Consider the following 56,294-nt stretch of genomic DNA (forward strand, 5'->3'; position numbering starts at 1 on the left):
ATCTGGCAGCCCGTCGCCGTCAGCTCCGCGATCTGCTGCAACGTGGCACCGATGTCCGACGTACGCGTCGTCGTCATCGACTGCACCGACACCGGCGCGTCTCCGCCCACCGCCACAGATCCGACCTGGATCTGCCGGCTCTTCCGGCGCTCGGCGAGCTTGGTCGGAACGGACGGCATGCCGAGTGAAATCGCAGTCATCTGCTGTGCAACCCCAAGTTGTGGATCAAGGTCCGGTCCCGAATCGGCGGGCTCCAAGCCCCGAGATTACGCCACGCGCGCGGACGGCAGCACATCACCGCCCGTTAAACCCACCCAAAGGGCGGCGGCCGGGAAGAGAGTCTTCCCGGCCGCCGCCAACGCCGTGTGGCTAGGAGATTTTCACCGGGTTAACCACGTCCGCGATCAGCACCAGGAGGGTGAAGCAGACGAAGATCCCGGCCACCACGTACGCCACCGGCATCAGCTTCGCCACGTCGAAGGGGCCCGGGTCGGGGCGGCGCAGCACCCTCGCCAGGGCGCGGCGCAGCGACTCCCACAGGGCGCCCGCGATGTGTCCGCCGTCCAGCGGGAGCAGCGGGAGCATGTTGAACAGGAACAGCGAGAGGTTGAAGCCCGCGACGAGCAGCAGCATCATCGCGATCTGCTGGGACGGCGGGATGTTCAGGGTGAACACCTCGCCGCCGACACGGGCCGCGCCGACGACGCCCATCGGGGAGTCCGGCTGGCGCGGGGCGTTGCCGAAGGCCGCGTCCCACAGGCCGGGGATCTTGCCGGGCAGGGAGACCAGGGACTCCACGCCGTTCTGCATCATGTCGCCCATGCGCTGCGCCGACTGGCCGAGGGACTGGGGGACGATGCCGGTGGCCGGGGTGAAGCCGAGGAAGCCGGCGTAGACGTACTTGCCCTCGACATAGCCGCCGTTGCCGTCCGTCTTGCTGACCTGGTTCTTGATCAGGTGGGTGTGCAGGTCGACCTGCTGCCCCTTGCGTTCGACGGTGAGCGTGACGTCCTTGCCGGGGTTGGCGCGGATGTCGTTCTGGAGGGTGGACCAGTCCGGCACGTCCTTGCCGTCGAAGCGGACGATCTTGTCCCCGGGCTTGAGGCCGGCGGCCTGGGCGGGCGTGGCCGCGTCGCCCTTCTCGCACTTCGTACGGTTCTCGCTCTGCTGGATGACGCAGTCGGACACCTTGGAGACCGTGGTGGTCTGGGTCTGGACGCCGAAGGTCATCATCACGCCGAGGAAGACCGCCACGGCGAGCACCAGATTCATGAAGGGGCCCGCGAACATGACGATGACCCGCTTCCACGGCTTGCGCGTGTAGAAGAGGCGCTCCTCGTCACCCGGCAGCAGTTCCTCGAAGGACTGGGCCCGGGCGTCCTCGATCATCCCGCGCCACGGCGAGGTGGAACGGGCCTCGATCCGGCCGTCCGGGCCCGGCGGGAACATGCCGATCATGCGGATGTAGCCGCCGAGCGGGACCGCCTTGATGCCGTACTCGGTCTCGCCCTTCTTGCGGGACCAGATGGTCGGGCCGAACCCGACCATGTACTGCGGCACCCGGATGCCGAAGAGCTTGGCCGTCGACAGATGCCCCAGCTCGTGCCAGGCGATCGAGATCAACAGTCCGAGCACGAAGACGACTATGCCGAGGATCATCATCAGGGTCGTCATGCACGAGCCTCCGCAGTTGCCGTCCGCGCCGTCAGTTCTCTTGCCCGGGCACGCGCCCAGGTCTCCGCTTCGAGGACGTCTGCGACGGTCAGGGAAGTTCCCCTACGGGGGGTGCCGTGCTCCTCCACCACCCGTGTCACCGTCTCCATGATCCCGAGATACGGCAGTGCGCCGTTCAGGAACGCGTCGACGCACTCCTCATTGGCCGCATTGAACACCGCCGGGGCCGTGCCCGCGAGCTCTCCCACGTGCCGGGCGAGTCCGACCGAAGGGAACGCCTCGTTGTCCAGCGGGAAGAATTCCCAGGTCGACGCGTTGGTCCAGTCGAAGGCAGGGGCCGCGTCGGGCACCCGCTCGGGCCAGCCGAGACCGATGGCGATCGGCCCCCGCATATCGGGGGGCGTCGCCTGCGCCAGCGTCGATCCGTCCGTGAACTCCACCATCGAGTGGACATACGACTGAGGATGGACGACCACCTCAATGCGATCGAAGGGAATGTCGTAGAGGAGATGGGCCTCGATGACTTCGAGGCCCTTGTTCACGAGGGTCGCGGAGTTGATCGTGATCACCGGGCCCATGGCCCAGGTGGGGTGGGCGAGCGCGTCCTGCGGTGTGACCTGGGCCAGCTCGGCCCGGCTGCGGCCGCGGAAGGGGCCGCCGGAGGCGGTCACCACCAGCTTGCGTACGTCCGCGCGAGTGCCGGCGGCGAGGGCCTGGAAGAGCGCGGCGTGCTCGGAATCGACCGGGATGATCTGTCCGGGCTTGGCCAGGGCCTTCACCAGCGGGCCGCCGACGATGAGCGACTCCTTGTTGGCGAGCGCGAGGGTGCGGCCCGCCTCCAGGGCGGCGAGGGTGGGCGCGAGGCCGATGGAACCGGTGATGCCGTTGAGGACGGTGTGGCAGTCGGAGGTGGCGACCTGGGTGGCCGCGTCGGGGCCGGAGAGGATCTCGGGGAGCGGCTTCCCGGGGCCGTACTGGGCGCTCAGGGCCTCGCGCAGGGCCGGTACGACGTCCTCGCGGGCGACCGCCACCGTGCGTACGCGCAGCCGGTGGGCCTGCTCGGCGAGCAGTCCGACCCGGCCGCCGTTGGCGGAGAGCGCGGTGACCTTGAACCGTTCGGGGTTGCGCAGCACGAGGTCGATGGCCTGGGTGCCGATCGAGCCGGTGGAGCCGAGGATCACTACGTCCCGCACTCCGTCCACGGGATCGAAGACGAGGTGGGGGTCGGCAAGAGGGGCTGGACTGTCGCTCATCCCTCCATTGTTGCCGCACCGGGTGACCGGTAGGACAGGGTGTCCCTCACCCGGGGTGGGAACCGCGTGCACGAATGGCGCGTCGTCGCTCACGGCACAGGTGTCCTCACGACGACACGTGTGCCTGAAGACCACACGCGTTTCGGGGGAACCATGCGCATCCGCCATCTGACCGTCCTGGCGACAGCCGTGCTGACGCTCGCCGCCTGCTCGGGCCACAGCAGCGGCCCGAAGCACCACGGGGGCACGAAGGGCCACGGCAGCCACCGGAAGACCCGGGTGAGCCGGACGCCCCGCGCCACCGCGCGGGCGCTCGGCATCCCGCCCGAGCCGACCCCCGCCGAGCGCGCGGAGCTGCTCCGGGCCCTCGCCGCGGCCAACCCGGGCGTCGTGAAGTACGAGGACAAGGCCGTCGACGCCGCGCGCAACCAGTGCGGCGCCATCAACGGCCGCGCCCGGGACCTCGACCGCTCGGCGGCCCAGCGCTTCACGTACAAGGACGTCACGACCACCGAGGCCCAGGGCAGGCAGATCAACGACGCCCTCGGGGGCCTCGGATTCTGCACCCGCTGACCCCGGCGCCTACGCGAAGGCCCGGCCGCACCTCACCGGAGCGGCCGGGCCTTCGTCCTTGGTACGCGGGCGGGTCAGCTCTTCGGGATCTTCCTCCGCGCATCCGGGCGGGAGGACTCGCCCGGACGGGCGTCCGCAATCCACGGGCCCTCGCCCGACGGGTCCACGATCCCCTGTTCCAGCCACTCGTACGTACCGGTCAGCACGCCCTTGACCACCTTGCGGTCGAGTTCGTCGGTGTTGCTCCACAGTCGGCCGAACAGTTCGTCGACACGGATCCGGGACTGCCGGCAGAAGGCGTCGGCGAGCTGGTACGCCTCGCGCCCGTGCTCTCCGCTCCTGCGCAGATGCTCGGCGCGCACACAGGCCGCGCTCATCGCGAACAGCTCGGCGCCGATGTCCACGACCCGGCCCAGGAAGCCCTGCTTGGTCTCCATCCGGCCCTGCCAGCGGGACATGCCGTAGAACGTGGACCGGGCGAGCTTGCGGGCGCTGCGCTCGACGAAGCGCAGATGCCCGGAGAGGTCGACGTCCTGGTGGAACTCGCCGTAGGCGCCCGGGATCTGGCCCTGGCCGGCGAGCAGCTTCGGCAGCCATTTGGCGTAGAAGACTCCGGCGTTGGCGCCCGCCTTCGCCTTGTCGGACAGGGACTTGTCCGGGTCGATCAGGTCACCGGCCACGGACAGATGGGCGTCCACCGCCTCCCGGGCGATCAGCAGGTGCATGATCTCGGTGGAGCCCTCGAAGATGCGGTTGATGCGCAGGTCGCGCAGCATCTGCTCGGCCGGGACCGCCCGCTCGCCGCGGGCCTTGAGGGACTCCGCGGTCTCGAAGCCACGGCCGCCGCGGATCTGGACCAGTTCGTCGGCCATCAGCCAGCTCATCTCGGAGCCGAAGAGCTTGGCGAGGGCGGCCTCGATACGGATGTCGTTGCGGTCCTCGTCGGCCATCTGCGACGACAGGTCGACGACGGCCTCCAGGGCGAAGGTGGTCGCCGCGATGAAGGAGATCTTCGCGCCGACCGCCTCGTGCATCGCGACCGGCTTGCCCCACTGCTCACGGGCGCCCGACCACTCACGGGCGATCTTCAGACACCACTTGCCCGCGCCGACGCACATGGCGGGCAGCGAGAGCCGGCCGGTGTTCAGGGTGGTCAGCGCGATCTTCAGGCCCGCGCCCTCCGGGCCGATCCGGTGGGTGGCCGGGACCCGCACCCGGTGGAAGCGGGTGACGCCGTTCTCCAGGCCGCGCAGGCCCATGAAGGCGTTGCGGTTCTCCACGGTGATGCCCTCGGAGGCGGCCTCGACGACGAACGCCGTGATCCCGCCCTTGTGGCCCTCGGACCGGGGTACGCGCGCCATGACGACGAGCAGGTCGGCGACCACGCCGTTGGTGGTCCACAGCTTGACCCCGTCGAGGACGTAGTCGTCCCCGTCCGGCACGGCCGTGGTGGCCAGGCGGGCCGGGTCGGAGCCGACGTCCGGCTCGGTGAGCAGGAACGCCGATATGTCGGTACGGGCGCAGCGCGGCAGGAACGTGTCCCTCTGCTCCTGGGTGCCGAACAGTTTCAGCGGCTGCGGTACTCCGATCGACTGATGCGCGGAGAGCAGTGCGCCGATCGCGGGACTTGCGGTGCCCACCAGGGCGAGTGCCTTGTTGTAGTACACCTGGGTGAGGCCGAGACCGCCGTATTTCGTATCGATCTTCATGCCGAGAGCGCCCAGCTCCTTGAGACCGTTGATCGTCTCGTCGGGGATCCGCGCCTCGCGCTCGATCCGGGCGGCGTCGATCTGGGTCTCGCAGAAGTCGCGCAGTTTGGCGAGGAACTCCTCGCCGCGCTGGACGTCCTCCTCGGCGGGCATCGGGTGGGGGTGGATCAGGTCCAGCCGGAGACGGCCGAGGAAGAGCTCCTTGGCGAAGCTCGGCTTGCGCCAGTGCTGCTCGCGCGCGGCCTCCGCCACCTGGCGGGCCTCTCGCTCAGTGACGGTGGGCTTGGGGGTGGGGGCTGTTGGTGCGGACATGAGGCTCACCTCGCCGCGAATCGTGGCTGATGGGTCGTACACCGGGCAAGGTGCCGCAGGACGGCCAAGGAGGCCGTACGGCGATCTTGCGGGCGTACGTTACTGACCGGTGCTACTCGATCGTTGGTACCCCAATCCGGGAGACCTCACCAGTCCTCGCGCAGCCATGCGCCGGGGAATTCGCCTCAGCGGACGTCCGCCGTGTGCGCCTCGGTGTCAAGTCGACCGGGGACCTCGGCGCCCCCGGCGCAGGGAAAGGGACCCGGCACCGGAAGGCATCGACGCCGGACCTCTTCTTCCGGCCCCTTCTGGAAATGATTGTCATTGGCCATGGTGTGCCGCCGGGTCGGCGGCGGCCTGGATCAGGTTGCGTTCCAGGCGCTCCAGGGTCAGCAGGGCGTCGGCCCGTTCGCTGGCGGAGAGATCCGCGGCCACGAGATCCTCCAGCTGCCTCCAGACGCGCTCGACCTCGTGGCGCAGGGCGTGGCTGGCCGCCGTCGGCTCGATGAGCGCCGCGCGCTTGTCCGTGGGCGAGGGGCGGCGGCGGACGAAGCCGGCCTGCTCCAGGCGCCGGACGGTGCGGGTCATGGTGGCGGCGTCGGAGTCCATCAGCCGCACCAGGTCGGTCTGCCGCTGGGGACCGAGTTCCCACAGGTGCATCATGACCAGCTCCTGGCCCGGATGCAGACCGATGCGGCGCAGCAGCTGCCCCGCGAACATGCGGTGCAGCCGGGCCAGGCGGAAGATCGCGTGACTGAGCGGACCACCACCGGCCGCGGCCGGAACCGGGACGGTGGCCTCGCCGGCCTCCGGCGTGAACTGCGCCATCTCTTCCTCACTTTCCTGCCCGAGCAACTTCATCCTACCTCCGGGCCGACGACCTGCGCCGAACCATCCGCACTCCAGCAGATACAAAGACAGAACGGGGCATGTGACGTGCTTCACGCTCACCATCGGAATGATCGCCAGGGATTTACCTGTTCGGACAGGTGATTTACTTGTTCGGACAGGCAATTGCTGCCGCGGCACCGGAGCACCCGGGCCGCGAAGCATCACTCATCCCGAGGAAGAGACCCATGACCACTGCTTTCGATCCGATCGTTCTGGGCGGCAGGCACCTGGCGAACCGTGTCGCGATGGCGCCGATGACCCGCAGCCGCGCCTACGGGCCCGGCGCCGAGCCGACGGAGCTGATGGCGACGTACTACGCGCAGCGCGCCGCCGCCGGGCTGATCGTCACGGAGGGCATCCAGCCCTCGCCGGTCGGCCAGGGCTACCCCGACACCCCCGGGCTGCACACGTCCGGGCAGGTGCGGGCCTGGCGGACGGTGACCGACGCCGTGCACCGCGAGGGCGGGGTGATCTTCGCCCAGCTGATGCACACCGGGCGGATCGGCCACCCGAGTCTGCTGCCCGACGGTCTGGTGCCGGTGGCGCCGTCGGCGGTGGCCGCCGAGGGCCAGGTCTTCACCCACGAGGGGCCGAAGGACTTCGTGACGCCGAGGGAGCTGAGCGAGGCGGAGATCCGGCAGACGATCGACGACTTCGCCACCGCGGCACGCAACGCGATCGAGGCAGGGTTCGACGGCGTGGAGATCCATGGCGCCAACGGCTATCTGATCCACCAGTTCCTCGCGCCCTACACCAACCTGCGCACCGACGGCTGGGGCGGCGACACCGAGGGCCGGATCCGCTTCGCCGCCGAGATCGTCACGGCCGTGGCCGAGGCGATCGGCAGCCACCGGCTCGGTCTGCGGCTCTCGCCCGGAAACCCGTACAACGACATGTCCGAGGACAACCCGGGCGAGGTCTACGCCGCCCTGCTGGACCGGATCTCCGGTCTGGGACTGGCCTATCTGCATCTGCTGGAGGGCCCGGACCGCGACCTGACCGCGCAGCTGCGCAAGGCCTGGCCCGGCACGTTCGTCATCAACCCGTTCACGTACCCCGACGTCACCGGCCCCGACGCGCTGAAGCTGATCGAGGACGGCAGCGCGGACATGGTGGCCTACGGCGCACTGTTCCTGGCCAACCCCGACCTGCCCCGGCGTCTGGCCGCCGGCGGTCCGTTCAACACCCCGAACCCGGAGACCTTCTACGGCGGCGACCACCGGGGATACACCGACTACCCCTCCCTCTAAGGAGTCACCGATGTCCACAGCGATCACCTTCTCCGAGTACGGCGCCCCCGAGGTGCTGCGGCTGACGGAGGTCACCACGCCGGAGCCCGGTCCTGGCCAGGTCCGGATCCGGGTGCGGGCCGCCTCCGTGAACCCGATCGATCTGAAGATCCGATCCGGTCTGATGGCCGGCACCTTCCCCGCGCACTTTCCCGTGATCCCCGGCCTGGACGCGGCCGGTGTCGTCGACGCCGCCGGCGAGGGAGCCGACGCGGCCGTGGGCGACGAGGTCCTCGGTACCGCGGTCGGCGGCAGCTACAGCGAGTACGCCCTGCTCGACCGGCCGGTGGCCAAGCCCGAGAACCTGTCGTGGGAGGCCGCCGCCTCGCTGGTCACGGTCGCCCTGACAGCGTCCCGCGTCCTTGCGCAGCTGGGTGTGGAGGAGGGGCAGACCCTGCTCATCCACGGCGCCGGCGGCAGCGTGGGCACCGCCGCGGTGCAGTTGGCCGTCGCCGACGGCATCACCGTCATCGGAACGGCCGGCGAGCACGACATCGAGCGTGTCACCGGACTGGGCGCCACCGCGGTCCGCTACGGCGACGGCTGGGTGGAGCGGGTGAAGGACGCGGCGCGCCGGGGAGTCGACTTCGTCCTCGACGCCTCCGGCGCCGGCGTGCTCGCCGACTCCGTCGCCCTGACCGGTGACAGCGCGCGCGTCATCACCATCGCCGACATGTCCGCCGCGCAGCACGGCGTCCGCTTCAGCGCCGGCGGTGCCGACCAGGCCGGGTACTCCCTGCCGGAGCTGGTGCGCTCGGCCGCCGCGGGCAAGCTCTCCGTGCCGGTCTGGCGCACCTATCCCCTGGCGGAAGCGGCACAGGCGCACACGGACCTGGAGGCCCGCCGCAACCGCGGCAAGGCAGTCCTTCTGCCCTGACTCCGGATGTCTGCCCGGCTGTAAGCCGACGGCCGGAGCCCCCGCACAGTGGGCTCCGGCCGTCGGTGTGGTGCGGGGTGGCTCAGAGAGCCAGGCCCGTCAGGACCAGCACGCGCTCGTAGGTGTAGTCGTCCATCGCGAACTTCACGCCCTCGCGGCCGACACCAGACTGCTTGACACCGCCATAGGGCATCTGGTCGGCGCGGTAGGAGGGCACGTCGCCGACGACGACACCGCCGACCTCCAGGGCCCGGTGGGCGCGGAAGGCGACCTGGAGGTCGTGTGTGAACACGCCCGCCTGGAGGCCGTACTTGGAGTCGTTGACGGCCGCGAACGCCGCCGCCTCGCCGTCCGTCTTCTGCACGGTGAGGACCGGTCCGAAGACCTCCTCGCAGGAGAGGGTGACCTCGGCCGGCACCTCGGTCAGGACGGTCGGCGCGTACGAGGCGCCGTCCCGCTTGCCACCGGTCAGCAGCTTCGCGCCCGCGCCGACCGCCTCGTCGACCCAGGACTCCACGCGCTTGGCCGCGTCCTCGCTGACCAGCGGGCCGACGTCCGTGGCGTCGTCCGAGGGGTCACCGGTGACCTGGGACTCCACGGCGGCGACGATGCGCGGCAGCAGCCGGTCGTAGACCGCGGCGTCGGCGATCACCCGCTGCACGGAGATGCAGGACTGGCCGCCCTGGTAGTTGGAGAAGGTGGCGATGCGGGTGGCGGCCCAGTCCAGGTCCGCGTCGCTCGCGTAGTCGCCGAGGACGACGGCCGCGCCGTTGCCGCCCAGCTCCAGGGTGCAGTGCTTGCGCGGCACCGAGTCCATGATCGCGTAGCCGACCTTGTCGGAGCCCGTGAAGGAGATGACCGGCAGACGCTCGTCCTGGACCAGGGCGGGCATACGGTCGTTGGTGACCGGGAGGATCGACCAGGAACCGGCGGGCAGCTCGGTCTCGGCCAGCAGGTCGCCGATGATCAGGCCCGACAGCGGGGTGGCGGGGGCCGGCTTGAGGATGATCGGGGCGCCGACGGCGATCGCGGGGGCGACCTTGTGGGCGCACAGGTTCAGCGGGAAGTTGAACGGCGCGATACCGAGGACGACGCCCTTGGGGAAGCGGCGGGTCAGCGCGAGGCGGCCCTGGCCGCCCGCGTCGGTGTCCAGGCGCTGGGCCTCGCCGCCGTTGAAGCGGCGGGCCTCCTCGGCCGCGAAGCGGAAGACGGAGACGGCACGGCCGACCTCGCCGCGGGCCCACTTGATGGGCTTGCCGTTCTCGGCGGAGATCAGCTGCGCGATCTCCTCGGTCCGCTCGGCCAGCCGCTTCGAGACATGGTCGAGGGCGGCGGCGCGGACGTGGGCCGGGGTGGCGGCGAACTCGTCCCGTACGGCGTACGCGGCAGCCACGGCCTCCTCGACCTGGGCCTCGGTCGGCACGCTGACCTTGGCGACCAGTCGGCCGTCCCACGGGGACGTGACGTCGAAGGCGGTCTCACCGGTGGCCTGGCGGCCGGCGAGCCAGAAGGCGTGGGTGGAGGTCATGATCGAGTCCCGGCCCTTCGGAGATGGGTTGTGCTGCACGTTCGTGCTCCACGGTAGGGCCGGAGCGGCGGAGGGTCGTTTGTCCGGGACGTAGCAGTGCCGGGCGCTGCTAGTACGGGTTGTACAGCCGCGGTGGGGCGGTCGTCACTCCCCCGCCGACGCCGTCGCCTTCAGCGCGAGCCACAGCTCCATCCGTACGTCCGGATCGTCGAGGGAGCGTCCGAGGATCTCCTCGACGCGCCGCATCCGGTACCGCAGGGTGTGCCGGTGGACGCCGAGGTCCGCCGCTGCCGCGTCCCACTGGCCGTGCCGGGACAGCCAGGCCCGCAACGAGGCCACCAGGTCTCCCCGGCCCGTCGCGTCGTGCTCGCGCAGCGCACGCAGCAGACCGTCCGCGAAGGCGCGTACCGCGTCGTCCTGCAGCAGCGGCACCACCGATCCGGCGGCCAGCTCGTCGTGCTCGACCAGCGACCGGCCGCGCCGCCGGGCCACCGACAGGGCCTGCTCGGCCTGCTTGTACGCGGCCGCCGCGGCGATCGGACCGGCGGGCGCCGACACGCCCACCACCAGCTCGTCCTCGTCGGCGGCCGGCTGATCCCGGGTCGCGGCCCGGGCCGCCTGCACCGCCAGCGCGTAACGCTGGCAGGCGGCGACGGCCGCGCCGCCGTCCCCGGCGAGCACGACCAGCCGCTCCCCGTCGGGTACGACGAGGACGGCCTCCCCGGAGCGCGCGGCGGCGGACTCCACGGTCTCCGCGAGCCCGTCCAGCGGATCGCCGTCCGTCTCGGCCGCCGCGAGCGCCGCCGCGGCCGGTGCGGCGGGCGCCACGCGCGCGTGGCCGTCGGCGTGCGCCCGGGCCGCGGACGCGGACGCCGACTCGGCGAGGATCAGCCGGAACGGCGCGTCCAGCAGCGTGCCGTACAGGTCCCCGGCCACCGCCCGCGCATGGTCGGGCTCACCGGCGAGCAGCATCCGCAGCACGGCCGTGCCGATGCGCTGCTCGGCGGCGTGCAGGGACCGGGACCGCTCGGTGGTCAGCGTCAGCAGGGCGATGGCGGAGTGGACCGCGTACCGCTCGGCGGTGCCCAGGGCGGCGGCCGTTCCCACGGCGAGCGCGGCCCGGGGGCGGCGTCCGGTGCCCAGGGAGTGCAGCTCGACCCGGTCCTCGCCGCTCGGCCCCCCGACCACGGAACTCGCGGGTGCGGGCCGCTCCCGCAGCCGCTCCACGTCGGCGGTCAGCCGGGCGGCGCGCCGCCCGGCCCACTCGGGTGCCGCCGCGACGACGGAGCCCGACGCGTCGTAGAGCGCGGCCCAGCCGTCGACCTGCTGGGCGAGCGCGGCGAGCAGCCCCTCGGGGCCGTCGCTGAGCGCCTGCCGGGTCAGCTCCCGCTGGGCGGCGAACCCCGCGGTGACGGCCCGGTACTGGTCGGCGGCGATGGCGGCGGAGACGGCCTTGCTGATGGCGAGGAAGGGGGTGCGCCGGGGCACCTCCAGGAGCGGCAGCCCCTCCTCCCGTGCCGCGTCGAGGAGCGCCTCGGGGATCTCGTCGTAGTTGACGCCGACGGCGAACCCGAGGCCGACGACGCCCGCGCCCACCAGCCGCTTCACATAGCGCCGCATGGCCGCCGGGTCCTCGGTGTCCAGCTTCAGCGCCGTGATCAGCAGCAGCTCCCCGCCCTCCATGTAGGGCACGGGGTCGGCGAGTTCGCTGACGTGGGCCCAGCGGACGGGGACGTCGAGACGGTCCTCGCCCGCGCACACGGTGAGCTTGAGCGCGGAGTGGTGGACGAGCGAGGCGAGCGTGAGGGGCATGGGGCCTTCGGTCTGCACGGACGGGAGTTCTTCACGGAGTCCATGACGGGCACGGACGGTGTGAGCCTGGTGATGCTTTGGCCGCCGCGTATGAACGACCTGTGTCGATTCTGCCTCACCGTACGGTACGACCGTGCCCGTATATCCGGTCCCTCTGCCCGGGATTTCCGGACACCCCGCGCGAAGACCTCAGCCGCGCAGATTCACCAGGAGCGGCGGGGCGTGCTCGCCCTGCACGGTGGTCAGGGACAGCACCGCATGGCCCGGGGGCACCGCGTGCGCCAGCTCCGACGCGGACCAGCGCTCGCGCTCGACCTGGCGGACGGTCACCGCGCGCGCGGTCGGCGCGCGGCCGGTGATCACGCGGCGCAGCATGTGCAGGGCCTTGCCCGCGGGGGTCTCCGCGATGATCTGCCGGTCGGTGACGTCCCGGGCCTCGATCCACTCCTTGCCCCACACCTCGGCGAAGTCCTGGCCGTCCCAGGGGGTGAGCCCGGACAGCGCCATCCGGCACCCGGTGGCGCCGAGCAGCGGCCCGCGCAGCGGCCGGGGCACATCGTCGAGGGTGCGCAGGGTGAGCACGGTCCCGGCGTTCGCGGACCGCAGCCGCTGGATGCCCCGGACGACCTCCGGGGTCACCACGCCGGTCGCGTCGTCGAGCACCAGGCAGGCGAACAGCGAGCGGTCCTCGCGCACCGCGACGCTGGCCGTGAACTGGGCGAGCACCAGCCGCGCCAGGATCCGCGAGGCGTCCGCGTGACCGCGCTCGGGCAGGTCGATACGGACCCGCACCGGGTGGTCCAGGGCGCGCAGCGAGAAGGGCCGGGTCTGTCCGGAGGTGTCGAAGAAGGACGCGAAGGCGGGCCTGTCGAGCAGGGCGACCCGGTCGGCGAGGACACCGCCCACGTCACCGGGGTTCCGCGCCTGCCGCTCCCGTGCGTCCAGCTCCCGCAGCGGCGACTCCTGCCCGGAGTCCACCAGCGCCTTGCGCAGGGCGGCCAGCGGGCCGGGCGTGCCGTCGAGGAGCTGCCGCAGCTCGGGCACCGACGGGAAGCGGCCGTGGACGGCCAGATACGGTCCGAGAAGCTGGGCGAGGACGGTGGCCGAGCGGCGGCTGTCCCCGCCGTGCTGCGGCTGTGCGAGGTCGCCCACGAGGGCCTCGGCCAGCACGGCCGCCGCCTCGTCGGGGTCGGTGGTCCCGCCGTAGAGGTCCAGGTCGTACACCGACTCGGGATGGCCGATGCGGACGACGACGTCGTAGGCGTCCGCCGGTCCGAGTCCGGCCCCGGCCGCGCCGACGACGACCACGGCGGCCCGCCCGGCGAGCGCGTGCAGGCACAGCGACTCGGCGAGCGGCCACACCACCGAGCCGGTCTTGCCGGAGCCGGCGGGCCCGACGGCGACCAGGGAGGTGCCCAGCAGCTCGGGGCCGAGGGCGAGTCCGGTGCCGCGGTAGCCGTAGGGGTTGCGGGGGTCGTCGACGGTGGTGCCGAGGCGCACCTGGCCGGTCATCAGGTCGTGCCGGGCGAGCCGGGCGGGCAGGTCGCGCTCGCCGGACGGGTGCAGACAGGAGGCGGCGCCGTCCTTGAGGACCGTGCCGGTGAAAGTGGCCAGACTGTGGCGGCCGTTCAGGACGCCCTGCCAGGCACGGGCGATCCGCGCGTGGTCGACGTCCCGCATCAGCCCGGCGCGCGCCTCGGCGGCGAGCCGGTCGGCGGCGTCGTGGGCGCCCGCCGCGCGGAGCTGGTTCCACTGGGCGGGGTCGTCCTCGGGGGCGGGCGAGGGCGGCTCGGGCTCGCCGCGCTTCAGGCGGGGCGCCAGGAAGCGGCGCCAGACCTCGCCCCAGCGGCCCAGTCGGCCCACCGCCAGCATGACCCCGACCACGATGAGCAGGTCGTAGCCGTCCCACAGGAGCAGATTGAAGAACTCGCTGTGGTCGCCGCTCTGCCGCCAGGAGTCCGGGGTCAGCAGATACAGGGGCAGGATCCACCAGTCGCCGAGGTAGCCGTTGGACAGCAGCGACCACAGCAGCCAGCCGACCAGGAACGCGATCACCGCGCCACTCAGCAACTGCCGGGCCGGGATCTGCTCGGGCTCCTGGTCCGGGCGGGGCCGGTGGCCGAAGCGCCAGACGCCCGGCGCGGCCTGGGGCCGTGCGGCCCGCACCCAGGCGAGGAAGGCGGTACCGTCGGGCAGAGGAGGCATCTCCGGCGCCACGGTGGGCCTGGGCGGCACCTGTGGGCTTCCCGGATGCTCCGGCGGCCCCGCCGGACGCGGCACGGGAGTGGCCCGCGTGCTCCGCGCGTCCTGCGTCCCGTCGCTGTCCATCGCCGTTGCCCCCTGACCAGCCGCACCGTCCACCATCAGCGAGTCAATCTAACGCGCTCCACGGGGAGTTCACCGCATACGGCGCCGGGCCTGCGGTGATGCGTCCCGCTCCGTCGTGTTCCCCGCTATGTCCACGGCGGACAAGCGGCGGCGCGCAAGGCGCCCACATGGAGCATGCCCACCCCCCGCCACCGCCTCTAGCCTGCGAGAAAAGAAGGCAAGCGTCCGAAGAACACCCCGCCCGGAACCCGCGTCCACCGGAACACCGGTGCACCCCCGACGTCCGGTTCGGTTCGCACGATCATCAGGGAGCCCCCATGAGCGCACTTCCGCAGGAGCGTCGCGTCGTCACCGCCATCCCCGGCCCGAAGTCGCAGGAACTGCAGGCCCGCCGTACCGCCGTGGTCGCTCAGGGCGTGGGCTCCACGCTGCCGGTCTTCACCAAGCGTGCGGGCGGCGGGATCATCGAGGACGTCGACGGCAACCGTCTGATCGACTTCGGCTCCGGTATCGCCGTGACCTCGGTCGGCGCCTCCGCCGAGGCCGTCGTCCGCCGCGCCTCCGCCCAGCTCGCGGACTTCACCCACACCTGTTTCATGGTCACGCCGTACGAGGGCTACGTGGCCGTCGCCGAGGCGCTGGCCGAGCTCACGCCGGGTGACCACCCCAAGAAGTCCGCGCTGTTCAACTCGGGCGCCGAGGCCGTCGAGAACGCCGTGAAGATCGCCCGCGCGTACACCAAGCGCCAGGCGGTCGTGGTCTTCGACCACGGCTACCACGGCCGGACGAACCTGACGATGGCGCTCACCGCCAAGAACATGCCGTACAAGCACGGCTTCGGCCCGTTCGCGCCCGAGGTCTACCGTATGCCGCTGGCGTACGCCTACCGCTGGCCGACCGGTCCGGAGAACTGCGGTCCCGAGGCCGCCGCCCAGGCCATCGACCAGATCACCAAGCAGGTCGGCCCCGACAACGTGGCCGCGATCATCATCGAGCCGGTGCTCGGCGAGGGCGGCTTCATCGAGCCGGCGAAGGGCTTCCTGCCCGCGCTGCGCCAGTTCGCCACCGACAACGGCATCGTCTTCGTCGCCGACGAGATCCAGTCCGGCTTCTGCCGCACCGGCCAGTGGTTCGCGTGCGAGGACGAGGGCATCGTCCCGGACCTGATCACCACCGCCAAGGGCATCGCCGGCGGTCTGCCGCTGGCCGCCGTGACCGGCCGCGCCGAGATCATGGACGCCGCGCACGCGGGCGGCCTGGGCGGCACCTACGGCGGCAACCCGGTCGCCTGCGCGGGTGCGCTCGGCGCGATCGAGACGATGAAGGAGTTCGATCTCAACGCCAAGGCGAAGGAGATCGAGGAGACCATGAAGGCCCGCCTGACGGCGATGGCCGAGAAGTTCGACGTGATCGGCGACATCCGCGGCCGTGGCGCGATGATCGCGATCGAGCTGGTCAAGGACCGCACCACCAAGGAGCCGAACGCGGAGGCGACCGCCGCGCTGGCCAAGGCCTGCCACCAGGAGGGCCTGCTGGTCCTGACCTGTGGCACCTACGGCAACGTGCTCCGCTTCCTGCCCCCGCTGGTGATCGGCCAGGACCTGCTGAACGAGGGCCTCGACATCATCGAGCAGGCGTTCGCCCGCATCTGAGCAGGCGGTCCGAGCAGGCCGTCCGAGCAGGCCGGACGCCTCCGCCGGGCGCGGTGAGACCGCGTCCCGGACACCGGCCGGACACCTCATGCGCCCCCTCCGCCCCGGCCCCGTTCCTCCGTCAGGATTCCGGGGCCGGGGCCGCGGCGGTCAGAGCGTGTGAAGAAGGTGTGGGAGGTGGATGGCAAGACGCGATTCCGGCTGTCGCAGCGGTTTTTCCTGCCGTAGGTTTCTCGGCAGATGAGAGATACACCCGTCCACAGGGGACTGTGGACGGCACCGGGCCGGGGCCTCCCCAGCTTCGACCTGGTCGTGCCCTCGCGCACACACCCGGAACCTCCAGTTCCGGATCTCCTCACCGATCGGACGGCCGCACGCCCCACACCCCCCGGGGCGGGCGGCACCCCCGATCCGGACGGCCGCCTCGGAACTCCCCCCCTGTTCCGGGGCGGCCGACCTGCTTTCTGCGCGGCGAACCCCGGATGCGTCCACCGCGAGCCGTCCCTGCGAAGCTGTCCCGGTGCCGCCCTCCCCAGCGCAGGACCCCAGCCCCACGCCTCCCCCGCCCCATGACCGGCCGTCCGGTCCGGTGGGGTGGCCGGCCGTCGTCCTGGCCGCCGCCGGGCTGCTCTTTCTCCTGATCACCTGGCAGGTCGTCGCCCATGGGCCGCTCGCACGGGCGGACCAGCGGATCGACCGGGACGTCGTCCGTCCAGACCGGGTGTCGGGGCTGCTCGCGGACCTGGGGAACATCACGGTCGCCGTCCCCGTCCTGGTCATCGCCCTCTGCTGGGCGGCCTGGCGCGCCCGGCGGGCGGGGGCGTACCGCTGGTGGCTGCCGCCCGTCGCGGCGGCGGGGCTGACGGCGGGCCTGCCCGCGCTGATCGTGCCGCTGAAGGACCTGATCGCCCGGCCGGGCCCACCCGTCATGGGCGCGGCGACGGGCTTCTATCCCTCGGGGCACACCGCCACGGCGGCGGTCGCCTACGGCGCGGCGGCGCTGGTGCTGTGGCCGTGGCTGACCGCCGCGTACACCCGTCGCGGACTTCTCGCCCTCTGCGCGGCCCTCAATCTGGCCGTCGCTTTCGGCCTGGTCCGCCACGGCTACCACTGGCCCCTCGACGTGGTGGGCAGTTGGAGTCTGTGCGCGGTGCTGCTGTGCGCGCTGCGGCTCGCCCTCGGCCCTCTGCTCGGCCGAGACGGCCGTCCTCGGTCCGGGGCGGCGTAGCCCGGCCCGGACCGAGCAACCGGTGGTCCAGACCTCCGGCGGGCGCGGCACGCCCGCCGGAGACGGGTCAGCTGTCGAAGCCGAGCCCCAGACGGTCCATCGTCTTCAGCCAGAGGTTGCGCCGCCCGCCGTGCGCGTCGGCCCGGGCCAGCGACCACTTGGTGAGCGCGATGCCCGTCCAGGCCAAGGGCTCGGGCGGGAAGGGCAGCGGCTTCTTGCGGACCATCGCCAGCTCGGTGCGTTCCGTGCGCTCCCCCGCCAGCAGGTCCAGCATCACGTCCGCGCCGAAGCGGGTGGCACCGACGCCGAGCCCGGTGAACCCGGCCGCGTACGCCACCTTCCCCTGGTGGGCCGTCCCGAAGAACGCCGAGAAACGCGAGCAGGTGTCGATCGCGCCACCCCACGCGTGGGTGAAGCGGACGCCCTCCAGCTGCGGGAAGCAGGTGAAGAAGTGCCCCGCGAGCTTGGCGTACGTCTCCGGGCGGTCGTCGTACTCGGCGCGCACCCGCTTGCCGTACGGGTAGATGGCGTCGTAGCCGCCCCACAGGATGCGGTTGTCGGCCGAGAGCCGGAAGTAGTGGAACTGGTTGGCCGAGTCCCCGAGCCCCTGGCGGTTCCTCCAGCCGATCGACGCCAGCTGCTCGTCGGTGAGCGGCTCGGTCATCAGCGCGTAGTCGTAGACCGGGATGGTGTACGAGCGCACGCGCCGCACCAGGCTCGGGAAGATGTTGGTGCCGAGCGCGACCCGGCGCGCACGGACCTGGCCGTACGGGGTGCGTACGGCCATGCCGGCACCGTACGGCCGCAGGGTGAGCGCGGGCGTGTGCTCGTAGATCCGGACGCCCAGGCGCAGGCAGGCGCGCTTGAGGCCCCAGGCGAGCTTGGCCGGATGGACCATGGCCACGCCCCGGCGGTCGTACAGCCCGGCGAGGAAGGTCGGGGAGTCGACCTGCTGCCGTACCGCGTCCGCGTCCAGGAACTCGGTGCCCCCGGCGAGGCCCTTGCGCTGCATCTCGTCGTACCAGTCCCGCAGTTCCCACGCCTGGTACGTCTCGGTCGCCACGTCGATCTCGCCGGTGCGCTCGAAGTCGCAGTCGAGATCGTGGCGGGCGACGGCCTTCTCGATCTCGTCGAGGTTGCGGGCGCCGAGCTCCTCCAGCTTGTGGATGTCGTCCGGCCAGCGGGCCAGACCATTGGCGAGTCCATGCGTGAGGGAGGCGGCGCAGAAGCCGCCGTTGCGGCCCGAGGCGGCCCAGCCCGCCTCGCGGCCCTCCACCAGCACCACATCCCGCTGCGGGTCGCGCTCCTTCGCGATGAGCGCGGTCCACAGTCCGCTGTAGCCGCCGCCGACGACCAGCAGGTCGCAGGTCTCGGTGCCGGTGAGGGCGGGCTCGGGGTGGGGCTTGCCGGGGTCTTCCAGCCAGTACGGGACCGGCTGTGCTTCGGAAAGTGACTTGGTCCAACGGGTCATGGCGCTTGGGGCCATGATTTCAACTCCCTACCGGTGCATCACACGGGGCGGTTTACGCCTTCTGGCGATTTCGGCGATTGCCGATGACCATGGAGGCGAGGACGAACAGTACGGCGACGATGAACATCGTCGTACCGATGACATTGATCTGAACGGGCGTTCCGCGCTGCGCCGATCCCCAGACGAACATGGGGAAGGTGACGGTCGAACCCGCGTTGAAATTGGTGATGATGAAATCGTCGAAGGAGAGCGCGAAGGCGAGCAGCGCGCCCGCGGCGATTCCGGGGGCCGCGATGGGCAGGGTGACGCGCAGGAAGGTCTGCACGGGCCCGGCGTAGAGATCCTGGGCCGCCTGCTCCAGGCGCGGGTCCATCGACATCACGCGCGCCTTGACCGCGGTGACGACGAAGCTGAGACAGAACATGATGTGCGCGATGAGGATCGTCCAGAAGCCGAGCTGCGCACCCATGTTGAGGAAGAGGGTGAGCAGCGAGGCCGCCATGACGACCTCGGGCATCGCCATCGGCAGGAAGATCAGCGAGTTCACGACGCCGCGGGCGCGGAAGCGGTAGCGCACCAGCGCGAAGGCGATCATCGTGCCGAGGACGGTGGCGCCGAGCGTCGCCCACACCGCGATCTGGAGGCTGACCGACAGCGAGCCGCACATGTCGGCGACCCCGCACGGGTTCTTCCAGGCGTCCAGGGAGAACTGCTGCCACTCGTAGTTGAAGCGCCCCTTCGGTTTGTTGAAGGAGAAAACCGTGACGATGACGTTCGGCAGCAGGAGATATCCGAGCGTCAGCAGTCCCGCGAGAACGACGAGATTGCGCTTGAGCCAGTGTACGAAGGCCATTTAGACCAGATCCTCCGTCCCGGACCTGCGAATGTAGACCGTGACCATGATGAGGATCGCGGCCATGAGGATGAAGGAGAGCGCCGCGGCCGTCGGATAGTCGAGAATGCGCAGGAACTGCGTCTGGATGACGTTTCCGACCATGCGGGTGTCCGTGGAGCCGAGCAGATCGGCGTTGACGTAGTCACCGGCTGCCGGGATGAAGGTCAGCAGCGTGCCGGAGACCACACCCGGCATCGACAGCGGGAAGGTGACCTTCCGGAAGGTCGTGATGGGCTTGGCGTACAGGTCGCCCGCCGCCTCGTGGAGGCGTCCGTCGATGCGCTCCAGCGAGGTGTAGAGCGGCAGGATCATGAACGGCAGGAAGTTGTACGTCAGACCGCACACCACCGCGAGCGGTGTGGCGAGGACGCGGTCGCCGGCGGTCCAGCCGAGCCAGTTGGTGACGTCCAGGACGTGCAGTGTGCCGAGGGCGCCGACGACCGGGCCGTTGTCCGCGAGGATCGTCTTCCAGGCCAGGGTGCGGATCAGGAAGCTGGTGAAGAACGGGGCGATCACCAGGACCATGATCAGGTTACGCCAGCGGCCCGCGCGGAAGGCGATGAGGTACGCGAGCGGATAGCCGAGCAGCAGACACAGCACGGTCGCGGCGGCCGCGTAGAGGACCGAGCGGACGAACTGCGGCCAGTACTGGCTCAACGCGTCCCAGTAGGTCGCGAAGTGCCAGGTGACCTTGTAGCCCTGCTCCAGGGAGCCCGTCTGCACGGACGTGGACGCCTGGTAGACCATCGGCAGCGCGAAGAAGACGACCAGCCAGAGGAGGCCGGGCAGCAGCAGCCAGTACGGCGTGAGACGGCCCCGTTTGCGTGGGGGCTTGGTCTCGGAGGTGGTGGGCGCGAGGGGTGGGGGCGCCTCGGTGACGGTGGTCATCAGGCGGCCTCCTCCGCGACGGTCTCCACGCCGGCGTCGATGTCCTGCGCCGCGTCCAGGCCGAAGGTGTGCGCGGGGTTCCAGTGCAGGACGACCTCGGCCCCGGGCACCAGGCGGGGGTCGCGGTCGATGTTCTGGGCGTAGACCTCGAACTCGGGGCAGACCGGGCTGTCGATCACGTACTGCGTCGAGACTCCGATGAAGCTGGAGTCGGCGATCCTGCCCGTGATGCGGTTGCGGCCGTCGGGTATCTCCCCCGCGTCGTCGGCATGGGTGAGGGAGATCTTCTCCGGGCGCACGCCGACCAGCACCTTGCCGCCGGTCCTCGTCGGCGCCGAACACCGGGCCTCGGGCAGCGCGAGCTTGCCGCCGCCCGCCTTGAGGATGATCTCGTCGCCGCTCTTGCCGTCCACCTCGGCCTCGATCAGGTTCGAGGTGCCGAGGAAGTTGGCGACGAACGTGGTCTGCGGGTTCTCGTAGAGGTCGGTGGGCGAGCCGAGCTGTTCGACGCGGCCCGCGTTCATCACGGCGACCGTGTCGGCCATGGTCATGGCCTCCTCCTGGTCGTGCGTGACATGGATGAAGGTGATGCCGACCTCGGTCTGGATGCGCTTGAGCTCCAGCTGCATCTGGCGGCGCAGTTTCAGGTCCAGGGCGCCGAGGGGCTCGTCGAGGAGGAGCACCTTGGGGTGGTTGATGAGCGCCCGGGCCACGGCCACGCGCTGCTGCTGGCCACCGGAGAGCTGGTGCGGCTTCTTGCGCGCCTGCTCACCGAGCTGCACCAGGTCGAGCATGTCCTCGACCTGCTTCTTCACCGACTTGATGCCACGCCGGCGCAGACCGAAGGCGACGTTCTCGAAGATGTCGAGGTGCGGGAAGAGGGCGTAGGACTGGAAGACCGTGTTCACCGGCCGCTTGTACGGCGGCAGATGCGTCACTTCCTGGTCGCCGAGGCGCACGGTGCCCCCGGTGGGCTCCTCCAGGCCGGCGATCATTCGCAAGGTGGTGGTCTTGCCGCAGCCGGAGGCGCCGAGCAGGGCGAAGAAGGAGCCCTGCGGCACGGTCAGGTCCAGCGGGTGCACGGCTGTGAAGGAGCCGTAGGTCTTGCTGATCCCGGAGAGGCGGACGTCGCCGCTGTTGTCTGGTGTCGTCATGGTCGTCACGCCCCTGTGAGCTTCGAGAACTTCTGCTGGTAGGCCGTCTCTTCCTTCTGCGTCAGCGCGCGGAAGGCATGGGACTTCGCCTGCATGGCCTTGTCGGGAAGGATCAGCGGGTTGCTCGCCGCCGCCTTGTCGATCCTCGCAAGATAGGGCTGCACTCCCGCGACGGGGCTCACGTAGTTGACGTACGCGGCGAGCTCGGCGGCCGGCTCGGGCTGGTAGAAGAAGTCGATGAGCCGCTCGGCGTTCGTCTTGTGACGGGCCTTGTTGGGGATCAGCATGTTGTCGGTCGACGTCATGTAGCCGCTGTCGGGGATGACGTAGCCGACGTCGGGGTTGTCCGCCTGGAGCTGGACGATGTCGCCGCCCCACGCCACGCACGCGGCGAAGTCGCCCTTGGTGAGGTCCGAGGTGTAGTCGTTGCCGGTGAAGCGGCGGATCTGGCCCTTGTCGACGGCCTTCTGGAGGCGGTCGATCACCGCGTCGTAGTCGTCGTCGGTGAACTTGGCCGGGTCCTTGCCCATGTCGAGCATGGTCATGCCGATGCTGTCGCGCATCTCGGTGAGGAAGCCGACACGGCCCTTGAGCTTGGGGTTGTCGAGCAGGTCGGAGATCGACTTCACCTCGACGCCGTCGAGCGCCTTCTTGTTGTAGGCGATGACGGTCGAGATGCCCTGCCACGGATAGGAGAACGCGCGTCCTGGATCCCAGTCGGGGGCGCGGAACTGGTCCGACAGGTTGGCGAAGGCATGCGGCAGATTGGACGGGTCCAGTTTCTGCACGTACCCGAGCCGGATCATCCGGGCGGCCAGCCAGTCGGTGAGGACGATCAGGTCGCGGCCGGTGTCGTGACCGGCGGCGAGTTCCGGCTGGATCTTGCCGAAGAACTCGTCGTTGTCGTTGATGTCCTCGGTGTACTTGACCTGGATGCCGGTCTGCCGGGCGAACGAGTCGAGCGTGGGATGCCGCTTGGTCTTGTCGTCCACGTCGATGTACTCGGGCCAGTTGGAGAAGTTGACGACCTTCTCCTTGGCCGAGTGGTCCTCGGCGGACATGCCGCCCGGATTCTTGTCGGCCGCGGGGATCCCGCAGGCGCTCAGCGCCCCGAGTCCGCCGACCGCGAGCGCGCCGCCCGCGGTGGCGCGCAGCAGCGAACGGCGGGGGAAGGGGGCCCTGCCGTTGCGGAAGCTGCGCCGCATGGCGGCTGCTCGGGCCAAGGACGGGCGGTCGGGCTCGTACTGCTCCATGCGCGTGGTGCCCTTTCGGGAAAGTGGGCCGTGGTGGGCGGCCGGGTACGGTCTATCGGTCCCCGAAGATCGTGCGGTGCCAGTCCTTGCGGGCCACCGCCGTGTTGTCGAACATTACGTGCTTGATCTGCGTGTACTCCTCGAACGAATACGTGGACATGTCCTTGCCGAAGCCGGACGCACGGTATCCGCCGTGAGGCATCTCGCTGATGATCGGGATGTGGTCGTTGACCCAGACGCAGCCCGCCTTGATCTCGCGGGTGGCGCGGTTCGCCCGGTAGACGTCCCGGCTCCAGGCGGAGGCGGCGAGGCCGTAGGGGGTGTCGTTGGCGAGCCGGATGCCGTCGTCGTCCGAGTCGAAGGGCAGGACAACCAGGACCGGGCCGAAGATCTCGGACTGGACGACCTCGCTGTCCTGCGCGGCGCCGGCGATCAGGGTGGGCCGGAAGTAGGCGCCCTTGGCGAGGTCGCCCCCCGGTGCCTCGCCGCCGGTGACCACGCGCGCGTAGGAGCGCGCCCGGTCCACGAAGGCGGCCACCCGGTCCCGCTGGACGTGGGAGATCAGCGGGCCGAGGTCGGTGCCCGGCGCGAAGGGGTCGCCGAGCCGGACGCTCTCCATGAGGGCGGCCGTCCGGGAGACGAACTCCTCGTAGAGGGGCCGTTGCACATATGCGCGCGTGGCGGCCGTGCAGTCCTGCCCGGTGTTGATGAGCGCGCCCGCGACGGCGCCGTGCGCGGCGGCCTCCAGGTCGGCGTCGTCGAAGACGACGAAGGGGGCCTTGCCGCCCAGTTCCAGATGCAGCCGCTTGACGGTGGCGGTGGCGATCTCGGCCACCCGCTTGCCGACGGCGGTCGAGCCGGTGAACGAGGTCATCGCGACGTCCGGGTGGCCGACCAGACGCTCGCCGGCCTCCTTCCCGGTCCCGGTGACGATGTTGATGACACCGTCCGGGATGCCCGCCTCGGTGGCGGCCCGGGCGAACAGCAGCGAGGTCAGCGGGGTCAGCTCGGCGGGCTTCAGCACGATGGTGTTGCCCGCGGCGATCGCCGGAAGGATCTTCCAGGCGGCCATCTGGAGGGGGTAGTTCCAGGGCGCGATGGAGCCGACGACACCGATGGCCTCGCGGCGGACGTAGGAGGTGTGGTCGCCGGAGTACTCACCGGCCGACTGCCCCTGGAGATGGCGGGCGGCACCGGCGAAGAAGGCCGTGTTGTCGATCGTGCCCGGGACGTCGAACTCCCGGGTCAGCTTCAGGGGCTTGCCGCACTGGAGGGACTCGAAGCGGGCGAGGTCCTCGGCATGGTCGGCGAGGACGGCGGCGAAGCGGTGCAGCGCGTCGGAGCGCTCGCCCGGGGTCGCGCCGGCCCACTCGGGGAAGGCGGCGCGGGCGGCGGCCACGGCGCGGTCGACGTCCTCGGCGCCGGCCAGCTCGTAGGTGTACACCTCGTCGCCCGTGGAGGGGTCGACCACCGCGTGCGTACGGCCCGACGTGCCCCTGGCCGGCCGGCCCGCGATGTACTGCGCGCCGTCCGCGAAGCGTGTCCCTATGTCGTCCCGCGCCCTTCGGCGGGCGTCGGCGCCGTCGGCGTTGCCCGGGTTGTGCATAGCGCTCTCCTCCGCCGCCGGCCCGCTTTCACACGGGGGCTGGCGTAGCTCCGGCTCGATTTGAGTGCCGATCCTGACAGAGCGAGTGGACTCCAACAAGTGATTCCGTTGTTGCCTTTTGGTTACGCGACGGAATCTGTCGACCAGGTGTCGAGTGCCGGAGAAAAAGGAAGGACGGAGTGTCAGTGGTGCCTGCCAGACTCCGATGGCATGGAGAAGATCGATTCTCGGGAATCCCTGGTCAGGGCCGTCCACGCGGGAGCGAGGATCAGGTATCTGCATTTCTGGGGCCACCAGGCGCGCGCGGACGGACGGATCGGGACGAGCTGCCTGAGTCAGTGGTGGCCGTCGCCGTTCACCGTGGACGGTGTGGAGTACGCGACGGCCGAGCACTGGATGATGGCGTCGAAGGCGCGCCTCTTCAACGACGCGGACGCGGAGCGCATGGCCCTCGACGCGCCGAACCCGGCGCTCGCCAAGCGGGCGGGCCGGCTGGTGCGCGGCTTCGACGAGACGATATGGGCACGGGAGCGGTTCGCGATCGTGGTCGAGGGCAACGTCCACAAGTTCGCGGCGCACGAGGAACTGCGGGCCTTTCTGCTGGGCACGGGCGACCGGGTGCTGGTCGAGGCGAGCCCCGTGGACCGGGTGTGGGGCATCGGGCTCGCCGCCGGCGACGAGGCCGCGGCGGATCCGGAGCGCTGGCGGGGACCGAATCTGCTGGGGTTCGCGCTGATGGAGGCGCGGGAGCGGCTGCGGGCACGAACGGTATGAGAAAGGGGCCGCCCCGCCGGGACGGCCCCTTCGACGCCTCAGGTGCCGTTCAGAACGTGTTGGCCGAGCCCACGAAGGTCGCGAAGGCCACCAGGCCCAGCAGCGGCAGCACCACGGTCGCCACGATTCCGCAGACCAGCCCGGCGGTCGCCGCGCCCTTGTTGGTGGCCTCGCCGCGCTTGGCCTTCCCCCGGCCGACCGCGCCGAAGACGATGGCGAGGATGCCGAGGACGACCCCGAAGAACCACAGGAAGAAGGTCAGGCTGCAGACCAGGCCGATGATGCCCAGGACCAGCCCCGTGGTGCCCATGCTGTTGTTCGGCTGGGCGGGCGTGGCGTAGCCGGGCGCGACCGGAGGCGCGGCCGGGTAGGACGGTCCGGACTGCGGGTACCCGTGGCCGGGCACCGGCTGCGGCGGTCCGAATCCGCCGCCCCCCTGACTGGCATTCGACATGACCTTCTCCCCTCCGTCGATGCTCGACGCATCGTAATGGCCCTGGTAGCCGCGCTGATCCCCGGCGGCGGAGGGGAGCCGGGACCGGCCGGGTCAGTCGTGGAACAGCGCGGGCGCCGAGACGCTGAGGGCGTTCCCGACGTAGGGGTCGTCGGAGGACGGGGCATGGTTGATCGCCATCGTGATCCCGATGACCATCAGCACGATCACGGCCACCCCGAGGACGATCCCGACGATGCCGAGGATGAAGCCCGCGAGGGCCTGACCGCGGTTGTCGGCCTCCCCGGCCTCCACCCGCTTGCGGCCCTTGATCCCGAAGATCACCGCGAGGATGCCGAGGATCAAGGAGACCACGCCGTACATGCAGAACAGGCACACCGCGAGGATGCCCAGCACCATGGCGGCGACCCCGAGCCCGTTGCGCGGCGGCGCGGGCATCCCGGGCCAGCCGTAGCCGGCGTAGCCAGGGGGCGCGGGGTAGCCGTAGCCGGCCGGGGTGGCGTACGCGGACGCGCCGGGGTCCGCGGGCGCGATCGGCGGCGGTGGCACCGGGAAGCCCCCGTCGACCGGACCCGGGGCGGCGCCCGCCGGTCCGGGTCCGCCGCCCGGCATGCCGGAGCCGAGCGGTGCGAAGCCGGGCGTCGGCGGCATCGCCCCGCCCATCGTCCGGTGGTCGTGGAAGGAGGGCAGGGTCCCGCCCACCGGGGGCTCACCGGGCAGCGGCGGCGCGGCGGGAGGCTTGTCCATCGACACCTTCCGCTCCGGCGGTGCCCACGGATCGTCCGCACCCCCTGCGGCGTCCTGTCCCCCACGTATGTCCTCGGCCACGACCAGCCCCCTCATCCTTAGGACCGTCATGCTAAGGCCCGGCCCCCGCCGCCGCTGAGGCCGCCCCCCGCCCGGCCGCGACCGGGCGGCCCCTGTCCCAGGTGCCGGACCGTATGCCTAGGATCGTCCCCGAGTCATCGATCAGCCGATCACCCGCGTCCCGCCCTCACCAGGCGCCGGGGCGCCGTTCCGGGGAGGAACCTTGACCGACCACCGCGACACCGGTGCCGTGCGCGACCTGCACGCCTTCATCGCCGGACTGCCCAAGGCCGAACTGCACGTGCACCACGTCGGCTCCGCCTCCCCCCGTATCGTCGCGGAGCTGGCCGCGCGCCACCCCGACTCCAAGGTGCCCACCGACCCCGAGGCCCTGGCCGACTACTTCACCTTCACGGACTTCGCCCACTTCATCGAGGTGTACCTGTCCGTCGTCGACCTCATCCGGACCCCCGAGGACGTGCGTCTGCTGACGTACGAGATCGCCCGTGACATGGCCCGGCAGCAGGTCCGCTACGCCGAGCTGACCATCACCCCCTTCTCCTCCACCCGGCGCGGTATCGACGAGCGCGCGTTCATGGACGCGATCGAGGACGCCCGCAAGGCGGCCGAGGCCGAGTTCGGGACCGTGCTGCGCTGGTGCTTCGACATCCCGGGCGAGGCGGGTCTGGAGTCCGCGGAGGAGACGACCCGGCTCGCCACCGACGACCGGCTGCGTCCCGAGGGACTCATCTCGTTCGGGCTCGGCGGACCCGAGATCGGTGTCCCCCGGCCGCAGTTCAAGCCGTACTTCGACCAGGCCATCGCGGCCGGTCTGAGGTCCGTGCCGCACGCGGGCGAGACCACCGGCCCGCAGACGGTCTGGGACGCCCTGGTCGAGCTGCGCGCCGAGCGCATCGGGCACGGCACCAGCTCCGCCCAGGACCCCAAGCTGCTCGCGCACCTCGCCGAGCACCGCATCGCGCTGGAGGTCTGCCCGACCTCCAACATCGCCACACGCGCCGTCCGCACCCTCGACGAGCACCCCCTGAGGGAGTTCGTGCAGACCGGTGTCCTCGTGACGATCAACTCGGACGACCCGCCGATGTTCGGCACGGACCTCAACAACGAGTACGCGGTCGCCGCACGGCTGCTGGCCCTCGACGAGCGGGGACTCGCCGGGCTGGCCAAGAACGCGGTGGAGGCGTCCTTCCTCGACGACACCGGCAAGAAGAAGCTGGCGGCCGAGATCGACACCTACACCTCGGCCTGGCTCGCACCCTGACCCCACCGCCACAATGAGCTCATGCGCACCGTGACTGCCGTGGCCCATCGCGGCGACCCCTACCGCCACCGCGAGAACACGATCGGCTCGCTGCGTTCCGCGCTCCGACGGGGCGCGGACGCGGTCGAGATCGATGTCCGGCTCACCCGGGACGGCGTTCCCGTCCTGCTGCACGACGCGACGCTGAAGCGGCTGTGGGAGCGGGACCGGCAGCTCACCGCGCTCTCCTGCGCCGAGGTGCAGGGGCTCACGGCGGGCGGGGTGCCGACGCTGGCGGAGGCGCTGGCCGCCACCGAGGGAAGCCGGGTGATGATCGACCTGCCCGGCGGGCCCTCGGCCCGGGCCGTGCGCCGGATCGTGGACGTGGTCCGGGAGTGCGGCGCCCAGGACCGGGTGTACTACTGCGCGGGGGCGCAGACCATGCTGGCGGTCCGGGCCGCCGACGCCGCGGCGGAGATCGCCCTTACCTGGACGACCCTCGCCCCGCCGCGGCCCGCCGTGCTGGACGCGGTGCGTCCGCGCTGGCTCAACTACCGCTTCCCCCTGGTGAGCCCGGAGCTGGCGGACCGGGTGCACCGGGGCGGGCATCTGCTGTCCGTGTGGACCCCCGACACCCGCCGCTCGATGCGGCGCCTTCTCGGTCTGGGCGTGGACTCGATCACGACCAACCGCCTCGACGCCCTGCACGCGGTGCGCGGCCGCTGAGGCCCTTGGGGGCCTGGGCAGTTCACCGCGCCCCACGTTGTTCACTCCCCGGCGGCCACGGCGCGAGGGGTCACCGGGGCCGGTGCCGTCAGCCCCTCCAGCCGCTTGATCTTCCTGCGCACCACGTAGAGCGGGAGCACGCCGAAGACCCCGAACGACATGTCGATCACGGACCACCAGACAGGGATCCCGCGGATCGGTCCGCAGATCAGGGCGAGCGGGACGATGCCGGCACAGGCGATCATCCCGAACTCGACGACCCAGATGTTGCGGACCGGATCGCGGTACGGCCCGTAGAAGGCGACCGCGATCACGAGGTGGGCGAACGCCAGCCAGTCCGTGCCGTACAGCACGAAGGGGTAGCGGGAGTCGGTGGCGTCGATCCCCTGCCGTGCCCGCTCGATCCAGTCCATGAGGCCGGGAAGATGCCGTGGCACCGACAGGGACCTCAGCAGGTCCTCGGTCCAGTGCAGTTCGTGCACCAGGGGGAAGGCCGTGGCCCCGCTGAGCACGAGGCAGACGACGAAGAAGACCAGCCAGGCGCGAATGCCCTTCACTAGGGCGGCTCTGTCGCTCATGGCAGGAGCGTACTCGTGAGTTGAACACGTTCAAAAGTGGGGTGGCGGTCAGCCGCCCAGGGCGGCACGGGGAGGCCGGAGCCGGGCTATCGCCGGGTGCCGCGCCCGGGTTCGGGGGCGAGGGAGGTCGCGCTCGCCGACGGCTCGACCCGCACCGGCGTCGGTGTCGCCGACGGCCTGCGGGTGGGGACCGCCACCCTGCTCGGGGTGACGGACGCGTCGGACCGGCGCGTCCTGGTGGGCTCGGAAGTCGCGGACCCGGGCGGCCTCGCCTGCGAGGGGGACGCCGACGGGGTGGGCGGCAGCGTACGGCCGTGGGCGGGCGGCGGCGCGAGCGGGACCACGGGGGACGCCGGTGACTGAGGTGTCGTCAACTGGACGCCGAGCCCGATGAGGACGGCGACGGCGCAGGTCACTCCGGCTCCGGCCGCGGCGCGCAGCACCCGGCGGCGGGCCGCGGCCCGGCGGATCGCCTCGTAGCGGCCGGGGGGCGGGCCGAGACGCTCGGAGGCGGGCCGGAGGATCACCGCGAGGGGGTCGTCGGGTCCGAACTCCGGGCCGTCGGATCCGTCGTCAAAGCGTGTGGTCAAGGCTTCTCCTCAGATGGACGCGGAGCAGTTCTCGGGCCGCGTGGAGATCGGCCTTGACGGTTCCTTCCTTGCGCCCGGTCAGCACGGACACCTCCCGGATCGGCATGTCAGCGTAGTAGTGCAGCAGGATGGGGACACGCAGTCGTTCCGGCAGCGACTGCACGAGCAGACGGACCGACGGATCAGCCTGCTCGGGGTGGGGGCGCACGGCGACCTCCGAGGTGACCCGGCGCACGGCTCTGCGCTCGCGCTCCAGCTTGCGCCAGTGGTCCCGGACGAGGTTGGCCGCGGTGACGTAGAGGAAGCCGCGGGGCTCCTCCACGGACGTCCAGCGGGCCCAGAGCCGGGTGAACGCCTCCGAGGCGATCTCGTGCGCCGTCTCGTCGTCGTCGACGAGACGGCGGCACCAGCCGGCAAGACGCGGGTAGAGGGCGGCGAACAGCTCGGACGCCGCCCTCTCACGGAACCGTTTCAACGCTCTCCAGGGTCGTCAGGGCACTCAGGGGAAAGGACTCCGGGCCGACGGCGTACGTTCCGCCGGTCCGGGATCCATGACCTCGGGTCAGGGGCGGGAGCTTCGGCCAGTGCTGTGGCCGGGAAGGTTTGCCGGACAGCTCGCGGCGTCCGGTGCTGGGGGTGCCCCCACGCCTTTCAGGCAGTGGGGGAGCATCGCAAAGGCGGAGCATCGCCCGAGTACTGGATGTACTCGGGCGATGCGACAACGCGGCGAGGTGCCGTGCCGGGCGTCGCGAGCCGGTGAACCTTTCCGGTCGCAGCACTAGCTGCTCAGCGTGGCGAAGACGATCACGTTGTCGAGGTATCCGTCGCCGGTACGGGGGCCGCCGCAGGTGATGAGCCGCAACTCCGGGCGGTCCACGTTCCCGTAGACGTCGTCGACGGGGAAGTCCGCCTTGGCGACCGTGCGGACCGCGCCGACGGTGAACACCGCCGTCTTGCCGTTCTCCAGACGCGTCTCGATCCGGTCGCCCCGGTGCAGCCCCGCGAGATGACGGAAGACCCCGTCCCCATAGGCGCCGACCGTGACATGGCCGAGGATGACCGACGGGCCGACCTGGCCCGGCATCGGCGAGTGCTGGTACCAGCCCGCACGGTCGTGTGCCGTGACCGGTGGCACCTGCACCGTGCCGTCCGGCGCCAGCCCCAGCCGGATGACCGGGGTGTCGACCCCGATGGCCGGGATCCGCAGCCGTACCGGCACCGAACGCGCCAGGGTCTGCGCCGTCTTGACGGAGGCCGGCGAAGGGGGCGGTGCGCTGCCGGAGCCGGGGTCCGCGGTCCGGTGGGCTGCGGGGCCGCCGCAGCCCACGAGCAGGGCGGCCAGCATCCCGGCGGCGAGGGCGCGCCTGGAGAAGGGGCTCATGCCCCGGTCGCCCGCCGGCGACGTACGACGAAGACCGCCGCGCCACCCGCGGCCAGCACCGCGGCGGCACCCCCGCCGATGAGCCCGCCCTCGGTCCCGGAGTCCGAGGACGAGGCCGTCACTCCGGTGTCGGGCGCGCCCTTCGGCACGACGGAGACCTGGCCCCGGGACGACCCCCGGACGGGCGCGGCGCTCGGGACCGCGGAGACCTCGGTGGTCGGCACGGCACTCGGAGTCGCGGAGCCCCGGGTCGGCGCGGGGGTGGGCGTGGCGCTGCGCGTCGGGGCGACGGTGGCGGTGGGACGGACCGTGGGGACCGGGCTGGGCTTCGCCCCGTGGGCGGACGCGGGCACGGTGCCCGCCAGCACGGCGGTGCAGGCGAGTGCCATGCCGTAGAAGACGGTTCGGCGCATTGAATCGCTCTCTTTCGTCGGCCCGGCCGTTCCCGGCGGGCTGGCGTACGGATCGAGCGGAGAGACGAGGCAGCCGGGAACCGCGTTGTAAAGAGAAGGCAAAGCCACGGGAGGCCGTTCGCCCGGTGGGATGCCCGGCACCGGGTTCGGTCGCGCACACGGCCGCCGCGACCCGGGCTCAGTCACGGTAGGCGGCGGTCGCGATCCGGGCTCAGTCACGGTAGGCGGCGGTCGCGATCCGGACGAACGAACGGATCAGGGGGTTCGTGTCGCCCTCCTTCGCCGCGACCACCACCCGGCTCGGCGCCATGTCGGTCAGCGGTACCACGGCCAGTTCCCCGGGCAGGTCGTGTCCGAGCGGGGTCATGCCGACCGTGCCGTTCCAGAGCACGGCCTGTAGGCACTCCTGGACGGCGCGCACCACCGGACCCTCGCGCGGCTCGCCGCCGTTCCAGTACGACCGCCAGAGCGGGTCGGTGCCGTCCGGGAACTGGAACCAGCGCCGCCCGGCCAGGTCCGCCAGCCGAAGGTGGTCGCGGCGGGCCAGCGGGTCGTCGGCGCGGAGCACCGCGCCCACCGGGTCGGCGCGCAGCTCGTGCACCGTCAGACCGGTCTCGTCGAACGGTGCGCGGGTCAGGGCGATGTCGACCAGTCCGGCGCGCAGCCCACAGGTCGGATCGGTCAGATCGGTCTCACGGATCCTGACCTCCACGCCCGGGTGCTGCCGGCGGTACGCGGCGGCCAGCCGGGCGGCGCCCGGATCGGTGCTGTCGCCCAGGAGGCCGACGGTGAGGGTCGGGGCGCCGGCCGCCGCGGCCACGCGCACGCGTATCCGGTCGGCCTGGTCGAGCAGGGCGCGCGCCTCGCTCAGCAGTGCCGCCCCGGCGGGGGTGAGGGTGACGCCCGCGGCGGAGCGGTGCAGCAGCGTGGCGCCGAGGCCGGTCTCCAGCTGCTTGATCGCCCGGCTCAGCGGAGGCTGGCTCATGTGCAGCCGGGCGGCGGCCCGGCCGAAGTGGAGTTCCTCTGCGACGGCCACGAAATAGCGCAGCGTGCGTAGCTCCATGACCGGCGACGATACCCGTACGGTATCGACGCCACCCAGCCGGTCTTGGACGGCCGACGCACCGAGCCGTTGGAATCGTGGCATGACGGACGAACAGATTCCCGACCCCGCCGTGCGGATCGCCGGTGCCCAGGAGATCGCCCCCGACCTGCTGGTGATCCCGAACCAGCGGGTCCAGCTGGTGCCCAACATCGGGATCATCGGTGGTACGCAGGCCGTACTCGTCGTCGAGACGGGCATCGGCGTCGCCAACGCCGAGCAGGTCCTCGCCCTCGCCTCCGAGGTGGCCGCGGGCCGCCGGTTGTACCTGACCACGACACACTTCCACCCCGAGCACGCCTTCGGCGCCCAGGTGTTCGCGGATCGGGCCACGTATCTGGTCAACCACGCCCAGGCGGACGACCTGAAGACGAAGGGACCGGGCTATCTGGAGATGTTCCGGGGCTTCGGCGGCGCGATCGCCGACCGCCTCGACGGCGTCCGGGTGCCCACCCCGGACAAGGTCTACGACGGCGGGTACGACCTGGACCTCGGCGGCCGCACCGTACGGCTGCGGCCCACCGGCCAGGGGCACACGCGGGGCGACCAGGTGGTCGAGGTGCCCGACGCCGGCGTGCTGTTCACCGGGGATCTGGCGGAGACCGGCCAGTTCGCGATCTTCCCGTGGTTCCCGCCCTACGACACGGATGTCTCCGGAGTGGGCTGGCTGGCGGTGCTGGACCGGCTGGCCGCCGCCGGGCCGCGGGTGGTCGTGCCCGGCCATGGCGACCTCGGCGGGCCGCAGGTGCTCGCCGACGTCCGTGACTATCTGCGCGAACTGCGCGACGAGACCTGGCGGCGGCGCGACTCCGCGATGGGCGAGGACGCGCTCGTGGCCGAGCTGCGGGCGCTGCTGATCGAGCGGCATCCGGAGTGGGCCGGCCGGGAGTGGATCGAGCGGGGCGTGGGGTGCTTGTGCGCCGAGCACGGGGGATGACCTCTGCGCGGCCCGCCGTGCCTGTACGACAGCGGCCCGGTGCCGTTCGGCACCCCGCGAAAGACCAGGCTCCCCCCTCCCCACCGGCCTCGCCGCGTTCCATCCTGGAGGAAGGGGAGATCAGCGGTCGTTCTGCCGGAGGAAGGTGCTCGCCATGATGTGGTACGGCGGCTGGGGCGGTTGGTTCTTCATGGCCGTGATCACGGTGGCCTTCTGGGCGCTGCTCATCGTTGGGATCCTCGCCCTCGTCCACTACTCCCACCGCACCCGCCCCGGTCAGCGGCCCGACGCGCCCTCGTCCGGTACCGGTGGGTTCGGATGGGGCACCGATCGACGGGCCGAGGATCTGCTGGCAGAGCGATTCGCCCGCGGGGAGATCGACGAGGACGAGTACAGACGCCGCCTGTCGGTACTGCGGGAGCACCGGTGAAGGGTGAGTTCCTCGGCTCTTCGTCCTGGTGCGGGTAGGGACCCGCGCGCCCGGCCGCCGCTGTCCCGCCGGGCGGCGACATCGGCTGGGGGGCGCGCGGGCCCGTACCGCTACGGGGCGATCAGCCGACGGACAGGGAGAACGGCCCGGCCAGCACCGTGTAGCCGTCGTTGGCGAGGTAGTACACGTCGTACGTGCCCGCCCCGTTGAGCTTGCCCGTGGAGAAGGTCAGCGCGCCACTTGCGTTGGGGGCGTAGGACCAGGTCAGCGAGGACTGCCGGCCCGGGGTCACCCCCGCCGGGTAGATGCCGATCCAGTTCTTCGCACTCACCTGCGCGGCGGACGGCACCGCGTACCGGAAGGTGACGTTGCCACCGCTCGCGACCGCGTTCAGGGTGCCCGTGAGCGTCGGTCGCGTGGCGGTGGACGGTGCGAAGGCGGTGTTCAGCGGTGTCGCGTAGGTGTCATTGGCGGTCAGGCCGGGCAGGCCGAGGGCCGCCTCGACGGTACGGCCGATGCCGTAGTGGTCGTAGTGTTCCGGGCTGCTGGTCCCGGCCGGGACGGTGCCCTGCGAGCCGACGGCCACGGTGGCCAGGTGGTTGTACGCCTCGCTGTTGCTCTCGTCCCAGGTCAGCAGGAGCAGCGAGCGCTGCTGGGTCCAGGCGGGAGAGGCCAGCACCGGGGCGAGGGTCTGCTTCAGCCAGCCGTCCTGCGTCTTCAGGCTGGTGGCGCTGCCGTTGCCGGAGGCCTCGCCGTCGTAGTAGTCGTCAGCGGCGATCCAGGAGAAGTTCGGGGTGGTCGCGGCCGACTTCAGGTCGGTGGTCAGCTGCGAGGTGTCGAACAGGTGCGCGGCGCAGCGGGACGCGTTGCCGCTGATGTCGGTGTAGTTGATGAACGGCGCGTCGTCGGGCTCGTAGTAACGGTCGTAGGCGGTGCTGGTGTTGCAGGGCGTGCCCATGCCCTGCTCATAGGCCTTCCAGCTCTTGCCGGCCGCCTCCAGGGTGTCGCCCAGGTTGCGCTGGGGGGAGTTGATGTCGGGCCAGTAGGTGGCGCCCTTGGCGTAGGTGTCGCCGCCCGCGATGGCGAGGTAGTTCTCGTCGCTGGGGTGGTAGACGCCGTGCGCGTCGGTCAGCGTCGCGCCCTGGTCCATCAGGCTGTGGATGTAGGGCGTGTCCGCCGGATCGTTCATGATCTGGGAGTAGTCGGTGTTCTCCATCATGACCACGAAGACGTGGTCGTAGCCGGGCACCTTCGACACGGGCGGAGCGACCGGGGCTGGCGCCGCGACCGGGGTGTTCAGGGTGAGCGAGAGGTTGTCCAGGTAGCCGGTCTCGTTGGAGGTCGACAGGAACTGCACCTCGACCTGGATGGACCGGGTCCCGGCGGGGACCGCGCCGGTGGCGCTGCGCGAGAGGAACTTGGTGGCCAGGCCACGGTCGCTCGCGGAGACGGTCGGCAGCGTGGCGGTCGCGCCGAGCGGCCGGCCGTTCGCGTCGTGGAAGTGCAGACCGACCGCGACATAGCCGCTGTAGACGGTCCAGCCGCCGAGCCAGCCGGAGAGGTTGTAGTTCACTCCCCCACCGTCGATCGCCGAGGCTGCCGAGGCGACGTCCACGGTCTGCGTCATCGCGCCGTCGCCGAAGTTGCCGGGCCCGAAGAAGGCCTTGCCGGGTACCTTGCCGTCGCTCGGCAGCCCGAAGGACCCGACGGTGGAGCACATGACGTCCGGGCCACCGGCCTCGGTGGTCCAGCCGGGCACGGTCGTGGCCGCGCCCCAGTCGCCGGTGCAGTAGCCACCGGACTCCGCGTCCCCGTTGACGATCAGATTGCCGCTGCTCCCCGCCGCCTGGGCGGGAGCGGCGACGAGCAGTGCGCCGAGGAGGGCGAGCAGCCCGCCGAGGGCTCTCCATCGCTGTCGCATGTGTGTACCTCGTCCCGTAGATGAGGGTGCCGTAAGGGTGGTGCCGGCACTTCGGTCTGACCTGGCGTCACGAACGGGACATGGGTATCGGCCGCCCCTGTCGACCGGAAGAACCGCAACCAAACTTGTTCAGACAAGTTGGCGCAGGACGTGGGCAGCCGGGGTATGGGGGTACGGCGGCGAGGGCGTTGCCGCAGACCGGATGCGGTCGGCTCATAGGCTGCCCGGGCGGACCAGGCCGGTCCTTTTCACCCCGGTCAGGGTGGGGGCGATCTCGAGGGTGGAGATGTGCGGGAGGGCGCCGACGGTGTCGTTCAGGAGGTGGTAGAGCGCGTCGAGGTCGGCCGCCGCGACGGCCACGAGGAGGTTGGCCGGGCCCGTGGTGGCCGAGGTGAAGCGGACCTGCGGGTGGCGGCTGAGCTGCCGGCCCGTCTCCTCCAGTCCCCCGGGTGCGACGGCGATCCACAGCAGTGCCTCGGCGCGGATGCCCAGCCGGGCGAGATCGACCTCGGTCGCCAGCCTGATGACCTGGCCGCCCACCAGCGCCTCCACCCGGCGGCGGGCGGTGAGGGCGGTGGTGTCGGCGCGGCGCGCGAGGTCGGTGTAGGAGGCTCGTCCGTCCTCGGTCAGCGCGGTGATCAGCTGGTCGTCGAGGGGCAGGAGGGCGGGGCGGGTGGGCGCCTCGGACAAATCCGGGCGGAGACCGCTCAGTTCGGCTTCCGACAGCAGGCCTCCGCTCCAGTCGAAGGCGGCCGGGAAGACCCGTAGGAGCACATGAGAGGTCCACGACCGGACCGCGGGGGTGGCGGGAAGGTCGCGCAGCAGCAGCGTGTTGCGTGCGTCCGGCCCGTCCAGGAACAGGATGGTGCAGATCTCGTCCCCGCCGCCGAGCACGTCCACCCAGAGCGCGTCGGGGCGGCGGGCCAGGGTGGCGGCGACGGCGCTGATCCGGTTGGGCCGGCACCGGATGCGCAGGGCCAGCGGGATCAGATCGGGGAAGTGCACGGGGTTGCGTACGGCGGTGGCGCGCAGCGTTCCGTCGTGGAACAGCGGTGCCGCGCGACGCACCACGGTGCGCTCCGAGACGCCCAGCACGCGACCGACCGTACGCCACGAGGCGCGCGGGGCGGCCAGCATCGCGGCGGCGATCCGGCTGTCCGTTTCAGTCAGTCGATGGCGCACTTTCTCCACATCACAAGATCTATGTCCTTTATTCACGCTTCAGGTCATCCTTTCTGGCTCGGACCGCACCGCCCGGACTAGAGCCGGACGCAACGCAAGCGAGACGAGAAGTCGAGACGAGAGAGGTGGGCACGATGACGTGTGTCGAGGGCCGGATCGTGGACACGGACCGTGGCAGGGTCAGGGGCGTCGCGGAGGGCGAGGCGGTCTCCTTCCGGGGTATCCCCTACGCCGCTTCGCCGGTCGGCGAGCTGCGTTTCGCGCCGCCGCAGCCGCACCCGGGATGGCTGGGCGTGCGGGAGGCGGTGCGGTCCGGGCCGGCGGTCACGCAGGCGGCCTCCCGGCTGGAGCAGGTGATGGGGCGGCGCGTCCCGGACTGGAACGAGGACGGCAGCCTGACCGTCAACGTCTTCGCTCCGGCGAGGGCATTCGAGGACGGGGCGCCCCGCCCGGTCCTGGTCTGGTGGCACGGGGGAGGCTTCACCAGCGGCTCCGGCGGATGGGACTGGTACGACGGCGGCCGGCTGGCCGCGCTGGGCGACATCGTGGTGGTGACCGACGAACTGTTCCGCGACGGCGCGCTGGAGATGGCCGACCACCACGCGGCCGGCGGCAACGCGACGTACGTCTACCGGTTCGACCACCGGCCGGCCGAGGACGAACACGCCCTGGGCGCCACCCACTGCGGCGAACTTCCCTTCCCCTTCAACACGTTCGACGCCTACCCCGACAGCCCGATGCTGGGCAGGCCCGGAGATGCCCAGCGCGCCCCGGGGCACAGCTTCGCGAGCGCGGTCGCCGCGTTCGTCGCGACCGGATCGCCGACAGACTGGCTGCCTTACGCGCCCACGACGGCCGACGCATCCGGCACTTCGCCTGAGCCGGGGAGGGACGAACGGGTGCCGGCTCAACTCCTGTGCAGTGGCGCCGGTTCGCAACGGCCCTCAAGGACAGTGCCCTTCGGGGCGCTGCCCGAAGAGACAATTCCACACCGTCGTGCCCCCTCATACGCTCCATGGCGTCAACACGGACGACTCGTGCGACGGGGGGATTCCCGCGTGATCATCCGGACCGCGATACGAAGGACCACGACACTCGCTCTGATCAGCTCCGTCCTCCTCGGCAGCCTCGCCGGAACCGGCGTCGCCGCCCCGGCCTCCGCGTCCGCCTCTGTCCCGCAGTGCAAGGGCGAGTTCAGGACAGCGCCCCTCACACCGGGTAGCGGCGCTGGCCTGCGTGGGGCTGCCGGTCACACGGCGAACGCCCGCGGAAGCTCCTCGGCCGTCGCCGCGTAGCGGCACGAGCACCGCACGTCGTCGCACAACGTGTTGTGGACGAGTACGGACAGCACCGCCGCCTGAAGACGTGTCTCCTGGCCGACAGAAGGCGCGCCCGGGCCCGCCGGACGCCCGGTGTGAGGGGTGTGGCCGGTCCTCCGCGCGGAGAGGCCGCACCCCCGCGCCGGAGACCGTCCACGCCGCGCTCTGCGGGCTTCATTCGAAGACGATGACCAGGCGTCCGACGACGTCGCCGCGGCCCAGGGCCTCCAGGTTCTCGTTGATGTCTTCGAGCCTCACTTTGGTGACGTTGTGTCTGACGAGGCCGGCTTCGGCGAGGGAGAGCACCTCGACGAGGTCCATGTGGTTGCCCCAGAAGGAACCCAGGTAGGACAACTCCATGCCGACGAAGGGGAACTGACGGTGCTCGACGCGATGGCTCATGAGGCCTACGGCCGCCAGCGCGCCTTCGGGGCCCAGCAGCCCGAACCCCATGGACACGGACGCGTCGCTGCCGACGCAGTCCAGAATGGCGTCGATCGCCCTCCGGCCGGTCAGCCGCTCCAGTTCGTCCTGGATGGCGTCGGTGGACTTGTCCCTGACGTTGATCCCGTGGTCCGCGCCGTTCTCCTTCGCCACGTCCAGCTTGCTGTCCGTGCGCGCGAGTGCCACCACGGTCGCGCCGCCTCCGAGCAGTTTCGCGTACTGGACCGCGTAGCTGCCCAGCCCGCCGATGCCCGTGACGGCGACGGTGCGTCCCGGGCCGAGCTTGCCTGCGTCCCGGAGCTTCCTCATCCCCCGGTACGGGGTCATGCCCGCGTCGGTCATGGGGGCCAGGAGCTCAGGCGCCTTCGCGGCGTCCTCTGAGACCGGGATGGCGTGGCGGTACTGCACGGCCATGTACTCGGCGAAGCCCCCGGGCGGGCCGAAGCCCACCCACCGACCGTTACCGCTGCACAACTGCTCGTTGCCTTCGCGGCACTGCCGGCAGGTGCCGTCTCCCCAGCTGGGATTGACGACCACCATGTCGCCCTCCGAGTAGCCCACTTCCTTCGGTACGCCGCTGCCCAGTCCGGCCACCCGGCCCGTGACCTCATGGCCGGGAATATAGGGAAGCGCGACGGGGAACGGACCCTTGAAATAGCCGTCGAGGAGCTGGTAGTCGCTTCGGCACATTCCCGTGGCAGCGACCTTCAGGAGAATCTGGTCCGGCCCGGGCTGGGGCACGGGCACCTCTTCGATGCGAAGGGGTTCCTGGTATTCGTACATCCGGGCTGCTCGCATCTGCACCACGTGCGCCTCGCTCTCGCCGGCAAGCGGAACAGCGGCCCGGGCCGTGCGGCGTGGGCAGGAATCGGGTTCTGGCATCGGTCACCGCGGCCGCCGCTGCGGATATCACCATGGTCTCGTGTCTGCACCTGCCGCGCATTCCGGTGCCCTGCCGGATGATCGGCAGCGGGTGTACATGAAGGGCGAGATTAGGGCAAATGGGTGAATTGACGGACTTATCGAGTGGTCCTACGGTGGATTCATGGCTATCGCAACGACGAGTCCTGTGACAGGGGAGGTCCTCAGGAGGTTCGACGAACTGACTCCCGATGAACTTGAGGACAAGCTCGCCCGGGCGGCGGCCGCGGCCGCCTCGTACCGGCTGACGAGCCCCGAGGAACGGGCCGGATGGCTGCAGCATGCGGCCGAGCGCCTGGAGAAGGAGATCGAGAGCGTCAGCCGGATGATCACCACGGAGATGGGCAAGACCTTCCGTGCGGCGGAGGAGGAAGTGGTCAAGTGCGTCCGCGGGCTGCGTTTCTACGCCACCGAGGGCCCCGCGTTCCTACGGGACCTCAGCGGTGACAGCGGGCGCGTGGGCGCGAAGCAGACCTTCGTGACGTACCAGCCGATCGGTCCGGTGCTCGCGGTGATGCCGTGGAACCTGCCGCTGTGGCAGGCCATGCGGTTCGCCGCGCCCGCCCTGATGGCGGGGAACGTGGGTCTGCTCAAGCACGCCTCGAACGTGCCGCAGTGCGCCCTGTACCTGGAAGAACTCTTCCGTGACGCGGGCTTCCCGGACGACGTGTTCCAGACCCTGCTGATCTCCGCGGGAAGGGTGGAGCAGGTGCTGCGCGACCCGCGGGTGGCGGCCGCGACGCTCACGGGCAGTGAACCGGCGGGGCGGTCGGTGGCCACCATCGCCGGCAACGAGATCAAGAAGGTCGTCCTCGAACTGGGCGGTTCGGACCCGTTCATCGTCATGCCCTCCACGAATCTGGATCGGGCCACCGATGTCGCGGTCAAGGCGCGGTGCCTGAACAACGGGCAGTCGTGCATCAACGGCAAGCGGTTCTTCGTGCACCAGGACATCGGTGACGCGTTCATCGAGATGTTCGTGACGAAGATGGACGCGCTGGTGGTGGGCGACCCGATGGACGAGGGCACCGACGTCGGTCCGCTGGCCACCGAGTCCGGCCGGCGGGACGTGGAGTCCTACGTCGACGACGCCGTGAGCAAGGGCGCGACGGTGCTGCTCGGCGGCGAACGGCCGCCCGGGCCCGGCTGGTTCTACCCGCCCACCGTGCTGACCGGCATCACGCCGGAGATGAACATGTACCACGAGGAGGTCTTCGGCCCCGTGGCGCAGGTGTGGACGGTCCCCTCCCTGGAGGAGGCCCTGCGGGAGGCCAACGGCCACCCCTACGGCCTCGGGTCGAACCTGTGGAGCGAGGACCAGGACGAACGCGAACTGTTCGTCCGCGATGTGCAGTCGGGCATGGCCTTCATCAACGGCAACACGACCAGCTACCCCGAGATCCCGTTCGGTGGCGTCAAACGCAGCGGCTACGGACGCGAGCTGTCCGACCTCGGCATGCGGGAGTTCATGAACGCCAAGACCGTCTGGGTCGGCCAGGACGCCTGAACACCCGGGTACCTTGCGGCAGCCGACACCACGGTCATGCGCGCCGGACGTCGCGGCGCGCATGACCGTGGAGCGCATGGAGGCGCGACGATGAGCAGAGCGAACCGGACGCCGTCGTCCGGACAGAAAAAGCCCGTGGTCGCGGTGCTCGGCACGGGCACCATGGGAGAGGCCATGGCACGCAACATCGCGGCGGCGGGACTGGGACTGCGGGCGTGGAACCGCAACCGCGCCCGCGCCGAACCGCTGGCCGACATCGGCGCCACGGTGTGCGACACACCGGCCGAGGCCTGCCGCGGGGCCGACGTCGTACTGACCGCGCTCGCGAACGAGAAGGTGGTCGCCGACGTGATGGACCAGGCCCGCGACGGCCTGGGCGGCCACCCGGTGTGGGTGCAGACCTGCACGGTCTCCCCGGACGGGGGTCGCCGTCTCGCGGAACAGGCGACCCGCCTGAACATCCCGTACGTCGAGGCGCCCCTCCTCGGCACCAAGGAACCGGCCGTGTCCGGCACCCTGACCATCCCGGCCGCCTCCCCCCAGCGGGAGGCACGGGAAGAGGTGCGACCGGTCCTGGAGGCGGTGGCATCACGCATCATGTGGCTCGACGAGGTAGGCCAGCCAAGCAGCCTCAAGCTCGCCTACAACGCGTGGGTCCTGACCACTGTCGAGGGGATCGCGGAGTCCCTCACCCTCGCCGACACCCTGGGGTTGGACCCTCATCTGGTCATCGACGTCATCGACGGCAGCGGCCTCAACAGCACCTACGTACAGAGCAAGGGCCCGATGATGATCGACGACGACCTCGACACGCCCTCCTTCCCCCTTGAGGCGGCGGACAAGGACGCCGGCCTGATCACCGACACCGCCCGGGCCGTCGGCCTGCACCTGGGCATCGCGGAAGTCGTACGCGAACGCCTCGACCGCGCGGCCGACGACGGACTCGGCCGCGCGGACGTCGCCGCGACCTACCGTGTGTCCCGCCACGCCACATCCTGACCGGACCGTCCCTTCGAGGGAGGCGAGGGAGGAACGATGACCCGTGCCGGCCTCGCCGCCGCGCGTTCGAGCACCGCGCAACTGGCGGGGATCATCCCCCGGATGAGCGACGAGCAGTGGGAGCTGCCGTCGGCGTGCGACGGCTGGCGCGTCATCGACGTGGTGGCCCATCTCGCGGCCCTCGCCTCCGAGGCGGTGGACCCGCCGCCGCCCGACCCGTCGCTGCCGAAGAACCGCGAGCGCTACCACGACCTGCGCGTCGACCAACGTCGCGGCTGGAGCCATGCCCAGGTCCTCGACGAGTGGCGGTGCAGCACCCCCCGGCAGCTGGACCTCCTGGAGGCGGCCCAGGAACCGCCCGGGGCCGACGAGCCCGTCGACGTGCCCGGGCTCGGGAGGTACCCGCGCCACCTCCTGGCGAACACCATGGCGTTCAACGTCTTCTGCCACCTGCGCAACGACATGCTCGCCCCGGACGGCCCGCTCCCGTTCACGCTGCCGGAAGCGACCGACGACCAGGTCGCCCCAGCCGTCGAGTTCATGCTCGCCGGCCTCCCCCAGATGCAGGGGCCCGAACTCACCGCCACCGTCGAGCGGCCCCTCGTCCTCGACCTGACCGGGCCGGGCGCCACCACCGTCACCGTCCTCCCCGCGACCGGGCCGGACGGCCGGCTGACCGTGGCACCCGGTGCGGACGCCACCACCCAGGTCCACAGCACGGCACTCGACTTCATCGTGTGGGCCACCACCCGCAAGCCCTGGCGCGACCACTGCCGCATCACGGGGGACGCCTCCGCCGCGACACCGTTCCTCGACCACCTCGACATCATCTAGCAGAGCGGTCCCAGCGCAACGTCTTCCGGAGGAGCGTCCTATGGCCAAGATCCTTTGCGTGCTGACCGGCGCGAGCTACTGGACCCTGAAGGACGGGCACCGACACCCCACCGGGTACTGGGCCGAGGAGTTCGTGGCTCCGTACACCGTGTTCACCGACGCCGGACACGAGGTCACCGTGGCAACTCCGCGTGGCGTCGTCCCGGTTGTGGACACGATGAGCCTGGAGCCCCGGATGGCGGGCGGCGAGGACAACGCCCTGCGGCAGGAGGCCGTCATCGAGTCGGCGGACGAGCTGCGGCATCCCGTCTCCCTCAAGGACGTGCGCCTCGAGGACTACGACGCGGTCTACTACCCCGGGGGCCACGGCCCGATGGAAGACCTCTCGGTCGACCCCGACTCCGGGGCGCTGCTGCGCAAGGCACTCGCGTCCGGTAACCCCCTCGGCATCGTCTGCCACGCCCCGGCCGCCCTCCTCGCGACCCGTGACGCGAACGGCGACACGCCCTTCGCGAACTACCGGGTGACGGGTTTCTGCAACGAGGAGGAGGCCGGCGTCGGTTTCGCCGACAAGGCCAAGTGGCTGCTGGAGGACGAGTTGAAGAAGCTGCCCACCCACTATTCGCGGGGTCCCGCCTGGGAGCCGTACACGGTCGTGGACCGCACCCTCTTCACAGGGCAGAACCCCGCTTCCTCGGGTCCTCTCGCCAAAGAGCTCGTCGAGGCTCTGTCCTGACCCGGGGGGAGGCCAGGGCGGGGTCAGCCCTTGGCGGCGGGGACGGTCTTGCCGTGGTCGACGACGATCTCCTGCTTGATGCCGAACCAGACACCGCCCACGTTCTCACCGCTCGGCGTGACCTCGGCCGGGCGCCGTGTGTTCGCCAGCTGCTCCGAGACGGACGCGTCGTCGGGGAAGGCCATCTGCACCGAGTCGGTGACATCGGCCCCGCCCATCGGGGGCCGGCCGCCCCGAGGGGAGACGAGGTCGACCGCATGCGCCGCCGGCGTGCTGTCGGAGGGAGCGCCCGAGGCGGTGCGCAAGGCCGTGAACTGCAGCGACCTGCCGATGCCGTCGGCGTCGGCCTCCAGCGCCGTGACCTCCCCGATGAGCAGGGGGGCGGCCAGCCGTGCCGTCCGTGTACGGAACCAGCTCCACCCGCGCGCCGACCGTGAGGGCCGGCAGCAGGCCCAGGAGATCGCGCGCCGGATCGCTGAAGACCAGCCGGAAGGCGGCCGGTACGTTCACACTCGTGTCGATCCAGGCGGAGACCAGCCGTCCGGCCACCTGGTCGGGCAGCGGGGCGCCCCCGACCTTCACCTTCAGGACGGTCGTATAGGACTTCATGTATGAGCCTTCACATCTGAGTCCGCGAGTGCGGTCGTCATGCCGACGTACGCCCCGCCGGATGTCGTCGGCCGCCGGCAGCAGCAGTTCCGTGCCGGGTCGCAGCCGCATGGGGTCGTCTATGCCGTTGGCCTCGGCGATGGCCCGCCACTGTGTGGCGGCCCCGTACTCGCGCCAGGCCAGGGAGGGCAGGGAGTCGCCGGCCACCACACGATGGACCCGCTGCGTCCGCAGGGTGCCGGAGGTCGGGTTCTGCCCCTTCGTCGGTGTCGGGATCTCTCTGAGGGACAGACGGCAGGTGGCTCGCAGGGGCTCGCCGGTCGGGCTGAACAGGGAGTAGGCGGCGTTGACGCTCTCGACGTACGCCGTGAACTGGACCGTGCTGAATCCGCCCCACGAGAAGCGCACCCAGGGCGGCGACGGCCGGTTCGTCGGGAGCGTCTGCGGATCCACCTCGCAGCAGGAGAGCAGCTTCTCCACCTGCTGCCGGACGCGCGGACTGCCGGGCGAGGCGGAGGCGTCGAGGAAGACCTCGACGGACAGTGAGGCGGGCTCCGCACCGGAGAACTCCTGCTGCGCGCCGCGGTCGAAGCCGACGGCACGCTGGGTCTGCCAGGAGGCCGAGCGCGACAGCTCCATCTGGTGCGGGTTGAACTGGAACTCGACCTCGCCGATCCGTCCGCCCATGGCCCGGCTGGATCCGCTCGGCGGATGGTGGATGGCGAGCCGGGCCCGCACGAGGCTCTTGTTGGCGCTGCCTGTTGCGGGCGGCATCAGGCCCCCTGGGCGTCGGTGAAGCCGTGGTGGGCGATTTCCAGGGTCTCGGTGGCGGCTCCGGGGCTTGCCGGGTCCAGGTTGGGCCCCTGCCGCCGCACGGGCAGGACCTCGACGAGCTCCCACCGAGCGACCACCGAACCGTCCGCCCTCAGGGCGGCGATCTGGCCCGTCGGCCGGGCGATGCCCGTCGCGATGGACGAGATCCACGCCGCGGCCTTGGTGGTGTCGGGGGTGAGCGGTCGGGTCAGTCGGATGTTCGAGTACGTGACCGCGAGGGCAGTTGCCAGACGAACCCGTAGTTGCCCCCCTCTTCACGCTGCTCCACCTGCACCTCGGAGGCGAGCCCCTCACAGCTGTTGAAGAGACCGAGGTCCAGGCCGTCGATCGACAGCCGGAAGAAGACGGTGGAGGCCGGGTCTTGAGGGGTGGGCATGGGTGGTTCCTTGCGTCCGGGGGCAGTGGTGGGGTCACGAGGGGTCGCGGAGACGCCCGATGCGTTCGCGGTCACCGCGGAGTTCGGAGCGGAGAAGACGCGACAGGGGCTCCAGAAGGGAACGGGCGAGAGCGTCCAGGTACTCAGGGGAAAGCGGAGGGGACACGGGTCCCGATGGACCAGGAGTGCCCGGGGATCCGGGGACCTGAGCGCTGCGCTGAACGGAGGACTTCGATTCCGGACGCTGTACGGGGAGGGAGTGGCCGGGCGCCGACTGCGTCGGGGGCGTCCGCCCGGTGCCCGGTACGGCGGAGCGTGCGCCCGGAGAGGCCCGTCCGGCGGACGGGGCGAGCGGCGAAGTGGGGCGTGACGGTTCAGATGCGGACCGTGACGGTTCACCGGACCGCTGGACGACGGCGGGAGCGGACCGAACCACTGCCGCAGCGGCCACGGGTGAGGACGGAGCAGCGATCACCGGCGACGGAGCCGCCGGGCGAGCCTGCCACGTAGGCGGCAGGCACGCCGCAGCCGGCGAGCGCGCCGAGCACCGCGCCCCCGCCCAGGGAGCGCAGGAGGGAGCGGCGGGAGAGCTGGGGAGTCTTCGGAATCCGGGGCTTCCCGGAAGCATGCCGTCCACGCCGCCACCAGGACAATCGACGCCGCGTCGAGCGCCCCCGCGGGAACCCGACACCCTGTCGATCAGCCGATGGCGACCGGAAGCCGGCGCGGGTCCACGGCCGTACGGCGCGCGGTCACGCGAAGGCCCCGCACGGGTCAACTCCCGTGCGGGGCCGCGCAGCTGGCGTATCGGTGCCCGCGCCTACGAGCGCTCGCGCATCAGCGTGTACGCGCGCGCCCGTGCAGGCGTTCTCAGGCGTCCAGCGAGGTCATCACGTGCTTGATGCGCGTGTAGTCCTCGAAGCCGTACCCCGACAGGTCCTTGCCGTAGCCGGACTTCTTGAAGCCGCCGTGCGGCATCTCCGCGACCAGCGGGATGTGCGTGTTGATCCACACACAGCCGAAGTCGAGCGCCTTGGACAGCCGCATCGCGCGCGCGTGGTCCTTCGTCCACACCGAGGACGCGAGGGCGTAGTCGACGCCGTTGGCCCACTCCACGGCCTGCGCCTCGTCCGTGAAGGACTGGACGGTGATGACCGGGCCGAAGACCTCGTGCTGGATGATCTCGTCCTCCTGCTTGAGGCCCGAGACGACGGTCGGCGCGTAGAAGTAGCCCTTGTCGCCGACGCGGTGACCGCCGGTCTCGACCTTGGCGTGCGCGGGGAGGCGCTCGATGAAGCCGGAGACCTGCTGGAGCTGGTTCGGGTTGTTGAGGGGCCCGTAGAGCACGTCCTCGTCGTCCGGCTGGCCCGTCTTCGTCTCGGCGGCGGCCTTGGCGAGCGCGGCGACGAACTCGTCGTGGATGGACTCGTGGACGAGGACGCGGGTGGCGGCCGTGCAGTCCTGGCCGGCGTTGAAGAAGCCCGCGACCGAGATGTCCTCGACCGCCTTGGCGATGTCGGTGTCCTCGAAGACGACGACCGGCGCCTTGCCGCCGAGCTCCAGGTGGACCCGCTTGACGTCCTTGGCCGCGGACTCGGCGACCGACATGCCGGCGCGCACGGAGCCGGTGATGGAGGCCATCGCCGGGGTCGGGTGCTCGACCATCAGGCGGCCGGTGTCGCGGTCGCCGCAGATGACGTTGAAGACGCCCTTGGGCAGGACCGAGCCGATGATGTCGGCGATCAGCACCGTGGAGGCCGGGGTGGTGTCCGACGGCTTCAGCACGACCGTGTTGCCCGCCGCGATCGCCGGGGCGAACTTCCACACGGCCATCATCATCGGGTAGTTCCACGGCGCGACCTGCGCGCAGACGCCGACCGGCTCACGGCGGACGATCGAGGTCATCCCCTCCATGTACTCGCCGGCCGAGCGGCCCTCCAGCATCCGGGCCGCGCCCGCGAAGAAGCGGATCTGGTCGACCATCGGCGGGATCTCCTCCGACCGGGTCAGCCCGGTCGGCTTGCCGGTGTTCTCGACCTCGGCCGCGATCAGTTCCTCGGCGCGCTCCTCGAAAGCGTCAGCGATCTTGAGGAGGGCCTTCTGGCGTTCGGCGGGGGTGGTGTCACGCCAGGCCGGGAAGGCCGCGGCGGCGGCGGCCATCGCGGCGTCGACGTCCGCCTGCCCGGACAGTGGGGCTGTCGCGTACGCCTCACCGGTCGCGGGGTTGACCACCTCGGTGGTCCGGCCGTCGGCGGCGTCGCGGAATTCGCCGTCGATGTAGTTGCGCAGACGACGCAGCTCGGTGCTCACTGCGGGCCCTCCAAGTTCGGGTGTCCAATCGCTGAGACGTCCACCCTAATCCGTGCACCCACGTTTTCAACAGCCCCGATCGCGCCACGGCTGCGAAATCCGCAGGCTTCCATCACTGAAACAACGAATTTCATTGATTGAGCCTTGCGAAACTGTCGAGACGTCGTGCACAGTGAGGTCGTGGCCAGTCGAAGCGCAGACCAGAGGGACTCCCGCGAGTCCAGGAACGGCACCCCCCAGCTGGATGCCGTATCCCTCGCCATCATCGAGCAGCTCCAGGAGGACGGCCGTCGGCCGTACGCCGCGATCGGCAAGGCCGTCGGCCTGTCCGAGGCGGCCGTGCGCCAGCGCGTCCAGAAGCTGCTCGACCAGGGCGTGATGCAGATCGTCGCCGTCACGGACCCGCTCACCGTGGGCTTCCGCCGGCAGGCGATGGTCGGCATCCACGTCGAGGGCGAGGTCGAGTCCGTCGCCGACGCGCTGGCCGCCATGTCCGAATGCGAGTACGTGGTGATGACCGCAGGCTCGTTCGACCTGATGGTGGAGATCGTCTGCGAGGACGACGACCACCTGCTGGATGTCATCAACAAACGCATCCGGGCCCTCCCCGGCGTGCGCTCCACCGAGAGCTTCGTCTACCTCAAGCTCAAGAAGCAGACCTACATGTGGGGAACCCGATAGCCGTGAGTACCAAGGACCTCAGCAAGACCGCGTACGACCACCTGTGGATGCACTTCACCCGCATGTCCTCGTACGAGAACGCGCCCGTACCGACCATCGTGCGGGGCGAGGGCACCTACATCTACGACGACAAGGGCAAGCGCTACCTCGACGGTCTCGCCGGTCTGTTCGTGGTCCAGGCGGGCCACGGCCGCACCGAACTGGCCGAGACGGCGTTCAAGCAGGCGCAGGAACTGGCCTTCTTCCCGGTGTGGTCCTACGCCCACCCGAAGGCCGTGGAGCTGGCGGAGCGCCTGGCCCACCACGCGCCCGGCGACCTGAACAAGGTCTTCTTCACCACGGGTGGCGGCGAGGCGGTGGAGACCGCCTGGAAGCTGGCCAAGCAGTACTTCAAGCTGGTCGGCAAGCCCACCAAGTACAAGGTCATCTCGCGCGCGGTCGCCTACCACGGCACCCCGCAGGGCGCGCTGTCCATCACCGGCCTGCCGGGTCTGAAGGCCCCCTTCGAGCCGCTGGTCCCGGGCGCGCACAAGGTCCCGAACACCAACATCTACCGCGCCCCGATCTTCGGTGACGACCCGGAGGCCTTCGGCCGCTGGGCCGCCGACCAGATCGAGCAGCAGATCCTCTTCGAGGGCCCGGAGACGGTGGCCGCGGTCTTCCTGGAGCCGGTGCAGAACGCCGGCGGCTGCTTCCCGCCGCCGCCCGGCTACTTCCAGCGGGTCCGCGAGATCTGCGACCAGTACGACGTGCTGCTCGTGTCGGACGAGGTCATCTGCGCCTTCGGCCGCCTCGGCACGATGTTCGCGTGCGACAAGTTCGACTACGTGCCGGACATGATCACCTGCGCCAAGGGCATGACCTCCGGTTACTCCCCGATCGGCGCCTGCATCATCTCCGACCGCCTGGCCGAGCCCTTCTACAAGGGTGACAACACCTTCCTGCACGGCTACACCTTCGGTGGCCACCCGGTGTCGGCCGCGGTGGGCCTCGCCAACCTCGACCTGTTCGAGCGCGAGAACCTCAACCAGCACGTGCTCGACAACGAGGGCGCGTTCCTGTCCACGCTGCAGAAGCTGCACGACCTGCCGATCGTCGGCGACGTCCGCGGCAACGGCTTCTTCTACGGCATCGAGCTGGTCAAGGACAAGAACACCAAGGAGTCCTTCAACGACGAGGAGACCGAGCGCGTCCTGTACGGCTTCCTCTCCAAGGCGCTGTTCGAGAACGGTCTGTACTGCCGTGCCGACGACCGCGGCGACCCGGTCGTCCAGCTCGCGCCGCCGCTGATCTCCGACCAGAAGACGTTCGACGAGATCGAGCAGATCCTGCGCGCGACGCTGACGGAGGCCTGGACCAAGCTCTGAAACATCCCGAGGTTCCGATCGCCCAGCTGGCTGATTCATCCTTCTGGATGATCAACAAACGGCCCCGTGCCGCCCGTTCGAGTGAGAAACGGCGGTCCGGGGCCGTTGCTGTTCCTGGCTTCCGGTGCCGTCTGCCTAGCGTGCGAAGTGACCGATCGGCCCCGCCTTCGTTCCCCCGAACGGGTTCCCCGGACGGGGATCGGCACGGGAAAAACGGATCTGAACCGAGGTGTACGCGATGGTGGCCCCTCCGGACAACGACGTGCTCTGGGCGCACGCCCTGCACTTCCAGCACAATGGTTCGCCCGCGCTCTGCGGTGTCTCCGTGGGGGTGCGGGAGGGCGAGATCCTGGCCGTCACCGGCCCGCGGGGGAGCGGCAAGACGACCCTCCTGCAGTGCCTGGCGGGGCTGCTGCCCACCCAGCGGGGCGAGGTCTGGTTCAACAGCACACCGGTGCACACCATGGGCTCGTTCAGCCGTGAACGGCTGCGCCGCGACCGCTTCGGCTGGATCGACCCGGTGCCGCTGCTCGTACCCGAACTGAACGTGTGGGAGAACACCGCCCTGCCACTGATGCTGCGCGGTACCGGCCGCCGCCGGGCCAGGACCGCGGCCCTGGAGTGGCTGGAGCGGCTCGACATCGGCGGCTGCGCCCGCAGGCGCCCGGACGAGCTGACCGGGGCCGAACGGCAGCGGCTCGCGGTGGCGCGGGCGCTCGCCGCGTGCCCGACCGTGCTCTTCGCGGACGAGCCGACCGCCACCCTGCACCGCTCCGAGGCCGCCCAGGTGCTGCGCACCCTCACCGCGGCGGCCCGCTCGCACGGCATCACGGTCGTCCTGGCCACGCTGCACCCGGACGTCGCGGCCCTCGCCGACCGTACGGTGTCCCTGCTGGACGGGCGGCCCGTGACCACGGTTCAGCTGCCTCCGGTCCCGGAGGCGGAGACGGAAGGCCGACCGGCGTGCTCGCTCTCCGTCTAGCCCGCGGGGCCCGCCCCCAGGTCCAGCTGTGCCGGCTGCTGGTCGCGGCGGCCTCGGCCGGCACGGGTCTGCTGCTGCTGTGCACGCTGGGATACGCCCTCGCGCACCCGGACGCGCCGGCCGGTTCGGTGCTGCGGCTGGTGTGGTGCGCCGTACCCATGGCCGCCACGGTGTATCTCGCGGTCTCCGTCGCCCGCACGGACCCCGGCACCCGCCCCCGGTCCGGTCTCGCCGCCATCGGCCTCGGGCCCGTCCGGCTGATGGCCCTGTCGGCCGTGACCACGGCCCTGTCGACCGCGCTCGGTTCGCTGCTGGCGCTGCTGGCCTTCCTGCATCTGCGCGGCGATCTGCCCTGGACGCCGTTCGGCGGCACGGCGGCCGGGTTCCTCGCCGCGGACGTGCCGCTGCCGCTGCCCGCGGCGCTCACCCTGCTCACGCTGGCGCCGCTCGCGGCGTCCGCGGCGAGCGCGCTCACCCTGCGGCCGAAGGAGGCGGAGGGCCGCCGCACCGCACGCCGCGGCCAGGCGCCGGCCGGCTCCGGCGGCGACGACGCCCCCGAGGACCTGGCCGCCGCTCTGTCGGACGACGTCGTGTCCGACCTGGCCCCCGCGGCCGGGCCCGCGCCGGGCGGACTGCCCTGGGGTGTGGCCGCGATCGCCGCGGGGCTCGCCGTGGAGGCGCACGCGAGCGGCTCGGGCGGGGCGCTGCGCTTCCGGCTGCCCGGCGGGGTCGCGGGCGGTCCCGCCGGGGTCCTGGTGGGCTGGGCGCTGACCGCGCTGGGGCTGGCCCTGGTCGGTCCGGCCCTGGCGTATCTGTGCGGCCGGCTGCTGGAGGCCGTGCGTCCGGGCGCCGTACGGCTGCTCGCGGGGCGCGGACTGCAGCGGGAGGCGGCGCGGATCGGGCGGCCGCTGGGCGTGGTGTGCGCGGTGGCCTCGGGGGCGTACGCCATGACGGCGCCCTACGCCGGTGCGCGGCTGTCCTTCGGGCCGCTCACCACGCTGGGTGCGCTGGTCGTGGTGGGGTGCGCGCTGACGACGCTGGTGACGGCGGCGATCGAGGCGCGGCGGGCGCGCGCCGAGACGGTGGCCGCGCTGGTGCGGCTGGGCGCCCCCGCCACGTTGCTGCGCAGCGCGGCACTGCTCCGGGCGGGCGCCCTGGCCCTGGTGTTCGCGCCGCTGACCTGGGCCGTCGCGGAGCTGGCCGCCATGCCGCTGAGGGGCTGAGCCCGCCCGGGAGAACTTTTTGAAGAAAGAGGGCCGTGCGCCGATGAGTTTCGCCGCGGCCCGCGGTCTCTTCCTCCGTACGGGCCGCCGCACGGAGCGCAACACCGTACACACCGTCACATCACCAGGAGACCGCTCATGTACCAGCAGATGATCTTCGTGAACCTGCCCGTCGTCGACGTCGAGGCGTCGAAGAAGTTCTTCACCGAGCTGGGTTACACGATCAACCCGCAGTTCACCACGGACGACTGCGCCTGTGTCGTCATCAGCGACACCATCATCGCGATGATGCTCAGCAAGCAGCGCTACGCCGACTTCACCAAGAAGGCCATCGCGGACGCGACGAGGACCAGCGAGGTGCTGCTGTGTCTCAGCGCCGAGAGCCGGGAGAAGGTCGACGAGCTGGTGGACCGGGCGCTCGCGGTGGGCGGTTCGGTCGCCGGGGAGACGCAGGACCACGGCTTCATGTACGGCCGTTCCTTCGACGACCTGGACGGCCACACCTGGGAGGTCGTGTGGATGGACCCCGCGGCCGTCCAGGGCTGAGCCCGCGCAGGTGAACGGGGTGCCACTGCGGGGGAAGTCGGTGTGGTCCGGCGGCTGTTCAAACGTCACGGCTGTTAATGACACGGCAAAGACGGGTGTCATGCCGGACATCGGCGTTGACAGCGCTTAGCCGCCGCTTATAAACCTGTTAGCCTGGTGGGGACGCTGTTGTTGGGGCAACGTCCCTGAAACCCCCCGCAGTTGCGCATCACGCGAAGGGCAATCGTGTCCATATCCTCCCGTACCGCACGATCAGTGCGCATCCTCGGCGTCGCCTCCGCCACCGCCGCGCTCGCACTCGGCGTCGCCGGCAACGCGCTCGCCTGCAACATCCGTGACTTCTCCGCCGTCGCGTCCTGCGACACCAAAGGCAAGGGCGTCATCACGGTCACGGACACGGACGCTTCCGGCAAGGAAGCGACCGTCACGGTCTACCTGGAGTTGAACGGCGCCGACGCGAAGCAGGTCGGCGAGCAAACGGTCAAGGGCACCAAGGAAGGTGCGACCGTCTCCTTCTCCGAGGACTGGGCGCCGAAGGCCCAGTACCGCATCCACGTCAACGCGAACAACGGCCAGGTCAACGAGGACGTCTCGCCGAACCTGACCACGCCGGACAAGGCCTGCACCACTTCGGAGACCGCCCCTCCGGCCAGCACTCCCCCGGCCTCGGAGACCCCGAAGCCGTCGGCCACCCCGTCCGCCTCGGAGTCCACCCCGGTGCAGTCGGCGAGCTCGCCCGCCGCTCCGGCCGGTGACAACTCCCCCTCGCCCGCGGCCGGCACCTCCAACCTCGCCGAGACCGGTGCCAGCTCCAGCACGCCGATGATCGCCGGTATCGCCGCCGGTCTGGTCGTCATCGGTGGCGGCGCGGTCTTCTTCGGCATGCGCCGTCGTGGCGCGTCGAAGAGCAACTGACGCACGCGGCAAGCCCGTACGAACGCAACGGCCCGCCCCGGGAGGGGCGGGCCGTTGCGCGTGCCCGGCACCGGACGGCCGGTGCCCGGCTACGGGGCGGATCCGTCCCCGAGGACGACGACCTCGGCCGCGTCGAACACCACCCCGGTCTCGTCGCCGGGCTCCGGTGCGGCCCGTAGCGGACATGCCGTCTCCAGCGCGGGTGCCTGCTCGGGCTGGAGTCTGACGGCGACATGGGTGCCGCGGAAGGTGCGTGCGGTCACCGTGCAGCGCAGTCCTTCGGGGACGGGCACGAGCCGTACTCCGGCGGGCCGTACGAGCAGGCCGCGCGGCCCCTGCGGGGAGCCCTCCGGGACGGGGACCTTGCCCCACGGCGTGTCCGCGGCCTCGCCGGAGACCGTCGCCTCCACCACGTTGTCGAAGCCGAGGAAGCGTGCCACGAACGCGTCCGCGGGCCGCTGCCAGACCTCAAGGGGCGTACCGGACTGGGCGATCCGCCCCTCGCGCATCACCACGACCCGGTCCGCGAGCGCGAAGGCCTCGCCCTGGTCGTGGGTGACCGCGAGCACGGTCGTCCCCAACCGGCCGAACAGCTCCCGCAGTTCGCCGACCAGGCGCTCCCGCAGCGACCGGTCGAGCTGGCCCAGCGGCTCGTCCAGCATCAGCAGCCGGGGCCGGGGAGCGAGCGCACGGGCGAGCGCCACGCGCTGCTGCTCACCGCCGGAGAGCGTGGCGACGGCCCGTCCCGCGGCCCCGGGCAGCCCGACGAGGTCCAGCAACTCCCCCACGCGCCCGTCCCGTTCGCCGCGCGAGACGCCCTGCATCCGCAGCCCGAAGGCGACGTTCCCGCCCACGTCCCGCTGCGGGAACAGCTGGTGGTCCTGGAACATCAGCCCCACCCCGCGCCGGTGCGCAGGCACCCCGGCCAGATCGCGGCCGTCGAGCACCACCCGCCCGGAGTCCAGCGGCTGCAGCCCGGCCACGGTCCGCAGCAGCGTCGACTTGCCGCCGCCGCTGGGCCCGAGCACGCACACCACCTCGTGCTCGGCGACCGCGAGGTCGACCCCGTCGAGCGCGGTGCCTCCCCGGAACCGTACGGTCGCCCGCTCAAGCGTGAGCATCGTCAGAACTCCCCCGTCCGATCGGTCCGCAACCGCTCCAGGACCAGCAGCGCCACCGCGCACACCACCATCAGGATCGTCGAAAGGGCCATCGCCTGGCCGTAGTTGAGGTCGCCGGGCCGAGCGAGCAGCCGCGCCACCGCGACGGGCAGCGTGGGGTTGCCGGGCCGGGCGATGAACACGGTCGCCCCGAACTCCCCCAGTGACACCGCGAACGCGAACCCGGCCGCGATCAGCAGCGCCCGCCGCACGATCGGCAGGTCGACCTCCCGCCACACCCGCCACGGCGACGCCCCGAGCACGGCCGCCGCCTCCCGCAGCCGCTCGTCCACGGCCCGCAGCACGGGCAGCATGGTCCGTACCACGAAGGGGGCGCCCACCAGAGCCTGCGCGAGCGGCACCAGGATCCAGGAACCGCGCAGGTCCAGCGGCGGCCGGTCGAGGGAGATCAGGAACCCGAAGCCGACGGTCACGGCGGACACGCCCAGCGGCAGCATCAGCAGCGCGTCGAAGCCCCGCACCAGACGGCCGGCGTCCCGGCGGGTGAGGGCCGCGGCGGCGAGCGAGCCGATCAGCACGGCGATGAGCGTGGCGGCGGCGGCGTACGCGAGCGAGTTGCCGATCGCGTTGACCGGCGCGACGAGGAAGGTCCCGCCGTCCGCGTGCGTCAGGGCCGCGTAGTACGCGAACCCGGGCGCCTCGAGCGACCGGGCGACGAGCACGGCGAGCGGCAGGACGAGCAGGACGGCGACGGTGGCGAGGACCGAGACGAGCAGCGCCCACTGGCCGGCACCACGCGGTCTGCGCGCCGTGCGGGACGCGTCGACCAGCCGGAGCGCGCTCTCCCGGCGGCGCACGGTCCAGGCGTGCACCACGAGGATCGCGCCCACCGCCAGGAACTGCACGATCGTCAGCACGGCCGCTGTGGACAGGTCGAAGAGCTCGGAGGTCTGCCGGTAGATCTCCACCTCCAGGGTGGAGAAGGTGGGGCCGCCCAGGATCTGCACCACACCGAACGAGGTGAAGGTGAACAGGAAGACCATGAGGCCGGCGGCGGCCACCGCCGGACCCAGGGCGGGCAGCGTCACTGTCCGCCAGGCGGCGGCGCGGGAGGCGCCGAGCACCCGCGCGGCCTCCTCCTGGCGCGGGTCGAGCTGCGCCCACAGGCCGCCGACCGTGCGCACGACGACCGCGTAGTTGAAGAAGACATGCGCGAGCAGGATGGCCCACACGGTGGTGTCGAGCCGCACGCCCCACAGGTCGTCGAGGAGTCCGCCGCGGCCGACGAGCGCCAGGAAGGCCGTGCCGACGACCACCGTGGGCAGCACGAACGGGACGGTGACGACCGCGCGCAGCAGCTGCTTGCCGGGGAACTCCAGCCGGGCGAAGACATAGGCGCCGGGCAGCGCCACCAGCAGGGTGAGCGCGGTGGACACGAGCGCCTGCCAGGTGGTGAACCACAGCACATGCCGGATGTCCGGCTGTGCGAGCACGTCCGCCAGGCGCCCGAGGCGCCACACCCCGTCGACGCGCAGACCGCGCGCGACGATGGCGGCGACGGGGTAGGCGAAGAAGACCGCGAAGAACACGACGGGCAGCGCCATCAGCCCGAGGCGCGCCG

The 56,294-nt window shown here is 71.2% G+C and carries 49 protein-coding genes and 2 pseudogenes (1 of these 51 running past the window's edge); 21 read left to right on the forward strand and 30 right to left on the reverse strand.

Features of this window, described 5'->3' with window-relative positions; genetic code table 11:
* From ACFYX0_RS33945 to dxr, 3 genes are all read right to left on the reverse strand, one after another.
* A partial coding sequence (locus ACFYX0_RS33945) for a flavodoxin-dependent (E)-4-hydroxy-3-methylbut-2-enyl-diphosphate synthase (RefSeq protein WP_355905171.1) occupies positions 1 to 200 on the reverse strand: 200 nt, incomplete at its 3' end.
* A gap of 169 nt (positions 201 to 369) precedes the next feature.
* Positions 370 to 1,674 (reverse strand): M50 family metallopeptidase, encoded by a 1,305-nt coding sequence (locus ACFYX0_RS33950; protein WP_388976181.1) that lies wholly within the window; start codon positions 1,672 to 1,674, stop codon positions 370 to 372.
* Positions 1,671 to 2,927 carry a 1-deoxy-D-xylulose-5-phosphate reductoisomerase gene (gene dxr / locus ACFYX0_RS33955; RefSeq protein WP_388976184.1) on the reverse strand — a complete coding sequence of 419 codons (1,257 nt, stop codon included), beginning with the start codon at positions 2,925 to 2,927 and terminating at the stop codon, positions 1,671 to 1,673. Before dxr ends, ACFYX0_RS33950 begins: the two co-directional genes overlap by 4 nt.
* 120 nt (positions 2,928 to 3,047) lie before the next feature.
* Between dxr and ACFYX0_RS33960 the strand changes: the two genes are divergently transcribed.
* Positions 3,048 to 3,500 (forward strand): hypothetical protein, encoded by a 453-nt coding sequence (locus ACFYX0_RS33960; protein ID WP_388976187.1) that lies wholly within the window; start codon positions 3,048 to 3,050, stop codon positions 3,498 to 3,500.
* Positions 3,501 to 3,574: 74 nt separating this feature from the next.
* Here ACFYX0_RS33960 and ACFYX0_RS33965 read toward each other — a convergent pair whose 3' ends face one another.
* Positions 3,575 to 5,521 (reverse strand): acyl-CoA dehydrogenase family protein, encoded by a 1,947-nt coding sequence (locus ACFYX0_RS33965; RefSeq protein ID WP_355905160.1) that lies wholly within the window; start codon positions 5,519 to 5,521, stop codon positions 3,575 to 3,577.
* Between the two features lie 321 nt (positions 5,522 to 5,842).
* Complete coding sequence (locus ACFYX0_RS33970; protein WP_388976191.1) at positions 5,843 to 6,349, reverse strand: MarR family winged helix-turn-helix transcriptional regulator; 507 nt, start codon at positions 6,347 to 6,349, stop codon at positions 5,843 to 5,845.
* 248 nt (positions 6,350 to 6,597) lie between these two features.
* Between ACFYX0_RS33970 and ACFYX0_RS33975 the strand changes: the two genes are divergently transcribed.
* Both ACFYX0_RS33975 and ACFYX0_RS33980 read left to right on the forward strand, forming a co-directional pair.
* Positions 6,598 to 7,662 (forward strand): alkene reductase, encoded by a 1,065-nt coding sequence (locus ACFYX0_RS33975; RefSeq protein WP_388976194.1) that lies wholly within the window; start codon positions 6,598 to 6,600, stop codon positions 7,660 to 7,662.
* A gap of 10 nt (positions 7,663 to 7,672) precedes the next feature.
* Entirely contained in the window at positions 7,673 to 8,578 is a 906-nt protein-coding gene (locus ACFYX0_RS33980; RefSeq protein WP_388976197.1) for an NADP-dependent oxidoreductase, read from the forward strand.
* Positions 8,579 to 8,660: 82 nt separating this feature from the next.
* Here the strand turns inward: ACFYX0_RS33980 and ACFYX0_RS33985 are convergent, their stop codons facing one another.
* The 3 genes from ACFYX0_RS33985 to ACFYX0_RS33995 form a co-directional block, all read right to left on the reverse strand.
* Positions 8,661 to 10,106, reverse strand: coding sequence for an aldehyde dehydrogenase family protein (locus ACFYX0_RS33985; protein WP_355905151.1), 1,446 nt, complete (start codon positions 10,104 to 10,106; stop codon positions 8,661 to 8,663).
* Between the two features lie 144 nt (positions 10,107 to 10,250).
* A complete protein-coding gene (locus tag ACFYX0_RS33990) occupies positions 10,251 to 11,918 on the reverse strand; it encodes a PucR family transcriptional regulator (protein ID WP_388976199.1) in 1,668 nt (555 codons plus the stop codon).
* 189 nt (positions 11,919 to 12,107) lie between these two features.
* A complete protein-coding gene (locus tag ACFYX0_RS33995; RefSeq protein ID WP_388976202.1) occupies positions 12,108 to 14,246 on the reverse strand; it encodes an ATP-binding protein in 2,139 nt (712 codons plus the stop codon).
* 317 nt (positions 14,247 to 14,563) lie between these two features.
* Between ACFYX0_RS33995 and gabT the strand changes: the two genes are divergently transcribed.
* Positions 14,564 to 15,898, forward strand: coding sequence for a 4-aminobutyrate--2-oxoglutarate transaminase (gabT, locus tag ACFYX0_RS34000; protein WP_388976204.1), 1,335 nt, complete (start codon positions 14,564 to 14,566; stop codon positions 15,896 to 15,898).
* Between the two features lie 520 nt (positions 15,899 to 16,418).
* Positions 16,419 to 17,126 (forward strand): phosphatase PAP2 family protein, encoded by a 708-nt coding sequence (locus ACFYX0_RS34005; RefSeq protein WP_388976205.1) that lies wholly within the window; start codon positions 16,419 to 16,421, stop codon positions 17,124 to 17,126.
* 67 nt (positions 17,127 to 17,193) lie between these two features.
* Here ACFYX0_RS34005 and ACFYX0_RS34010 read toward each other — a convergent pair whose 3' ends face one another.
* From ACFYX0_RS34010 to ACFYX0_RS34035, 6 genes are read right to left on the reverse strand one after another with little or no spacing between them, the layout of a single operon-like run.
* Positions 17,194 to 18,612 (reverse strand): FAD-dependent oxidoreductase, encoded by a 1,419-nt coding sequence (locus tag ACFYX0_RS34010; protein ID WP_355905140.1) that lies wholly within the window; start codon positions 18,610 to 18,612, stop codon positions 17,194 to 17,196.
* A gap of 37 nt (positions 18,613 to 18,649) precedes the next feature.
* Positions 18,650 to 19,450 (reverse strand): ABC transporter permease, encoded by an 801-nt coding sequence (locus ACFYX0_RS34015; protein WP_388976208.1) that lies wholly within the window; start codon positions 19,448 to 19,450, stop codon positions 18,650 to 18,652.
* Entirely contained in the window at positions 19,451 to 20,380 is a 930-nt protein-coding gene (locus tag ACFYX0_RS34020) for an ABC transporter permease (protein ID WP_311697251.1), read from the reverse strand.
* The gene (locus ACFYX0_RS34025; RefSeq protein WP_355905134.1) at positions 20,380 to 21,543 is read right to left on the reverse strand and encodes an ABC transporter ATP-binding protein; all 1,164 of its coding nucleotides are present in this window, start codon (positions 21,541 to 21,543) and stop codon (positions 20,380 to 20,382) included. Before ACFYX0_RS34025 ends, ACFYX0_RS34020 begins: the two co-directional genes overlap by 1 nt.
* On the reverse strand, positions 21,540 to 22,787 hold the full coding sequence (locus tag ACFYX0_RS34030; protein WP_388976210.1) for a PotD/PotF family extracellular solute-binding protein: 1,248 nt from the start codon (positions 22,785 to 22,787) through the stop codon (positions 21,540 to 21,542). Before ACFYX0_RS34030 ends, ACFYX0_RS34025 begins: the two co-directional genes overlap by 4 nt.
* A gap of 52 nt (positions 22,788 to 22,839) precedes the next feature.
* Positions 22,840 to 24,393: a gamma-aminobutyraldehyde dehydrogenase gene (locus ACFYX0_RS34035; RefSeq protein ID WP_355905128.1), complete on the reverse strand. Its 1,554-nt coding sequence runs from the start codon at positions 24,391 to 24,393 to the stop codon at positions 22,840 to 22,842.
* Between the two features lie 210 nt (positions 24,394 to 24,603).
* Between ACFYX0_RS34035 and ACFYX0_RS34040 the strand changes: the two genes are divergently transcribed.
* The gene (locus ACFYX0_RS34040) at positions 24,604 to 25,167 is read left to right on the forward strand and encodes an NADAR family protein (RefSeq protein ID WP_388976213.1); all 564 of its coding nucleotides are present in this window, start codon (positions 24,604 to 24,606) and stop codon (positions 25,165 to 25,167) included.
* 49 nt (positions 25,168 to 25,216) lie between these two features.
* On the opposite strand, the gene ACFYX0_RS34045 is transcribed toward ACFYX0_RS34040, so the two are convergent.
* Together ACFYX0_RS34045 and ACFYX0_RS34050 are read right to left on the reverse strand one after the other, a co-directional pair.
* Positions 25,217 to 25,621: a DUF4190 domain-containing protein gene (locus ACFYX0_RS34045; protein ID WP_388976216.1), complete on the reverse strand. Its 405-nt coding sequence runs from the start codon at positions 25,619 to 25,621 to the stop codon at positions 25,217 to 25,219.
* A gap of 93 nt (positions 25,622 to 25,714) precedes the next feature.
* Positions 25,715 to 26,449 carry a DUF4190 domain-containing protein gene (locus ACFYX0_RS34050; RefSeq protein ID WP_388976296.1) on the reverse strand — a complete coding sequence of 245 codons (735 nt, stop codon included), beginning with the start codon at positions 26,447 to 26,449 and terminating at the stop codon, positions 25,715 to 25,717.
* A 148-nt stretch (positions 26,450 to 26,597) separates the two neighbouring features.
* Here ACFYX0_RS34050 and ACFYX0_RS34055 point away from each other — a divergent pair, with 148 nt between their 5' ends.
* Complete coding sequence (locus ACFYX0_RS34055; protein WP_388976299.1) at positions 26,598 to 27,710, forward strand: adenosine deaminase; 1,113 nt, start codon at positions 26,598 to 26,600, stop codon at positions 27,708 to 27,710.
* Between the two features lie 21 nt (positions 27,711 to 27,731).
* The gene (locus tag ACFYX0_RS34060) at positions 27,732 to 28,415 is read left to right on the forward strand and encodes a glycerophosphodiester phosphodiesterase (RefSeq protein WP_388976218.1); all 684 of its coding nucleotides are present in this window, start codon (positions 27,732 to 27,734) and stop codon (positions 28,413 to 28,415) included.
* 41 nt (positions 28,416 to 28,456) lie between these two features.
* Here the strand turns inward: ACFYX0_RS34060 and ACFYX0_RS34065 are convergent, their stop codons facing one another.
* From ACFYX0_RS34065 to ACFYX0_RS34090, 6 genes are all read right to left on the reverse strand, one after another.
* Positions 28,457 to 28,993: a hypothetical protein gene (locus ACFYX0_RS34065; RefSeq protein WP_388976221.1), complete on the reverse strand. Its 537-nt coding sequence runs from the start codon at positions 28,991 to 28,993 to the stop codon at positions 28,457 to 28,459.
* 86 nt (positions 28,994 to 29,079) lie between these two features.
* Positions 29,080 to 29,583, reverse strand: a complete 504-nt coding sequence (locus ACFYX0_RS34070) for a hypothetical protein (RefSeq protein ID WP_388976223.1) — start codon at positions 29,581 to 29,583, stop codon at positions 29,080 to 29,082.
* Positions 29,567 to 30,058 (reverse strand): RNA polymerase sigma factor, encoded by a 492-nt coding sequence (locus tag ACFYX0_RS34075; protein ID WP_388976226.1) that lies wholly within the window; start codon positions 30,056 to 30,058, stop codon positions 29,567 to 29,569. The genes ACFYX0_RS34070 and ACFYX0_RS34075 overlap by 17 nt, the downstream gene beginning before the upstream one ends.
* Before the next feature lie 303 nt (positions 30,059 to 30,361).
* Positions 30,362 to 30,964 carry a class F sortase gene (locus tag ACFYX0_RS34080; RefSeq protein WP_388976228.1) on the reverse strand — a complete coding sequence of 201 codons (603 nt, stop codon included), beginning with the start codon at positions 30,962 to 30,964 and terminating at the stop codon, positions 30,362 to 30,364.
* On the reverse strand, positions 30,961 to 31,377 hold the full coding sequence (locus ACFYX0_RS34085; RefSeq protein WP_388976231.1) for a sortase-dependent protein: 417 nt from the start codon (positions 31,375 to 31,377) through the stop codon (positions 30,961 to 30,963). Before ACFYX0_RS34085 ends, ACFYX0_RS34080 begins: the two co-directional genes overlap by 4 nt.
* A gap of 211 nt (positions 31,378 to 31,588) precedes the next feature.
* Complete coding sequence (locus ACFYX0_RS34090) at positions 31,589 to 32,440, reverse strand: LysR family transcriptional regulator (RefSeq protein ID WP_388976234.1); 852 nt, start codon at positions 32,438 to 32,440, stop codon at positions 31,589 to 31,591.
* 82 nt (positions 32,441 to 32,522) lie between these two features.
* Here ACFYX0_RS34090 and ACFYX0_RS34095 point away from each other — a divergent pair, with 82 nt between their 5' ends.
* Positions 32,523 to 33,416: an MBL fold metallo-hydrolase gene (locus tag ACFYX0_RS34095; RefSeq protein ID WP_388976237.1), complete on the forward strand. Its 894-nt coding sequence runs from the start codon at positions 32,523 to 32,525 to the stop codon at positions 33,414 to 33,416.
* 154 nt (positions 33,417 to 33,570) lie between these two features.
* Positions 33,571 to 33,846 carry an SHOCT domain-containing protein gene (locus tag ACFYX0_RS34100; RefSeq protein ID WP_355905096.1) on the forward strand — a complete coding sequence of 92 codons (276 nt, stop codon included), beginning with the start codon at positions 33,571 to 33,573 and terminating at the stop codon, positions 33,844 to 33,846.
* Between the two features lie 121 nt (positions 33,847 to 33,967).
* On the opposite strand, the gene ACFYX0_RS34105 is transcribed toward ACFYX0_RS34100, so the two are convergent.
* Together ACFYX0_RS34105 and ACFYX0_RS34110 are read right to left on the reverse strand one after the other, a co-directional pair.
* Positions 33,968 to 35,767, reverse strand: a complete 1,800-nt coding sequence (locus tag ACFYX0_RS34105) for an alkaline phosphatase family protein (RefSeq protein ID WP_388976240.1) — start codon at positions 35,765 to 35,767, stop codon at positions 33,968 to 33,970.
* Between the two features lie 213 nt (positions 35,768 to 35,980).
* A complete protein-coding gene (locus tag ACFYX0_RS34110) occupies positions 35,981 to 36,949 on the reverse strand; it encodes an AsnC family transcriptional regulator (protein ID WP_388976242.1) in 969 nt (322 codons plus the stop codon).
* Between the two features lie 134 nt (positions 36,950 to 37,083).
* Here ACFYX0_RS34110 and ACFYX0_RS34115 point away from each other — a divergent pair, with 134 nt between their 5' ends.
* Complete coding sequence (locus tag ACFYX0_RS34115) at positions 37,084 to 38,244, forward strand: carboxylesterase family protein (RefSeq protein WP_388976245.1); 1,161 nt, start codon at positions 37,084 to 37,086, stop codon at positions 38,242 to 38,244.
* Positions 38,245 to 38,442: 198 nt separating this feature from the next.
* On the opposite strand, the gene ACFYX0_RS34120 is transcribed toward ACFYX0_RS34115, so the two are convergent.
* Positions 38,443 to 39,510, reverse strand: a complete 1,068-nt coding sequence (locus tag ACFYX0_RS34120; RefSeq protein WP_388976302.1) for an NAD(P)-dependent alcohol dehydrogenase — start codon at positions 39,508 to 39,510, stop codon at positions 38,443 to 38,445.
* A 247-nt stretch (positions 39,511 to 39,757) separates the two neighbouring features.
* On the opposite strand from ACFYX0_RS34120, the gene ACFYX0_RS34125 reads away from it, so the two are divergent.
* From ACFYX0_RS34125 to ACFYX0_RS34140, 4 genes are all read left to right on the forward strand, one after another.
* Positions 39,758 to 41,140 carry an NADP-dependent succinic semialdehyde dehydrogenase gene (locus ACFYX0_RS34125; RefSeq protein ID WP_388976248.1) on the forward strand — a complete coding sequence of 461 codons (1,383 nt, stop codon included), beginning with the start codon at positions 39,758 to 39,760 and terminating at the stop codon, positions 41,138 to 41,140.
* Positions 41,141 to 41,230: 90 nt separating this feature from the next.
* Positions 41,231 to 42,139 (forward strand): NAD(P)-dependent oxidoreductase, encoded by a 909-nt coding sequence (locus ACFYX0_RS34130; RefSeq protein WP_388976251.1) that lies wholly within the window; start codon positions 41,231 to 41,233, stop codon positions 42,137 to 42,139.
* Positions 42,140 to 42,175: 36 nt separating this feature from the next.
* Positions 42,176 to 42,973 carry a maleylpyruvate isomerase N-terminal domain-containing protein gene (locus tag ACFYX0_RS34135; RefSeq protein WP_388976254.1) on the forward strand — a complete coding sequence of 266 codons (798 nt, stop codon included), beginning with the start codon at positions 42,176 to 42,178 and terminating at the stop codon, positions 42,971 to 42,973.
* A gap of 40 nt (positions 42,974 to 43,013) precedes the next feature.
* A complete protein-coding gene (locus ACFYX0_RS34140) occupies positions 43,014 to 43,709 on the forward strand; it encodes a type 1 glutamine amidotransferase domain-containing protein (RefSeq protein WP_388976257.1) in 696 nt (231 codons plus the stop codon).
* Positions 43,710 to 44,375: 666 nt separating this feature from the next.
* On the opposite strand, the pseudogene ACFYX0_RS34145 reads toward ACFYX0_RS34140, so the two are convergent.
* From ACFYX0_RS34145 to ACFYX0_RS34155, 3 genes and pseudogenes are all read right to left on the reverse strand, one after another.
* Positions 44,376 to 45,092: pseudogene (locus ACFYX0_RS34145) on the reverse strand (LysM peptidoglycan-binding domain-containing protein); the annotation flags it as partial.
* Positions 45,092 to 45,528: pseudogene (locus ACFYX0_RS34150) on the reverse strand (phage tail protein). The pseudogenes ACFYX0_RS34145 and ACFYX0_RS34150, both read right to left, overlap by 1 nt.
* Positions 45,529 to 46,398: 870 nt before the next feature.
* Positions 46,399 to 47,838 carry a gamma-aminobutyraldehyde dehydrogenase gene (locus tag ACFYX0_RS34155; RefSeq protein WP_355905006.1) on the reverse strand — a complete coding sequence of 480 codons (1,440 nt, stop codon included), beginning with the start codon at positions 47,836 to 47,838 and terminating at the stop codon, positions 46,399 to 46,401.
* A gap of 165 nt (positions 47,839 to 48,003) precedes the next feature.
* On the opposite strand from ACFYX0_RS34155, the gene ACFYX0_RS34160 reads away from it, so the two are divergent.
* The 6 genes from ACFYX0_RS34160 (at position 48,004) to ACFYX0_RS34185 (ending at position 53,552) form a co-directional block, all read left to right on the forward strand.
* Positions 48,004 to 48,519 (forward strand): Lrp/AsnC family transcriptional regulator, encoded by a 516-nt coding sequence (locus tag ACFYX0_RS34160; RefSeq protein WP_355905003.1) that lies wholly within the window; start codon positions 48,004 to 48,006, stop codon positions 48,517 to 48,519.
* Positions 48,504 to 49,886 carry an aspartate aminotransferase family protein gene (locus ACFYX0_RS34165; RefSeq protein ID WP_388976260.1) on the forward strand — a complete coding sequence of 461 codons (1,383 nt, stop codon included), beginning with the start codon at positions 48,504 to 48,506 and terminating at the stop codon, positions 49,884 to 49,886. The genes ACFYX0_RS34160 and ACFYX0_RS34165 overlap by 16 nt, the downstream gene beginning before the upstream one ends.
* 238 nt (positions 49,887 to 50,124) lie before the next feature.
* Positions 50,125 to 50,868 carry an ATP-binding cassette domain-containing protein gene (locus ACFYX0_RS34170; RefSeq protein ID WP_355904998.1) on the forward strand — a complete coding sequence of 248 codons (744 nt, stop codon included), beginning with the start codon at positions 50,125 to 50,127 and terminating at the stop codon, positions 50,866 to 50,868.
* Positions 50,850 to 52,091: a hypothetical protein gene (locus ACFYX0_RS34175; protein WP_388976263.1), complete on the forward strand. Its 1,242-nt coding sequence runs from the start codon at positions 50,850 to 50,852 to the stop codon at positions 52,089 to 52,091. Before ACFYX0_RS34170 ends, ACFYX0_RS34175 begins: the two co-directional genes overlap by 19 nt.
* Positions 52,092 to 52,229: 138 nt before the next feature.
* Positions 52,230 to 52,637 (forward strand): VOC family protein, encoded by a 408-nt coding sequence (locus ACFYX0_RS34180; RefSeq protein WP_311699531.1) that lies wholly within the window; start codon positions 52,230 to 52,232, stop codon positions 52,635 to 52,637.
* Positions 52,638 to 52,892: 255 nt separating this feature from the next.
* Positions 52,893 to 53,552 carry an LAETG motif-containing sortase-dependent surface protein gene (locus tag ACFYX0_RS34185; protein ID WP_355904992.1) on the forward strand — a complete coding sequence of 220 codons (660 nt, stop codon included), beginning with the start codon at positions 52,893 to 52,895 and terminating at the stop codon, positions 53,550 to 53,552.
* 89 nt (positions 53,553 to 53,641) lie between these two features.
* Here the strand turns inward: ACFYX0_RS34185 and ACFYX0_RS34190 are convergent, their stop codons facing one another.
* Entirely contained in the window at positions 53,642 to 54,673 is a 1,032-nt protein-coding gene (locus ACFYX0_RS34190) for an ABC transporter ATP-binding protein (RefSeq protein ID WP_388976266.1), read from the reverse strand.
* A gap of 2 nt (positions 54,674 to 54,675) precedes the next feature.
* On the reverse strand, positions 54,676 to 56,294 hold the 3' portion of the coding sequence (locus ACFYX0_RS34195; RefSeq protein WP_388976269.1) for an ABC transporter permease. The gene runs 55 nt beyond the window's last position; the window shows 1,619 of its 1,674 coding nt (coding positions 56-1,674); its start codon lies off the right edge, out of view; its stop codon occupies positions 54,676 to 54,678.

It is taken from the genome of Streptomyces sp. NPDC002573, assembly GCF_042889625.1.
GTDB classification, from domain to species: Bacteria; Actinomycetota; Actinomycetes; order Streptomycetales; family Streptomycetaceae; genus Streptomyces; species Streptomyces gibsoniae.

What these genes read in the sequence shown, in the direction of transcription:
- ACFYX0_RS33950 (WP_388976181.1), bottom strand. Translation starts at nt 1,674, where the DNA reads ATGACGACCCTGATGATGATCCTCGGCATAGTCGTCTTCGTGCTCGGA.
- dxr (WP_388976184.1), bottom strand. Translation starts at nt 2,927, where the DNA reads ATGAGCGACAGTCCAGCCCCTCTTGCCGACCCCCACCTCGTCTTCGAT.
- ACFYX0_RS33965 (WP_355905160.1), bottom strand. Translation starts at nt 5,521, where the DNA reads ATGTCCGCACCAACAGCCCCCACCCCCAAGCCCACCGTCACTGAGCGA.
- ACFYX0_RS33970 (WP_388976191.1), bottom strand. Translation starts at nt 6,349, where the DNA reads ATGGCGCAGTTCACGCCGGAGGCCGGCGAGGCCACCGTCCCGGTTCCG.
- ACFYX0_RS33975 (WP_388976194.1), top strand. Translation starts at nt 6,598, where the DNA reads ATGACCACTGCTTTCGATCCGATCGTTCTGGGCGGCAGGCACCTGGCG.
- ACFYX0_RS33980 (WP_388976197.1), top strand. Translation starts at nt 7,673, where the DNA reads ATGTCCACAGCGATCACCTTCTCCGAGTACGGCGCCCCCGAGGTGCTG.
- ACFYX0_RS33985 (WP_355905151.1), bottom strand. Translation starts at nt 10,106, where the DNA reads ATGACCTCCACCCACGCCTTCTGGCTCGCCGGCCGCCAGGCCACCGGT.
- ACFYX0_RS33990 (WP_388976199.1), bottom strand. Translation starts at nt 11,918, where the DNA reads ATGCCCCTCACGCTCGCCTCGCTCGTCCACCACTCCGCGCTCAAGCTC.
- ACFYX0_RS33995 (WP_388976202.1), bottom strand. Translation starts at nt 14,246, where the DNA reads ATGGACAGCGACGGGACGCAGGACGCGCGGAGCACGCGGGCCACTCCC.
- gabT (WP_388976204.1), top strand. Translation starts at nt 14,564, where the DNA reads ATGAGCGCACTTCCGCAGGAGCGTCGCGTCGTCACCGCCATCCCCGGC.
- ACFYX0_RS34010 (WP_355905140.1), bottom strand. Translation starts at nt 18,612, where the DNA reads ATGGCCCCAAGCGCCATGACCCGTTGGACCAAGTCACTTTCCGAAGCA.
- ACFYX0_RS34015 (WP_388976208.1), bottom strand. Translation starts at nt 19,450, where the DNA reads ATGGCCTTCGTACACTGGCTCAAGCGCAATCTCGTCGTTCTCGCGGGA.
- ACFYX0_RS34020 (WP_311697251.1), bottom strand. Translation starts at nt 20,380, where the DNA reads ATGACCACCGTCACCGAGGCGCCCCCACCCCTCGCGCCCACCACCTCC.
- ACFYX0_RS34030 (WP_388976210.1), bottom strand. Translation starts at nt 22,787, where the DNA reads ATGGAGCAGTACGAGCCCGACCGCCCGTCCTTGGCCCGAGCAGCCGCC.
- ACFYX0_RS34035 (WP_355905128.1), bottom strand. Translation starts at nt 24,393, where the DNA reads ATGCACAACCCGGGCAACGCCGACGGCGCCGACGCCCGCCGAAGGGCG.
- ACFYX0_RS34040 (WP_388976213.1), top strand. Translation starts at nt 24,604, where the DNA reads ATGGAGAAGATCGATTCTCGGGAATCCCTGGTCAGGGCCGTCCACGCG.
- ACFYX0_RS34045 (WP_388976216.1), bottom strand. Translation starts at nt 25,621, where the DNA reads ATGTCGAATGCCAGTCAGGGGGGCGGCGGATTCGGACCGCCGCAGCCG.
- ACFYX0_RS34060 (WP_388976218.1), top strand. Translation starts at nt 27,732, where the DNA reads ATGCGCACCGTGACTGCCGTGGCCCATCGCGGCGACCCCTACCGCCAC.
- ACFYX0_RS34065 (WP_388976221.1), bottom strand. Translation starts at nt 28,993, where the DNA reads ATGAGCGACAGAGCCGCCCTAGTGAAGGGCATTCGCGCCTGGCTGGTC.
- ACFYX0_RS34080 (WP_388976228.1), bottom strand. Translation starts at nt 30,964, where the DNA reads ATGAGCCCCTTCTCCAGGCGCGCCCTCGCCGCCGGGATGCTGGCCGCC.
- ACFYX0_RS34085 (WP_388976231.1), bottom strand. Translation starts at nt 31,377, where the DNA reads ATGCGCCGAACCGTCTTCTACGGCATGGCACTCGCCTGCACCGCCGTG.
- ACFYX0_RS34090 (WP_388976234.1), bottom strand. Translation starts at nt 32,440, where the DNA reads ATGGAGCTACGCACGCTGCGCTATTTCGTGGCCGTCGCAGAGGAACTC.
- ACFYX0_RS34095 (WP_388976237.1), top strand. Translation starts at nt 32,523, where the DNA reads ATGACGGACGAACAGATTCCCGACCCCGCCGTGCGGATCGCCGGTGCC.
- ACFYX0_RS34100 (WP_355905096.1), top strand. Translation starts at nt 33,571, where the DNA reads ATGATGTGGTACGGCGGCTGGGGCGGTTGGTTCTTCATGGCCGTGATC.
- ACFYX0_RS34105 (WP_388976240.1), bottom strand. Translation starts at nt 35,767, where the DNA reads ATGCGACAGCGATGGAGAGCCCTCGGCGGGCTGCTCGCCCTCCTCGGC.
- ACFYX0_RS34115 (WP_388976245.1), top strand. Translation starts at nt 37,084, where the DNA reads ATGACGTGTGTCGAGGGCCGGATCGTGGACACGGACCGTGGCAGGGTC.
- ACFYX0_RS34120 (WP_388976302.1), bottom strand. Translation starts at nt 39,510, where the DNA reads ATGCGAGCAGCCCGGATGTACGAATACCAGGAACCCCTTCGCATCGAA.
- ACFYX0_RS34125 (WP_388976248.1), top strand. Translation starts at nt 39,758, where the DNA reads ATGGCTATCGCAACGACGAGTCCTGTGACAGGGGAGGTCCTCAGGAGG.
- ACFYX0_RS34130 (WP_388976251.1), top strand. Translation starts at nt 41,231, where the DNA reads ATGAGCAGAGCGAACCGGACGCCGTCGTCCGGACAGAAAAAGCCCGTG.
- ACFYX0_RS34135 (WP_388976254.1), top strand. Translation starts at nt 42,176, where the DNA reads ATGACCCGTGCCGGCCTCGCCGCCGCGCGTTCGAGCACCGCGCAACTG.
- ACFYX0_RS34140 (WP_388976257.1), top strand. Translation starts at nt 43,014, where the DNA reads ATGGCCAAGATCCTTTGCGTGCTGACCGGCGCGAGCTACTGGACCCTG.
- ACFYX0_RS34170 (WP_355904998.1), top strand. Translation starts at nt 50,125, where the DNA reads ATGGTGGCCCCTCCGGACAACGACGTGCTCTGGGCGCACGCCCTGCAC.
- ACFYX0_RS34180 (WP_311699531.1), top strand. Translation starts at nt 52,230, where the DNA reads ATGTACCAGCAGATGATCTTCGTGAACCTGCCCGTCGTCGACGTCGAG.
- ACFYX0_RS34190 (WP_388976266.1), bottom strand. Translation starts at nt 54,673, where the DNA reads ATGCTCACGCTTGAGCGGGCGACCGTACGGTTCCGGGGAGGCACCGCG.